The 55,674-nt window shown below is 54.0% G+C and carries 58 protein-coding genes (2 of these 58 only partly in view); 31 read left to right on the top strand and 27 right to left on the bottom strand.

Annotated elements, in window-relative coordinates; translation table 11 throughout:
* On the top strand, positions 1-903 hold the 3' portion of the coding sequence (locus C7M51_RS13485; RefSeq protein ID WP_160622264.1) for a FecCD family ABC transporter permease. It extends 105 nt beyond the left edge of the window; 903 of the gene's 1,008 nt are visible here — the last part of the coding sequence; its start codon lies off the left edge, out of view; it ends in the stop codon at positions 901-903.
* Positions 896-1,666 (top strand): heme ABC transporter ATP-binding protein, encoded by a 771-nt coding sequence (locus C7M51_RS13480; RefSeq protein ID WP_160622263.1) that lies wholly within the window; start codon positions 896-898, stop codon positions 1,664-1,666. Before C7M51_RS13485 ends, C7M51_RS13480 begins: the two co-directional genes overlap by 8 nt.
* A 28-nt stretch (positions 1,667-1,694) precedes the next feature.
* Here the strand turns inward: C7M51_RS13480 and C7M51_RS13475 are convergent, their stop codons facing one another.
* The gene (locus C7M51_RS13475; RefSeq protein ID WP_160622262.1) at positions 1,695-2,327 is read right to left on the bottom strand and encodes a deoxynucleoside kinase; all 633 of its coding nucleotides are present in this window, start codon (positions 2,325-2,327) and stop codon (positions 1,695-1,697) included.
* 62 nt (positions 2,328-2,389) lie between these two features.
* A complete protein-coding gene (locus tag C7M51_RS13470; protein ID WP_160622261.1) occupies positions 2,390-2,581 on the bottom strand; it encodes a hypothetical protein in 192 nt (63 codons plus the stop codon).
* A 279-nt stretch (positions 2,582-2,860) separates the two neighbouring features.
* Here C7M51_RS13470 and yghU point away from each other — a divergent pair, with 279 nt between their 5' ends.
* The 5 genes from yghU to C7M51_RS13445 all read left to right on the top strand — a co-directional run bounded on the left by yghU (position 2,861) and on the right by C7M51_RS13445 (position 9,808).
* A complete protein-coding gene (yghU, locus tag C7M51_RS13465) occupies positions 2,861-3,724 on the top strand; it encodes a glutathione-dependent disulfide-bond oxidoreductase (RefSeq protein WP_167522372.1) in 864 nt (287 codons plus the stop codon).
* Positions 3,725-4,125: 401 nt separating this feature from the next.
* Positions 4,126-5,298: a M20 aminoacylase family protein gene (locus tag C7M51_RS13460; protein WP_425281014.1), complete on the top strand. Its 1,173-nt coding sequence runs from the start codon at positions 4,126-4,128 to the stop codon at positions 5,296-5,298.
* A gap of 81 nt (positions 5,299-5,379) precedes the next feature.
* A complete protein-coding gene (locus C7M51_RS13455; protein WP_160622259.1) occupies positions 5,380-6,774 on the top strand; it encodes an MFS transporter in 1,395 nt (464 codons plus the stop codon).
* 384 nt (positions 6,775-7,158) lie between these two features.
* Positions 7,159-8,589 carry a sugar porter family MFS transporter gene (locus C7M51_RS13450; protein ID WP_160622258.1) on the top strand — a complete coding sequence of 477 codons (1,431 nt, stop codon included), beginning with the start codon at positions 7,159-7,161 and terminating at the stop codon, positions 8,587-8,589.
* Positions 8,590-8,707: 118 nt separating this feature from the next.
* Positions 8,708-9,808: an NADH:flavin oxidoreductase/NADH oxidase gene (locus C7M51_RS13445; protein ID WP_160622257.1), complete on the top strand. Its 1,101-nt coding sequence runs from the start codon at positions 8,708-8,710 to the stop codon at positions 9,806-9,808.
* 44 nt (positions 9,809-9,852) lie between these two features.
* Here the strand turns inward: C7M51_RS13445 and C7M51_RS13440 are convergent, their stop codons facing one another.
* Positions 9,853-10,359, bottom strand: coding sequence for a PadR family transcriptional regulator (locus C7M51_RS13440; RefSeq protein ID WP_160622256.1), 507 nt, complete (start codon positions 10,357-10,359; stop codon positions 9,853-9,855).
* Between the two features lie 59 nt (positions 10,360-10,418).
* Entirely contained in the window at positions 10,419-11,207 is a 789-nt protein-coding gene (locus C7M51_RS13435; protein ID WP_341874748.1) for a siderophore-interacting protein, read from the bottom strand.
* A gap of 207 nt (positions 11,208-11,414) precedes the next feature.
* Between C7M51_RS13435 and C7M51_RS13430 the strand changes: the two genes are divergently transcribed.
* Positions 11,415-11,855 carry a DUF2231 domain-containing protein gene (locus tag C7M51_RS13430; protein ID WP_160622255.1) on the top strand — a complete coding sequence of 147 codons (441 nt, stop codon included), beginning with the start codon at positions 11,415-11,417 and terminating at the stop codon, positions 11,853-11,855.
* The gene (locus C7M51_RS13425; RefSeq protein WP_160622254.1) at positions 11,852-13,171 is read left to right on the top strand and encodes a PQQ-dependent sugar dehydrogenase; all 1,320 of its coding nucleotides are present in this window, start codon (positions 11,852-11,854) and stop codon (positions 13,169-13,171) included. The genes C7M51_RS13430 and C7M51_RS13425 overlap by 4 nt, the downstream gene beginning before the upstream one ends.
* Positions 13,172-13,205: 34 nt before the next feature.
* Here the strand turns inward: C7M51_RS13425 and C7M51_RS13420 are convergent, their stop codons facing one another.
* On the bottom strand, positions 13,206-14,273 hold the full coding sequence (locus tag C7M51_RS13420; protein ID WP_160622253.1) for an alkene reductase: 1,068 nt from the start codon (positions 14,271-14,273) through the stop codon (positions 13,206-13,208).
* Between the two features lie 592 nt (positions 14,274-14,865).
* Here C7M51_RS13420 and C7M51_RS13415 point away from each other — a divergent pair.
* Positions 14,866-15,603 (top strand): helix-turn-helix transcriptional regulator, encoded by a 738-nt coding sequence (locus C7M51_RS13415; RefSeq protein ID WP_160622252.1) that lies wholly within the window; start codon positions 14,866-14,868, stop codon positions 15,601-15,603.
* On the opposite strand, the gene C7M51_RS13410 is transcribed toward C7M51_RS13415, so the two are convergent.
* On the bottom strand, positions 15,584-16,234 hold the full coding sequence (locus tag C7M51_RS13410; protein WP_160622251.1) for an acyl-homoserine-lactone synthase: 651 nt from the start codon (positions 16,232-16,234) through the stop codon (positions 15,584-15,586). The two genes, C7M51_RS13415 and C7M51_RS13410, sit on opposite strands and share 20 nt — an antisense overlap.
* Before the next feature lie 338 nt (positions 16,235-16,572).
* On the bottom strand, positions 16,573-17,181 hold the full coding sequence (locus tag C7M51_RS13405) for a TetR/AcrR family transcriptional regulator (protein WP_160622250.1): 609 nt from the start codon (positions 17,179-17,181) through the stop codon (positions 16,573-16,575).
* A 316-nt stretch (positions 17,182-17,497) separates the two neighbouring features.
* Between C7M51_RS13405 and C7M51_RS13400 the strand changes: the two genes are divergently transcribed.
* Positions 17,498-18,718: a Tm-1-like ATP-binding domain-containing protein gene (locus C7M51_RS13400; RefSeq protein ID WP_160622249.1), complete on the top strand. Its 1,221-nt coding sequence runs from the start codon at positions 17,498-17,500 to the stop codon at positions 18,716-18,718.
* 2 nt (positions 18,719-18,720) lie between these two features.
* Positions 18,721-19,551 carry a phosphoenolpyruvate hydrolase family protein gene (locus tag C7M51_RS13395; RefSeq protein WP_160622248.1) on the top strand — a complete coding sequence of 277 codons (831 nt, stop codon included), beginning with the start codon at positions 18,721-18,723 and terminating at the stop codon, positions 19,549-19,551.
* 112 nt (positions 19,552-19,663) lie between these two features.
* Here the strand turns inward: C7M51_RS13395 and C7M51_RS13390 are convergent, their stop codons facing one another.
* The 5 genes from C7M51_RS13390 to mutY form a co-directional block, all read right to left on the bottom strand.
* The gene (locus C7M51_RS13390) at positions 19,664-21,337 is read right to left on the bottom strand and encodes a ShlB/FhaC/HecB family hemolysin secretion/activation protein (RefSeq protein ID WP_160622247.1); all 1,674 of its coding nucleotides are present in this window, start codon (positions 21,335-21,337) and stop codon (positions 19,664-19,666) included.
* A gap of 69 nt (positions 21,338-21,406) precedes the next feature.
* A complete protein-coding gene (locus C7M51_RS13385; RefSeq protein ID WP_160622246.1) occupies positions 21,407-23,533 on the bottom strand; it encodes a filamentous hemagglutinin N-terminal domain-containing protein in 2,127 nt (708 codons plus the stop codon).
* Between the two features lie 201 nt (positions 23,534-23,734).
* The gene (gene mltC, locus C7M51_RS13380; protein ID WP_160622245.1) at positions 23,735-24,814 is read right to left on the bottom strand and encodes a membrane-bound lytic murein transglycosylase MltC; all 1,080 of its coding nucleotides are present in this window, start codon (positions 24,812-24,814) and stop codon (positions 23,735-23,737) included.
* Positions 24,815-24,862: 48 nt separating this feature from the next.
* On the bottom strand, positions 24,863-25,135 hold the full coding sequence (locus C7M51_RS13375) for an oxidative damage protection protein (protein WP_160622244.1): 273 nt from the start codon (positions 25,133-25,135) through the stop codon (positions 24,863-24,865).
* The gene (gene mutY / locus C7M51_RS13370; protein WP_160622243.1) at positions 25,135-26,223 is read right to left on the bottom strand and encodes an A/G-specific adenine glycosylase; all 1,089 of its coding nucleotides are present in this window, start codon (positions 26,221-26,223) and stop codon (positions 25,135-25,137) included. The genes C7M51_RS13375 and mutY overlap by 1 nt, the downstream gene beginning before the upstream one ends.
* Positions 26,224-26,377: 154 nt before the next feature.
* Between mutY and trmB the strand changes: the two genes are divergently transcribed.
* From trmB to C7M51_RS13355, 3 genes are all read left to right on the top strand, one after another.
* On the top strand, positions 26,378-27,097 hold the full coding sequence (gene trmB / locus C7M51_RS13365) for a tRNA (guanosine(46)-N7)-methyltransferase TrmB (RefSeq protein WP_160622242.1): 720 nt from the start codon (positions 26,378-26,380) through the stop codon (positions 27,095-27,097).
* On the top strand, positions 27,097-27,423 hold the full coding sequence (locus tag C7M51_RS13360; protein WP_160622241.1) for a YggL family protein: 327 nt from the start codon (positions 27,097-27,099) through the stop codon (positions 27,421-27,423). The genes trmB and C7M51_RS13360 overlap by 1 nt, the downstream gene beginning before the upstream one ends.
* A gap of 125 nt (positions 27,424-27,548) precedes the next feature.
* Entirely contained in the window at positions 27,549-28,262 is a 714-nt protein-coding gene (locus tag C7M51_RS13355; protein WP_160622240.1) for a YggN family protein, read from the top strand.
* 128 nt (positions 28,263-28,390) lie between these two features.
* Here the strand turns inward: C7M51_RS13355 and C7M51_RS13350 are convergent, their stop codons facing one another.
* The 6 genes from C7M51_RS13350 to C7M51_RS13330 form a co-directional block, all read right to left on the bottom strand.
* The gene (locus tag C7M51_RS13350) at positions 28,391-29,095 is read right to left on the bottom strand and encodes a hypothetical protein (protein ID WP_160622239.1); all 705 of its coding nucleotides are present in this window, start codon (positions 29,093-29,095) and stop codon (positions 28,391-28,393) included.
* Positions 29,037-29,282, bottom strand: a complete 246-nt coding sequence (locus C7M51_RS22470) for a DUF5675 family protein (RefSeq protein ID WP_244323730.1) — start codon at positions 29,280-29,282, stop codon at positions 29,037-29,039. The genes C7M51_RS13350 and C7M51_RS22470 overlap by 59 nt, the downstream gene beginning before the upstream one ends.
* A 410-nt stretch (positions 29,283-29,692) precedes the next feature.
* The gene (gene hemW, locus C7M51_RS13345; RefSeq protein WP_160622238.1) at positions 29,693-30,829 is read right to left on the bottom strand and encodes a radical SAM family heme chaperone HemW; all 1,137 of its coding nucleotides are present in this window, start codon (positions 30,827-30,829) and stop codon (positions 29,693-29,695) included.
* Entirely contained in the window at positions 30,822-31,415 is a 594-nt protein-coding gene (locus C7M51_RS13340; RefSeq protein WP_160622237.1) for an XTP/dITP diphosphatase, read from the bottom strand. The genes hemW and C7M51_RS13340 overlap by 8 nt, the downstream gene beginning before the upstream one ends.
* 33 nt (positions 31,416-31,448) lie before the next feature.
* Entirely contained in the window at positions 31,449-32,000 is a 552-nt protein-coding gene (locus tag C7M51_RS13335) for a YggT family protein (RefSeq protein WP_160622236.1), read from the bottom strand.
* Positions 32,001-32,012: 12 nt separating this feature from the next.
* Positions 32,013-32,720, bottom strand: a complete 708-nt coding sequence (locus tag C7M51_RS13330; protein ID WP_160622235.1) for a YggS family pyridoxal phosphate-dependent enzyme — start codon at positions 32,718-32,720, stop codon at positions 32,013-32,015.
* A gap of 15 nt (positions 32,721-32,735) precedes the next feature.
* Here C7M51_RS13330 and C7M51_RS13325 point away from each other — a divergent pair, with 15 nt between their 5' ends.
* Positions 32,736-33,764: a type IV pilus twitching motility protein PilT gene (locus C7M51_RS13325; RefSeq protein WP_160622234.1), complete on the top strand. Its 1,029-nt coding sequence runs from the start codon at positions 32,736-32,738 to the stop codon at positions 33,762-33,764.
* Here the strand turns inward: C7M51_RS13325 and ruvX are convergent.
* The 9 genes from ruvX to C7M51_RS13280 all read right to left on the bottom strand — a co-directional run bounded on the left by ruvX (position 33,727) and on the right by C7M51_RS13280 (position 41,554).
* Entirely contained in the window at positions 33,727-34,149 is a 423-nt protein-coding gene (gene ruvX, locus C7M51_RS13320; RefSeq protein ID WP_208852099.1) for a Holliday junction resolvase RuvX, read from the bottom strand. The two genes, C7M51_RS13325 and ruvX, sit on opposite strands and share 38 nt — an antisense overlap.
* Positions 34,149-34,712 carry a YqgE/AlgH family protein gene (locus C7M51_RS13315; protein WP_160622233.1) on the bottom strand — a complete coding sequence of 188 codons (564 nt, stop codon included), beginning with the start codon at positions 34,710-34,712 and terminating at the stop codon, positions 34,149-34,151. The genes ruvX and C7M51_RS13315 overlap by 1 nt, the downstream gene beginning before the upstream one ends.
* 93 nt (positions 34,713-34,805) lie before the next feature.
* Complete coding sequence (gene gshB, locus C7M51_RS13310) at positions 34,806-35,750, bottom strand: glutathione synthase (RefSeq protein ID WP_160622232.1); 945 nt, start codon at positions 35,748-35,750, stop codon at positions 34,806-34,808.
* 95 nt (positions 35,751-35,845) lie between these two features.
* On the bottom strand, positions 35,846-36,577 hold the full coding sequence (gene rsmE, locus C7M51_RS13305; protein WP_160622231.1) for a 16S rRNA (uracil(1498)-N(3))-methyltransferase: 732 nt from the start codon (positions 36,575-36,577) through the stop codon (positions 35,846-35,848).
* 103 nt (positions 36,578-36,680) lie between these two features.
* The gene (endA, locus tag C7M51_RS13300; RefSeq protein WP_160622230.1) at positions 36,681-37,394 is read right to left on the bottom strand and encodes a deoxyribonuclease I; all 714 of its coding nucleotides are present in this window, start codon (positions 37,392-37,394) and stop codon (positions 36,681-36,683) included.
* Between the two features lie 105 nt (positions 37,395-37,499).
* A complete protein-coding gene (locus C7M51_RS13295) occupies positions 37,500-38,018 on the bottom strand; it encodes a SprT family zinc-dependent metalloprotease (RefSeq protein ID WP_160622229.1) in 519 nt (172 codons plus the stop codon).
* Positions 38,019-38,127: 109 nt separating this feature from the next.
* Positions 38,128-39,525 (bottom strand): sugar porter family MFS transporter, encoded by a 1,398-nt coding sequence (locus C7M51_RS13290; RefSeq protein ID WP_160622228.1) that lies wholly within the window; start codon positions 39,523-39,525, stop codon positions 38,128-38,130.
* Between the two features lie 426 nt (positions 39,526-39,951).
* Positions 39,952-41,103 carry a methionine adenosyltransferase gene (gene metK, locus C7M51_RS13285; protein ID WP_160622227.1) on the bottom strand — a complete coding sequence of 384 codons (1,152 nt, stop codon included), beginning with the start codon at positions 41,101-41,103 and terminating at the stop codon, positions 39,952-39,954.
* Positions 41,104-41,317: 214 nt separating this feature from the next.
* Positions 41,318-41,554, bottom strand: a complete 237-nt coding sequence (locus tag C7M51_RS13280; protein ID WP_160622226.1) for a hypothetical protein — start codon at positions 41,552-41,554, stop codon at positions 41,318-41,320.
* Positions 41,555-41,889: 335 nt separating this feature from the next.
* Here C7M51_RS13280 and speA point away from each other — a divergent pair, with 335 nt between their 5' ends.
* The 15 genes from speA to C7M51_RS13205 all read left to right on the top strand — a co-directional run.
* Complete coding sequence (speA, locus tag C7M51_RS13275; RefSeq protein ID WP_160622225.1) at positions 41,890-43,866, top strand: biosynthetic arginine decarboxylase; 1,977 nt, start codon at positions 41,890-41,892, stop codon at positions 43,864-43,866.
* Positions 43,867-44,040: 174 nt separating this feature from the next.
* Positions 44,041-44,976 (top strand): agmatinase, encoded by a 936-nt coding sequence (gene speB / locus C7M51_RS13270; RefSeq protein WP_160622224.1) that lies wholly within the window; start codon positions 44,041-44,043, stop codon positions 44,974-44,976.
* 491 nt (positions 44,977-45,467) lie between these two features.
* Positions 45,468-45,791 (top strand): Rieske (2Fe-2S) protein, encoded by a 324-nt coding sequence (locus C7M51_RS13265; RefSeq protein WP_160622223.1) that lies wholly within the window; start codon positions 45,468-45,470, stop codon positions 45,789-45,791.
* Positions 45,788-46,096, top strand: coding sequence for a recombinase-like helix-turn-helix domain-containing protein (locus C7M51_RS13260; protein ID WP_160622222.1), 309 nt, complete (start codon positions 45,788-45,790; stop codon positions 46,094-46,096). Before C7M51_RS13265 ends, C7M51_RS13260 begins: the two co-directional genes overlap by 4 nt.
* 11 nt (positions 46,097-46,107) lie before the next feature.
* Positions 46,108-47,130, top strand: a complete 1,023-nt coding sequence (locus C7M51_RS13255) for an aromatic ring-hydroxylating oxygenase subunit alpha (RefSeq protein ID WP_160622221.1) — start codon at positions 46,108-46,110, stop codon at positions 47,128-47,130.
* On the top strand, positions 47,130-47,879 hold the full coding sequence (locus C7M51_RS13250) for an SDR family oxidoreductase (protein ID WP_160622220.1): 750 nt from the start codon (positions 47,130-47,132) through the stop codon (positions 47,877-47,879). Before C7M51_RS13255 ends, C7M51_RS13250 begins: the two co-directional genes overlap by 1 nt.
* A gap of 16 nt (positions 47,880-47,895) precedes the next feature.
* A complete protein-coding gene (locus C7M51_RS13245; RefSeq protein WP_160622219.1) occupies positions 47,896-48,684 on the top strand; it encodes an IclR family transcriptional regulator in 789 nt (262 codons plus the stop codon).
* A gap of 85 nt (positions 48,685-48,769) precedes the next feature.
* Complete coding sequence (locus tag C7M51_RS13240; RefSeq protein ID WP_160622218.1) at positions 48,770-49,696, top strand: VOC family protein; 927 nt, start codon at positions 48,770-48,772, stop codon at positions 49,694-49,696.
* Positions 49,693-50,889 (top strand): NAD(P)/FAD-dependent oxidoreductase, encoded by a 1,197-nt coding sequence (locus C7M51_RS13235; protein WP_160622217.1) that lies wholly within the window; start codon positions 49,693-49,695, stop codon positions 50,887-50,889. The genes C7M51_RS13240 and C7M51_RS13235 overlap by 4 nt, the downstream gene beginning before the upstream one ends.
* A 26-nt stretch (positions 50,890-50,915) precedes the next feature.
* The gene (locus C7M51_RS13230) at positions 50,916-52,166 is read left to right on the top strand and encodes an MFS transporter (protein WP_160622216.1); all 1,251 of its coding nucleotides are present in this window, start codon (positions 50,916-50,918) and stop codon (positions 52,164-52,166) included.
* A gap of 10 nt (positions 52,167-52,176) precedes the next feature.
* Positions 52,177-52,701, top strand: coding sequence for a cupin domain-containing protein (locus C7M51_RS13225; RefSeq protein ID WP_160622215.1), 525 nt, complete (start codon positions 52,177-52,179; stop codon positions 52,699-52,701).
* A 9-nt stretch (positions 52,702-52,710) separates the two neighbouring features.
* The gene (locus C7M51_RS13220; protein ID WP_160622214.1) at positions 52,711-53,472 is read left to right on the top strand and encodes an alpha/beta fold hydrolase; all 762 of its coding nucleotides are present in this window, start codon (positions 52,711-52,713) and stop codon (positions 53,470-53,472) included.
* A complete protein-coding gene (locus C7M51_RS13215; RefSeq protein ID WP_160622213.1) occupies positions 53,469-54,263 on the top strand; it encodes an SDR family oxidoreductase in 795 nt (264 codons plus the stop codon). The genes C7M51_RS13220 and C7M51_RS13215 overlap by 4 nt, the downstream gene beginning before the upstream one ends.
* Before the next feature lie 9 nt (positions 54,264-54,272).
* Positions 54,273-55,043 (top strand): aspartate dehydrogenase, encoded by a 771-nt coding sequence (locus tag C7M51_RS13210; RefSeq protein WP_160622212.1) that lies wholly within the window; start codon positions 54,273-54,275, stop codon positions 55,041-55,043.
* A gap of 11 nt (positions 55,044-55,054) precedes the next feature.
* A protein-coding gene (locus C7M51_RS13205; RefSeq protein ID WP_160622211.1) for an aldehyde dehydrogenase crosses the window boundary here: on the top strand, positions 55,055-55,674 show its 5' portion. 850 nt of this gene lie beyond the right edge of the window; the window shows 620 of its 1,470 coding nt (coding positions 1-620); the start codon lies at positions 55,055-55,057; its stop codon lies off the right edge, out of view.

Raw genomic sequence — 55,674 nt, 5'->3', positions numbered from 1 at the left:
TCAGCGCTGTGGCGTACGGAATCGCAGGATTACTACCGCGATATCTTATTGAATATACGTCTGCCGCGCGTGTTGTTGGCGCTGCTGGTTGGCGCGGCGCTGAGTACGGCAGGCGTCATCATGCAGGGGCTTTTTCGCAACCCGATGGCCGATCCCGGCCTGCTGGGGGTCAGCAGCGGCTCGGCGCTGATGGTAGGCGTGGCGATTGTTTTTCCCGTGGTGCTGCCTGCGGTTCTGGCGCTGTATGAGCAGATGCTGTTTGCGGTCTTTGGCAGCCTGGCGATCTGCGCGCTGATTTTTCTGCTTAGCGCACGATCCTCCTCCGGCGGCGTGCTGTTTTTGCTGCTGGCCGGTATCGCCATCAATGCGCTGTGCGGGGCGGCGATTGGTATTTTAAGTTATGTGGGCGATGAGCAGCAGCTACGCCAGCTGACGCTCTGGATGATGGGCAGTCTCGGTCAGGCGCAATGGACTTCGCTGCTGGCGGCAGCCTCGCTGGCGCTACCGGCGATGTTACTGGCCTGGCGCTATGCCGAGGCGCTAAATCTGTTACAGCTGGGTGAGGAAGAGGCGCACTATCTTGGCCTTAACGTCAGGCGCAGCCGCCAGACGCTTTTGCTGCTGAGTTCGCTGCTGATCGGCGGGGCGGTCGCCGTCAGCGGCATTATCGGTTTTATTGGCCTGGTGGTGCCGCATCTGATCCGTATGACCAGCGGTGCGAACCATCGCTGGCTGCTTCCCTGTTCGGCGCTATGCGGAGCCTGCCTGCTATTGCTGGCCGATACGCTGGCGCGTACCCTGGTGCAGCCTGCGGAAATGCCGGTGGGATTGCTGAGCAGCCTGATCGGTGCGCCCTATTTTCTCTGGCTTATTTTTCGTAGCAGGAGAGCGGCCTATGCTTGAAGCTCGTCAGCTAACTTATGCGGTTAACGGGCGTTGCCTGACCAACAACGTCTCTTTTTCTCTGCCCGGCGGCGAGATCGTTGCCATTCTTGGGCCTAACGGTGCTGGTAAATCGACGCTGCTGCGCCAGCTCACAGGCTATCTGACGCCCGACAGCGGCGAATGTTTCCTGTTCGGCAGGCCGCTGGCGCAGTGGTCAATTGAGGCACTGGCGCGAACCCGTGCCGTAATGCGTCAGAACAGCGGCATCATTTTTCCTTTCCGCGTGCAGGAAGTGATTAACATGGGGCGGCACGCGCATAAATCGGCGGCCAGCAGGGAAGATATCGCAACGGTGATGGCGCTTTGCCGCTGTGAGACGCTGGCGCAGCGCGACTATCGCAGTCTGTCGGGCGGCGAACAGCAACGCGTACAGCTGGCGCGCCTGTTGCTTCAATTATGGGAGCCGGGCCACGCTGCAAAATGGCTGTTTCTCGATGAGCCGACCTCGGCGCTGGATATTCATTATCAGCAACAGCTGTTCCGCCTGCTGCGGGAACTGGTGCAGACGCGTCATTTCAGCATTTGCTGCGTGCTGCACGATTTAAATCTGGCGGCGCTGTATGCCGATCGCATTCTGCTACTTAATCGCGGGCAGGTTGTCGCGAACGGTGCGCCGCAGCAGGTACTGAACGAGCCCGTTCTGCGCGAGCTTTATCAGGCGGATATAACGGTTTCTACTCACCCTACCGAAGATCGTCCGCTGATGACCCTCTGTCGCTGAGGGACGGCAAAGGGCGCTGCGCTATCCATTACCAGCCGGTCTGCGCCAGCAGGCTGGCCGCCAGCCGATCCACATCGGCAAAACCTTTCTCTACCGGCCAGGTAATCAGTTGCGCCGGGTACTGCCGCACCAGCTGCGGCAGACAGGCATCGTGAAAGCGCTTCAAATCGAGGAAGTAGTCCAGCGGATAGTCCGTTTCGCCGGGACGGGCGCGCTGCATGCAGCTGTCAAAGCAGGCCTGCGGATCGCGATCGATATAGAGCACCACATCAATCGGCGGGTAATCGGCAAAGCAGGCTTTAATGGTGTAGTAGTAATCCATATAGCTGGCGTCGGGGCGCTCCGTTTGCAGGAAGTTGGTGTGGCAAAACACCATATCGCTGTAGAGCGAGCGCTCAATCACGTAATTGCCTTCCGGCAGGTTTTGCAACAGGCGCTGGCGCATACGGGTAATGTAGAGCTGGAAACGGATACGGATATTGGCGTCGCTGGGATGCGCGGTGAAATCCTTTAGCAGCGCTAAAAACTGCGGATCGGCATCTACCGGCTCCACCATCAGCTGCCATTTCTCGCCCGTCAGCGCCATCAGTTTTTCTGCCAGCGGCCCGATAAGCGTGCTTTTACCGGCGGCGATGTTGGCCTCAACTGCAATAATCTTCATAAAAATGGTTCTCTGTGTAGCGGGAAAGCAGGCTATTCCCGTTTAGCGCGGCAGGGCTGCGGTTAAGAGCGGAATAAATAGTGGCGTAAGCGGCTAAAAAGCGTTTGGCGAGCGGAATGGTGATGAAGACGATCGTCGTTTTGATCGATCATCGCCTCTATACCAATGTCAGCCAGCATCTCGCTCATTAACGGATTAGGCTCATGACAAACACATTTTTCTACCTGACATTGTAATTCATCATACCAGGACATATGGACTCCCTAAGATTGAGCTTAACGGTGCAAAAAGTGGCTTTATGCAGTTATTGCAAAGGCTGTGCCAGCGTTAAACTATTGAAACAGAACGTGCAGCGGGCCAGAGACTGTCTTTTTGATGCTGTTGTTGCAAGTGAAAATGACAATCATTTGTATTTTTGACAGTTCCCGTAGTGCGGTCAGGGTTGAAAGCCAGCCGGGTTAAGTCTGTTTAAACGCGGCTGCTACACTCGTTAACAGCACCATCCACATTGCCTGATTAGTCGAGAGGACATCATGTCAGAGAAAAATTATCAGCCGCCGAAAGTCTGGAAGTGGGATCGGGAAGGGGCCGGTAGCTGGTCAAAAATTAATCGTCCGATTGCGGGTGCAACCCATGAGGCAGAGCTGCCGGTGGGTAAACATCCGCTGCAACTTTATTCGATGGGCACGCCCAACGGCCAGAAGGTAACGATTCTGCTGGAGGAACTGCTGGCGCTGGGGGAAAGCGGCGCGGAATATGATGCGCACCTTATTCGCATCGGTGAGGGCGATCAGTTCTCCAGCGGTTTTGTCGCGGTTAATCCGAACTCAAAAATTCCGGCTCTGCTCGATCGTTCGGAAACGCCAGCGGTACGGGTATTCGAATCAGGGGCGATTTTGCTTTATCTGGCGGAAAAATTTGGTCATTTCCTGCCGCAGGAGCGTGCTGCACGCACGGAAACGCTGAACTGGCTGTTCTGGCTACAGGGTTCCGCACCCTACATGGGCGGCGGCTTCGGTCATTTCTATCACTACGCGCCGGAAAAAATTGAGTACGCCATTAACCGTTTTGCTATGGAAGCGAAGCGCCAGCTTGATGTGCTGGAGCGCCAGCTGGCGCAGCATCGCTACATCGCAGGCGAGGAATATACCATCGCCGATATCGCTATCTGGCCCTGGTATGGTTCGCTGGTACAGGGCGGCCTGTATGACGCAGCGGAGTTCCTTGATGTCGCCTCTTACCCTAATCTGCAACGCTGGGCGCAGGCGATCGCCGAGCGTCCGGCGGTGCGGCGAGGACGTATTGTTAACCGCACCTCAGGCGCACCGGATCAACAGCTGCGTGAACGGCACGATGCTTCTGATTTCGATCGGCGTACTGAAAATAAGCTGAGCTAAGCATAAATGGCGGCAGGCAATGCATCTGCCGTCATATTATTCTTTTAACGAGAAATAACGCGGTTAATATTAGCCGTTATTCCTTATTTAATTGCCAGCAGTATCGGTGGCTTTTTTTTACGGATTAAAATAAATTTTTATACGACGTATTAAGGGGAATAGTTTATTTTTCAATAAAGATAAAGAATAACGCAATGGGAAATACGTCAATAACAAAATATTCTCTTTTTGCCAAAATAAAACATTAACCATGGTGGATAATATAATAATGTTAAACGTTAATGACATCTCCCCTGTTTTTCTGTTTTATGTGAAAAAGGGCGCATTTTAATCACAGCGGAGCGCGTAAATATAGCGAGTATTTTTGCCTTATTTCATCTTTGGACGGGAAACGAGGGATAATAATGAAAGAACTATATCAACATATCGTTAATAACCAGGCGCAGTTTATCGCGCTGCGTCACGATCTGCATCAGCATCCTGAGATCGGCCTGGAGGAAACGCGTACCAGTAATATCGTCGCAGAGAAACTCCAGCAATGGGGCTACCAGGTAAACCGGGGTATGGCGAAAACGGGCGTGGTCGGGACGCTAAAAGTGGGCAACGGCGGCAAAACGCTGGGGTTGCGTGCGGATATGGATGCATTACCGATAACCGAAGGCGGCAATCCCGCCTGGCGCAGCACCGTGGCGGGTAAATTTCACGGCTGCGGTCACGATGGACATACGGCGACGCTACTGTGTGCCGCTGAATATCTGGCGAAAAGCCGTCGCTTCAACGGCACGCTGCACCTTATTTTCCAGCCGGGCGAGGAGCTGCTGTATGGCGGCAGGCTGATGCTGGAAGATGGGCTGTTTCGGCAGTTTCCCTGCGATGCGATTTATGCGCTGCATAACATGCCGGGCCTGAAAAAAGGGCATTTTTACTTTAAAACCGGTGCGATGATGGCCTCGTCCGATACGCTGCATATTGAGGTGATTGGCAAAGGTGGGCACGGTGCCTTCCCGGAGAAAAGTATTGATGCGACGCTGGTGGCGTGTCATATCGTGGTGGCGCTGCAAACTATCGTGGCACGCAATACCTCACCTTTTGACCAGGCGGTTGTCACGGTAGGCAGTTTCTGTTCAGGAGAAGCGCCTAACGTTATTAACGCTAACGCGTTGCTGAAACTGAGCGTGCGTGCACTGGATAACGGGGTGCGTCAGCGGCTGTTGCAGCGTATTCGCGAGATCGCTCACGGTCAGGCGCAAAGTTTTGGTGCTGAAGTCAATATTACCCACGTTAACGGTAGCCCGGTGCTGGTTAATGGCGCTGATGCGACGGCATTCGCCATCGACGTGGCGCGTCAGTTTGTCAGTGAAGAGATGATTTGCACCGATGCCGCTGCGGTAATGGGCAGCGAAGATTTTGCCTTTATGCTGGAGGAGAATCCTAACGGTAGCTATCTGTTTATCGGCGCGGGCGACGAGCCGGAAAGATGTCTGGTACATAATCCCGGCTACGATTTTAATGATGAACTGATTGTACCGGGCGCGCTGTTTTTTAGTCATCTGGCCGAGAAGTTTCTGCAATAGTGCAACTTACGCTGACGTCTAAAATATTCTGCTGACGATAACCTATCGCGCAGCAAAAAATAAATCGTGAAGGGAGTCCTTATGACAGCTTCAGAGACGCATAATGCCGTGCCTGCCGTATTTAAAGGAAGCGGAAGACTGATCGTCGGAATTATTTTCGGCGTTCTTACCTTTTGGCTATTCGCACAATCGGTTGTCAATATCGTTCCGGCAATACAGCAGGATGTCGCTATTCCACTGGAGTCGCTTAATTTAGCCATCAGCCTGACCGGATTATTTTCCGGCTGCTTTATTGTCGTTGCCGGTGGTTTTGCCGATCGTTTCGGACGGGTAAAGCTGACGCAAACCGGATTTGCCTTAAGTATTCTGGGCTGCCTTTGCCTGGTCGTTGCGCAAAATACGCTGTTGTTTGCCATTGGGCGTATTATTCAGGGCTTTTCTGCCGCCTGTATTATGCCTGCGACGCTATCGCTGATTAAAACTTATTATCAGGATGAGGCGCGGCAACGGGCGCTGAGCTTTTGGTCGATCGGTTCCTGGGGCGGCTCTGGTCTCTGCTCGCTGGCCGGTGGAGCCATAGCGACTTACTGCGGCTGGCGGTGGGTGTTTATTCTGTCAATCTGTTGCGCACTGGCGGGTATGTTGCTGATTCGCGGCACGCCGGAAAGCAAGGCGAATACCAGCGATAACTATCGCTTCGACTACGTTGGGCTGCTGTCCTTCGTAGTGATGCTGATCTGCCTTAACTGGACGATTACCAAAGGTAACGCGCTGGGCTGGCTGAACAGCGTAATAGTGATTCCCGCAATAGTGTTTGTGCTGGCGGCGGCGCTGTTTTTTACCAACGCCCGACGCAAGAAGAGCGCCAGCTTTATCGATTTTGCGCTGTTTAAACATCGCGCCTATAGCGGGGCGGTGCTCTCTAACTTTTTACTTAACGCGGTGGCAGGTACGCTGATTGTCGCCAGCGTTTATGTCCAGCAGGGGCGCGGCTTTAGCGCCTTTCAGTCCGGTATGTTAACCATCGGCTATCTGGTGGCGGTGTTAGGGATGATTCGGGTAGGAGAAAAGCTGCTGCAAAAAGTGGGCGCACGTAAGCCGATGATGTGGGGCACCGCGATTACCGGGACAGGCGTGGCGCTAATGGCGCTTACGCAGCTACCAGACAGCGCCTACGTTGCCGTAGTGCTGATTGGCTATATTCTGTTTGGGCTGGGGCTGGGCTTTTACGCCACGCCTTCCACCGATACTGCGATCTCCAGCGCGCCGGAAGAGCGCATCGGCGTCGCCTCCGGCATCTATAAGATGGCCAGCTCGCTGGGGGGCGCTTTTGGTATCGCGATTTCCGCCTCCGCTTATGCGGCGATGCTGTCAAAAGGCCCCGCTATTGCCGCTACCACCGGGCTGTTGGTTAATGTTCTGTTCTGCGCGATATCTTTCCTCGTTATCGTCATCATGGTGCCACGGCAGAAATAGGGGATAAATATGGCGAACCGGGCCAGCTAAACCGCGCTCGCCAGCCTGCGGGGGAACGAACTCGATAACCTCCGTCTCTACCGCAACATCTGCTGCGTCAGCAGCTCAGCCAGCCGTTTGCTAACCAAAACGAGACGGCTGGCTGAGCCTGACGCTTTTTGCCGGGCCGCCGCTTAGCGTTTCGGCGTACACTTCTTGATCTATCCGCTGCGCTTTTGCGCAATCTGCCGCTTCCCTTTGTGACCTTTGTCACGTAATCGGGCGACTTCAGCGAAGTCTGTCTAGACTTAACTTTACCTTCATCATGTTTAGCTGGAGAAACCTCTTTCAAATCAAATAACAGTACCTGCATCGATATTTACAAAACTAATAACAGGAAGTGGTATGACCGATTATCCATCTGAACACTCATCCGCCGAAGCGGTTGAAACCAAAGATTCCGTTCGCCAACGTATCTTTATTGTGGTGCTGGTCGCGACCATGGGCGCGCTCGCCTTTGGCTACGATACCGGTATTATCTCTGGCTCCTTACCCTTTATGTCTACCGCACCCTCACAGGGCGGGCTGGGACTAACCTCCTTTACCGAAGGACTGGTGACGTCGTCGCTGATTTTTGGCGCAGCGATTGGTTCTTTCCTGAGCGGATTTTTCTCCGATCGCTTCGGACGCCGTATGACGCTGCGCAGTCTGGCGCTACTGTTCATTGCCGGTGCCTTGGGGACCGCAGTTGCACCTTCGGTGCCAACGATGGTGGCGATGCGTTTTGTGCTGGGTGTCGCTGTCGGCGGTGGATCGTCTACCGTGCCGGTATTTATTGCTGAGATTGCCGGGCCGAAGCGGCGAGCGCCGCTGGTAAGCCGCAATGAGTTAATGATCGTTAGCGGTCAGCTACTGGCTTATGTCGTCAGCACCATTATGAGCTACACGCTGCACGATCCACATATCTGGCGCTATATGCTGGCGCTGGCGATGGTGCCGGGTATTTTGCTGTTTATCGGCACCTTTTTTGTGCCAGCTTCGCCGCACTGGCTGGTATCGGAAGGGCGCTTTACCGAGGCGCTACGGGTGTTGAAAAAACTCAGAGAGACGCCGCGTGAAGTGCGCAAAGAGATGGCGGAGATGCGCAAACAGGAGCGGCTGTCACGTAAAGGGCCATCGGTACGGGCGCTGTTGAAAGAGCGCTGGGTAATTCGCCTGCTGCTGACCGGCTGTGGGCTGGGATTCGTGGCGCAGTTTACCGGCGTAAACGCCTTTATGTACTACACGCCGATTATTTTGAAAACGACCGGCATGGGCACCAATGCTGCGATTGCTGCCACTATCGGCAACGGTATTGTTTCGGTGCTTGCCGTGCTGGTCGGTATCTGGGCGGTAAGCCGCTACAGCCGTCGCCGTATGTTGATGACCGGCCTTGCCGTAGTGATTCTGGCGCAGGTGGCGCTGGGGCTGACGCTGACTTTCCTGCCGCAGAACCTGACGCAAAGCTATCTGGCATTGGCCTGCATTCTGGTGTTCCTGTTTTTTATGCAGATGTGTGTTGCGCCGGTTTACTGGCTGCTGATGTCTGAGCTGTTCCCGATGAAGATTCGCGGTGCGCTGACCGGAACCGCCGTCTCCTTCCAGTGGGTCTGTAACGCCATCGTGGCTTTTGCTTTCCCGCTAACGCTGAACCTGATCGGTAATCAAACCTTCTTTGTTTTCGTGTTACTGAATATCGGCTCGTTTATTTTCGTGTACTTCCTGCTGCCGGAAACGCGCGGCAAGAGCCTGGAAGAGATCGAAAATATGATGCGCAGCAAGTACGGTGAAGTTTAAACATGGATGACAGACTATCATCGGCTCGCTTTCACCCTGATGACCAGCACAATGATGCTGGCGCAAATTATCATTCAGGGGTGCTTAATTTTCTTTTCCTGAACGCAAAAGGTTAACAATGTCAGCTTTATTTTCACCGTTTACTTTAAAGGACGTGACGCTGCGTAATCGCATCGCCATTCCGCCGATGTGCCAGTACACCGCTACCGACGGGATGAGCAATGACTGGCATCGCGTTCACTACAGTGGCCTGGCGCGCGGCGGTGCGGGCCTGGTTATCGTTGAGGCCACGGCGGTAGCGCCGGAAGGACGCATCACTCCCGGCTGCCTCGGCATCTGGAGCGATGAGCAGGCGGAAAAACTGGCGCAGATCGCCCGCGATATTAAGGCGGCGGGTGCGGTGCCGGGCATTCAGATCGCCCACGCCGGTCGCAAGGCCAGCGCCAATCGTCCATGGGAAGGCGATGATCATATCGCCGCCGATGACGGACGCGGCTGGGAAACCATCGCGCCTTCTGCGATTGCCTTCGGCGCTAATCTGCCGCAGGTGCCGAAAGCGATGACGCTGGATGATATCGCCCGCGTACGTGAAGATTTCGCTACTGCCGCCCGTCGCGCTCGTGATGCCGGTTTTGAATGGCTGGAGCTGCATTTCGCGCATGGCTATCTGGCGCAGAGTTTCTTCTCCGTGCAGGCTAACCAGCGTCAGGATGCCTACGGCGGCGATCTTGCCGGACGCAGCCGTTTTATGCTGGAAACGCTGGAAGCGGTACGCCACGTCTGGCCGGAAAATCTGCCGCTGACCGCGCGTTTTGGCGTGATTGAATATGACGGGCGCGATGAGCAAACGCTGGAAGAATCTATCGAAGTGACGCGTCAGATGCGTGCCGGTGGCCTGGATCTGCTGAGCGTCAGCGTTGGTTTCTCCACGCCGGATGCCAATATTCCGTGGGGCCCGGCTTTCCTGGCTCCGATTGCCGAACGGGTGCGCCGTGAAGCGCAAATTCCGGTGGCTTCAGCCTGGGGGATTGATGCGCCCGCAATCGCTAACCGTACCGTTGAAGAGCAGCAGTTGGATCTGGTGATGGTTGGACGCGCTCATCTGGCGAATCCGCACTGGCCATATCAGGCTGCGCTGGCGTTAAAAGAAGACAAAGCCGCATGGGTGCTGCCAGCCCCTTATGCGCACTGGCTGGAACGCTATCGCACCAGCGAGTAAACCTAAAAAGGCGCCGCCTGGCGCCTTTTTACCTGTCCTCCAGGTTAGCTGCGTTCGATTTTTTTCGCCGCCTCATCCAGCACGTCGACAATGGCATACAACGTCTGCTGCGAGATCTGCTCGTCAGCAAGGCGGGTATTCAGCGCCATCTTCATATTATGTATCGCCCGCTGTACGTCCGGCAGGCTGCGATTATGCGCCAGCACCGCCAGCGAAGCCAGGCGCGTCATGACCTGCTCCAGCTGCGCCTGCTGCTGGCTAAGATGCGCTTCGCCTTCAGCGGTAAGCTGGTAATTCTTTCTGCTGCTTTCTTCCGTTTCCGCCCTGATATAACCCATCTCCTCCAACAGGGCCAGGTTGGGATAGACCAGGCTGGGGCTGGGCGTATATTCGCCCTGCGACAGTTCTTCAATCGCCTTGATCAGTTCATAGCCGTGTGCCGCGTGGGTTTGGAGAATGCTGAGGATCAGCAGTCGTACTTCGGTGGCATCCAGCAGCCGATCTTTACGCTTCCTGTGAGCAAAGAAGGCAGAATCTTTTTTTCCTCTCATCGGATTGTCCTTGTTTAAAAAATAACAAAAAGCGTGCCGACAGATATCGGCCTGTGCGCTTATTTACTGTGCCAGTAAGCAACGCCACGCAGGTAGCTGTCGTTAACCTGGCGCTGCTCGGTCAGGTAATCGATTAAGGCTTTGACCCGATCGCCTTCGCCGGTAAGCCACAGGAAATAGCCCTGTTGCGGAAGGGGCAGCTGCGCCAGCGCGGCGCGTGCGGTATTCACATCGGCGGGCAGGAAATGGTAATGAACCTGGGCTAGCGCGGGCAGGTATGCTTTGCTCTGTGCTTCATCGGCCATTATCAACAGGTGAATTTCGGCATCGCTCTGCGCCGCCTGTAGCTCCTTCAGGCGACGGTTTAGCGCAGGCAGGCCGGTTTCATCGCACAGGTAGAGCTGGAAAGCGTAGTCCAGCGGTATACAGAAGGAGCCGCGTGGCCCGCCGATTACCAACGGATCGTTAATCTGCGCCTTCTCCGCCCAGTCGCTCGCCAGGCCACCGGGATGAATAAAGAAATCGATAGTCAGGGTGTTCGCAGCGGCATCCCAGGCGAGTGGAGTGTAGTCGCGGGACGGAGGACGCTTGCCTTCCGGCCAGACGACACCCTGTTCGCTCACTTCCGGCAGACGCAGCCCGCCATTTTCCGGATCGGGAAAAAAGAGCTTGATGTGATCGTCAAAGCTGTGGGAAGCGAAGCCCTGCAAATCTTCACCGCTCAGTACGATACGCCAGAAGCGTCCGATTTGGGTTTTACTCTGTACGCGCAGCTGACGCAGGCGCAGCTCATTCTTTTTACGGGTGGGAAGCGGCCAGGCCGGGGAAGTTATCTCTGCATTCATCATCAGGTTCTCGTTATGTCGTAAAGACAGAAACATATCCAAGATATATCTTTATCACAAGAACCTTTCGTGCTGCTCTGATGAATAAATGACTATTTTTGCCAGTGTGATGCGCGAAACGCTTCACGTTTACTAATCTTTTTCAGGATAGCGATACGGTAAAGCGTGCGTTGTCGCCGGTCATATTCTTATTATTTCAGGAGCTTGCTAATGAATCCCTATGCGACCAGACGCAACTCGGCGCTTGCTGTGGCGCTGTACGAATGCCTTAACCCCATCCCACTCGGCTTTTTTGCTGCCGCGTGGATTTTTGACATCATCTATTTGCAAAGCTACAACCCGATGTGGACGAAAAGCGCCAGCTGGCTGATCGCTTTTGGGCTGATTATTGCCATTATTCCCCGGCTGATTAACCTGGTGCAGGTGTGGGTAAGCACCGCCTGGCGGCACACCTCCGCGGTAAAAGTTGATTTTTGGGCTAACCTGCTGGCGATCGTGCTGGCGATTTTCAACGCCTTTGTTCACAGCCGCGATGCGTATGCGGTGGTTCCGGCGGGCGTGATCCTTTCAACGCTGGTGGTACTGTTGATCTGCTTCGCTAATGTCCAGCTTGCCCTGCGCCTGCGTACTGCTGAAGGAGTCGCCCGATGAAAAAACCACTGCTGTTGATAGCGATAACGTCGGCGCTGCTGCTGAGCGGTTGCGATGAGCAGGCTTCGGTCGATCCTGAAAGTCAGGTTGGCCCTAATCCGGTATTGCCGAAGGCGCAGGATTTCCTGCTGCCGCCGATGCAGGTGCCGAAAGGCGTCGCATGGAAGGCGGGTGAGACCCCGACCGTTGCCAGCGGTCTGCGTATTACCAAAGTGGCTGACGGCCTGATGCATCCGCGTCAGGTTTATGTGCTGCCGAATAATGATGTGCTGGTGGTGGAAGCGAACAGTCCCGGAACCGAGCCGATCAGCATGCCGAAGCAGCTGGTGATGGGGATGGTGCAGAAATCATCCGGCAAAGGCGGTAAGGGCGGCAATCGTATTACGCTGCTGCGCAACGCCAGCGGCGACGGTGTTACCTGGGAGAAGCACACTTTCCTTGAGAATCTGCATTCGCCGTTTGGTGTGCAGCTGGTAGGCGATATGCTCTATGTGGCTAACGCTGACAGCATTATGCGTTATCGCTATGAAATGGGCGCAACGCGTATTACCGATCCCGGTACGGAACTGACCGATTTACCGGGTGGGCCGCTTAACCACCACTGGACGAAGTCATTGCTGGCCAGTCCTGACGGCAGCAAGCTTTATGTTGGCGTCGGCTCCAACAGCAACATTGTCGAAAACGGTATCGGGGCGGAATACCGCCGTGCGGCCGTACTGGAGGTCGATATCGCCACCGGCGGCAGCCGTATCTACGCCAGCGGCCTGCGCAATCCCACCGGCCTACAGTGGGAGCCACAGAGCGGTAAACTTTGGGCGATAGTGAACGAACGTGACGAGATCGGTGCCGATTTAGTCCCGGATTATCTGACATCGGTGCAGGAAGGCGGGTTTTATGGCTGGCCCTACAGCTATTACGGTCAGCATACCGATCATCGTGTTATGCCGCAGCGTCCCGATCTGGTGGAAAAGGCGATTAAGCCAGACTACGCGCTTAGCTCACACGTTGCGCCGCTGGGCCTGCTGTTCTATACCGGCAACGCGCTACCGGCTAAATATCACGGCGGCGCTTTTATCAGCGAGCACGGCAGTTGGGATCGCTCACCGCTTAATGGCTATCGCGTGTCGTTTGTCGCCTTTAAAGATGGCAGGCCGACAGGCAAGCCGCAGCCGGTAGTCACCGGTTTCCTCACCGCCGATCAGAAAGAGGTGCGTGGGCTGCCGGTAGGGCTGGCGATGGATAAGCAGGGTGGGGTGCTGATTGCTGATGACGCGGGCAACACCGTCTGGCGCGTGACCGCAGCCGGTACGCCATAAATGAAACCGGCGCGTCGGAGCGCGCCGGAAATGCTTATTCCGTCAGGAAAGGATAATCAGTATAGCCGCGCTCATAGGGCGGCTCCATTTGATAAATCGTCTCGCTGTTTAGCGTATTAAGCGGTGCCCGATGCTGGAAGCGTTTCACCAGGTCCGGGTTGGCAATATAGAGTTTGCCAAAGCTCACCGCATCCGCCTTGCCTTCCTCAATAAGCTTCTCGGCCTCTTCACGGCTAATGTTCTCATTCATAATAAAAGCGCCGCTGAACTTCTTGCGCACCAGCGGGCCGATCGGTTTGTCCATCGTCAGGGCTTCGCGTGCGAAGATAAAGGCGAGGTGACGCCTGTTAAGCTGCTCGGCAACATAGCCAAACAGCGCTGGCGGATTGGAGTCAGACATGGAATAGCTGTTCGACATCAGGTTGAGATGCACACCGACGCGATCGGCTGGCCACACTTCCAGCACCGCATCAACCACTTCCAGCAGGAAACGGGCGCGGTTTTCAATCGGGCCGCCGTAGCGATCGCTACGTTTGTTGGAGCCGTCATGCAGGAACTGATCGATCAGATAGCCGTTTGCCGCATGAATCTCCACGCCGTCAAAACCAGCCTGCCGGGCATTTTCTGCTGCGCGGCGAAAATCCGCCACAATGCCAGGGATTTCGTTAGTTTCCAGCGCGCGCGGTGTAACGTAGGGGCGTTGAGGGCGAACCAGCGTCACATGGCCTTCCGGGGCGATGGCGCTGGGGGCGACGGGCAGATCGCCATCGAGATGGATGGGATCGGAAACGCGGCCCACATGCCAGAGCTGAAGCATGATTTTACCGCCTGCCTGATGTACCGCGTCGGTAATTTTTTTCCAGCCCGCGATCTGTTCCTCACTCCAGATGCCCGGCGTGTTGGGATAGCCGACGCCCTGTGGCGAAATGGAGGTCGCTTCAGTCAGGATCAGGCCAGCGCTGGCCCGCTGCACATAATGTTTCAGCATGATCTCATTAGGCGTGCGCGCCTCAACCGCACGCATACGCGTAAGCGGGGCCATGACGATACGATTTTTTAATTCCAGCGCGCCGATTTTTACCGGTTGATACAGGCTTGCCATAGTTACCTCATCCGTTAGTAGGAGTGGATCTGTAAAAAATCATCATGCGCAGTGGTGAAGCAAGCGTCAATGCGACAGAGCCTTTACCTGTGGCAGAGAGCATGGAGTGTTAAAGAACGCTAAAGCTAAATATTGACGCAGGCAGCGAATGACCCGCACGCGCTATTTGTCAGACATTTCGTTGCCGCTGGGAATAACGGCGATGGAGGGATGTCGGAGCGTTATTTATGGCGGCAAGTAAGGTGTCATCCTGTCTGCTGTTGTTACAGGTTTGCTTAACTACCAGTAAGTTATGCTGAAAAGTGCTCCTTCAAATTGAAACGGTTATATGGATATATCATTACATAATGAGGGTTTACCTTGACGTAAGAGCGTTAACTGTATGATAATTTTCGGATAAATTTTCCCTGGTGTTGGCCAAATGGCAACCTGACCCTTAGCGGTCAGGTTTTTTTTGCGTAAAATTTAACCTTTGTTTTCTGTAGGTGAACACTTTACGATGTAGGAAAGGATGTTTTAAGTTAAACTTAACTACAGGGCCGTGCAGCTGCGGGCAAATTAGGGAAAATATAACGTTATTTTGAGGTTAAGGATGTCACTATTTTTTTCAGAAAATCAGGCGATCATCGAAACCGCTCGGCATTACTTCGACAGAAAATTAAAGCAATTTGGCAATTTAAAATATGCCTATATGGTGCTGAATAAAAAGAATCCTGCCGATATGCTGGTGATTTCTAACTATCCGAAGGAGTGGGTAGATATTTATAAAGAAAATAACTATCAGCAGATCGATCCGGTGGTTATTGCGTCGTTCACGCGTATAGCGCCGTTTTCATGGGATGAAAGCATCACCATTAATACTGAAGTGAACTTTTCCAAAATATTTAACCTGTCCAAAAATTATAAAATAGCTAACGGACATACTTTTATTTTACATGATTATTACAATAATCTTGCATTACTCTCCATTCTGATGAATGAAGAGCATGTTAATGAGGCTGAAGCTATCGTTGCGGAGCAGGAAGATAAGCTACAAATGCTGCTTATCAAGGTGCACGAGAAGATTATCTCCCTGTACAAAGAGCTGGAAAATAGTACAACGAGTAAGAAACAGATCAGTAAAGATATTTTCTCACCCCGTGAAAATGAGATCCTTTACTGGGCCAGCGTAGGTAAAACCTATCAGGAGATCGCGCTTATCCTGGGTATTAAAGTGAGCACGGTAAAATTTCATATTGGCAACGTTGTAAAAAAATTGGGCGTAATGAATGCGAAACACGCCATCAGAATGGGTGTTGAACTTCAGTTAATTAAACCCGCAGTGGGTTAGGCTGGATATTAAGCGGCCAGCTTTCTAATTGTTTGTGATTAAACAGATTGTTGGGATTAGAACGCTCAATTAGCGTATCGCGGCTACGATCGTCAACGGGAAGAAAAACGATATAAATCTTCTCTTTTTTCTCGGAAAGCGTCTGTTCAACAACGGAGATATCCCAACCGGAGCGTTTTAATATGCGCAGCATCGCATGGCTCACCAGCGTATAGATCCCTTCGTAGCCATAGTGACGTGCATAATTAACCATCGCTAAAAATAACATATTGCTAACGGGATATTGATAAAGTTCGCTGTTGCGGGCGCGCTCTTTATCAACAAAGAAGCGGCTGGATTCAATATAGTTGCCCTGAGGGAGCTCAACCTTATCGAACCAGGGGGCGAACGTATGGGTGATCATATTTGGATAGCGGGTTTCAATAAACCTTACGCTACATAATACGCTATCGTTATGGATGCCAAAAACGTAGGTGGTATGCTCATTGTCATATTCATCAAACTCCATACCGTTAATGCAGTTAACGGCCCAGTCCAGACGATCCTTGAAAGTTTCCTTTCTCAGGATAAACAGTTCACTTGATCTCTGTTCTGATAATTTTTGGTAGTTAATATCAAGAAAATTTATCATGCTGGCTCCATTTCGATGAAATTGTTTTGCATCTGGATTACAAAACCTGCGCCGGAAGGGGAAGGCCTATTCCGGTAAATCCTGGCCCAATTTTCGCTTTTTCCGACGCGCTTGTACAGCAGGCAAAAGTATATGCCGATTATGGAAAATATCGTTTAAGAAAAATAGTAGCCTATATGCGCCTTTATTGGCGGCCTGCATGTTTTATGTACAGAAATGAAGTATGAAAGGTAAGGGAAAATAGCCAGACTAATGATGAGTACTGGTTGGTTTAAGCGTTGCCAGCGCCGGAGGCTGGAAACCTGTGTTCCTCAGCCTCCGCTGGCTAAAAAGGTAATCTAGCGCCCTGCGCGCGCATCCTCACGTGCCTGGCGCACGATAGCTTTCGCTACCCAACGTGCGACATCCTGTAAGGTGTCATCATCACAGCCCCAAATATCCTTCATTACCATAAAGATTTCTGAACCGTAAACTAACGACAGCGCATACATTACCTTTTGTAGCAGTGCGGGCGGGAGTTCAGCGCGCAGAGGATCGACAACGCGCTGGAGCGTTTGTTTACGGTTGCCACGCGTGAGCTTCTCTTTGATAACCGGCAAATGGTCAGAGCGCGATTGCGCCCACTGCGTTAACGACAGGTGCAGTGCCGCACGCAATGAACCTTCATGTTGCAACATGCGCGGAAAGGCAAATGCCAGCAGCTCATCAATACGATCGCCGACATCATGTCGGGTAGGCTGAAAATTTTTCATCGGGCTTAGCGTTTCAGTCACAATCGCGGAAACCAGCGCACTCTGCGTGGGAAAATAGCGATAGGCCGTTGCGCGTGATAGCTGAGCCGCCTGTGCCACTTCGGTAATAGAAGGAAAGCTACCACTATCGAACATTTTCATTGCCGTTTCGATTAATAGCCGGCGCGTACGAGCGCGCGTGGATGTCATCGGCATGCTTGCCTGGGGATCCCTTTCTATCACTTTAACCTCTTGTTTTTTCTGTTGCGGCCTGATTGCCCGCTTACTGCATAACATATTGGCACTATATCAGAACTGACGATTTTAACAGTGAACAATTCGTTCTGGTTAATGATCAGTTTTTTCTCATTATTACTGAGACTGTGATTTCATTCACTTGATTTAACATTAGAGACAGTGATACTGTTGTCTCGTGCGGTCGCCTTGTCATCTGTATGCAGAAAGCATTTTGGTTTTTATTTCAGTTTTATCAAGTCTTTATTGGCAATAATAACAGGAATGTTTAACAAAAATGAAAAAAGAAACCGATTACGTTTACATAGTTGCTACGGCGGATACTAAAGGAAAGGAATTGTTTTATGTCCGCGATTTGATTAATAAAACTGGTCTGCTGACGAAGACTATCGACCTTTCTACCCAAACGCTTAATCATGCTTTTGCCACCGATGTAAAACCGGATGAGGTAGCTGTTTTTCATCCACAAGGTGCCGACGCGGTATTCTGCGGCGATCGCGGTAAAGCGATTGCCGCCATGACGCTGGCTTTCGAACACTATCTTAAATCACGTCAGGATGTAGCGGGAATTCTTGGTTTAGGTGGTTCAGGCGGTACGGCGTTAATTACGCCCGCGATGCAGGCGTTACCGGTTGGCGTGCCGAAAGTGATGGTTTCTACCATGGCCTCCGGCGATATCTCCGGCTATATCGGTGCCAGCGATATCAGCATGCTTTATTCCGTTACCGATGTAGCGGGTATTAACCGTATTTCCCGACAGGTATTGGGCAATGCGGCACATCAGATTGCCGGTGCGGTGTTGTTCCAGCCGGAAGCCAGCCCTGATGATAAACCCGCGCTTGGCCTGACGATGTTTGGCGTCACCACGCCCTGTATTCAGGCGGTGAGCCAGCAGCTGGAAGCAGATTACGACTGCCTGGTTTTTCATGCCACCGGCAGTGGCGGCATGGCGATGGAGAAACTGGCAGACAGCGGTATGCTGGCTGGTGCGCTCGATTTAACCACCACGGAAGTTTGCGATCTGCTGGCCGGTGGCGTACTGGCGTGTGGCGATACGCGCTTTGATGCTATCGCCCATTCAAAAATACCTTATGTTGTATCCTGCGGCGCGCTGGACATGGTCAATTTTGGTCATCCTGCAAGCGTGCCGGAAAAATATGCGGACCGGCTGTTTTATTACCATAACGCCCAGGTCACGCTAATGCGCACCACACCAGAGGAAAACCGCGCGATGGCAAAATGGATTGCCGCCAAATTAAATCGCTGCGAAGGAGAAGTACGGTTCCTGATTCCTGAAGGCGGATTTTCCGCGCTTGATGCGCCGGGTATGCCATTCTGGGCACCTGAAGCGAATGAAGCCTTCATTGCTACGCTGGAAGCGGAACTGATACAGAACCATAAAAGAAAAATCATACGATTACCTTATAACATTAACGATCCAAAATTCGCTGACATAGCTGTTCAGACGTTTCGTACTATCAACACCAGGGAGTTTTAATCATGCCTGCTTTTAATCGACAGGAGCTGTTGAAAAAATTCCGCGCCATGATTGCCCGGCGCGAGCCTATTATCGGTGGCGGGGCTGGCACCGGCCTTTCTGCAAAATGTGAAGAGGCGGGCGGTATCGATCTGATCGTTATTTATAACTCAGGCCGTTATCGTATGGCGGGACGTGGTTCGCTGGCGGGTCTGCTGGCCTACGGTAATGCCAATGAGATCGTGGTCGATATGGCGAAGGAAGTATTGCCGGTAGTGAAACAAACGCCAGTTCTGGCGGGTGTTAACGGCACCGATCCTTTCTGCCACTTCGATAAATTTTTAGACGATCTGAAGGCGCTTGGTTTTTCCGGCGTGCAGAACTTCCCTACCGTTGGTCTGATTGACGGTAACTTCCGTGCTAACCTGGAAGAAACCGGAATGGGTTATGGTCTGGAAGTGGACATGATTCGTCTGGCCCATCAAAAAGATATGTTGACCACGCCTTACGTATTCAGCGCGCAGGACGCGGTAGCGATGACCGAAGCGGGTGCCGATATTATCGTCCCGCATATGGGCCTCACTACCGGCGGCAATATCGGTGCTGAAACGGCACTGAAGCTGGAAGACTGTGTTCCTTTAATTAACGAATGGGCGCAGGCGGCAAAAGCGGTGCGCGAAGATGTGATCGTGCTGTGTCACGGCGGTCCGATCTCCACGCCGGAAGATGCACAGTTTATTATGGAAAACTGTCCGCAATGTGACGGTTTCTATGGTGCCAGTTCTATGGAGCGGTTGCCGACAGAAGTTGCTTTAACCAATACTACAAAACAGTTTAAAAATATTAAGCGCTAATATTTCGCGCCAACACCAGGGTCTTAACTATGCCCGCTCGGTTTCTTACCGTTAACGGGCCGTAAGCAAACAGGCTGTCACCGTGATGTCATCACTGTGGCGGCCTGTTTTTTTACCAGGCCCACTGTGCTGAAAAGCCCAGGGTAAGACTGTCGGTGCGGAAGTGTTGCGGCTTATAGATCGGCGCGCCCGCGAACAGATCATAGCCGATGCTCCACAGGTCACCGCGCAGGCCGATGACGCCGCCTGCCATATGCTTGCCAGCTTCACTGTTATCCGCCTGACTGACGATCCGTCCATAATCGATGCCGGTATAAAGCTGCTGCTGCCAGCGGGGCAGATCAAGGCTGACGGTATTGCTCAGAAACCAGCCGCTGTTACCGCTCAGGCTCGACTCACCGTCAAAGCCACGTACGCTCCAGCGGTTGCCAATGCTGAACTGGTCCTGGGAAATCAGCTTATCCGGTGAATATTGCAGGAAATAGTGGGGCGTATAGCTCAGCGACAGATTCCCTAACTGAAAGGGAATCCACGCCTGCACATCAAGCTGCATAATGCGGCTGTCAGGGCGATAGCCGTTGTAGAGCATCTCTGCCGTCGGCTTATTGCCAGCGATAGAGACGTTGCGTTGCACGCTCAGGGTAGCGTCCAGCACATTGTTTTCCAGATAACGGCGATGGGAAAGCGCAAGGCGTAAATTAGTCAGATCTTTCTTTTGCAGTTCCAGCTCCACATCGCTGAGGAAATAGCGGTAGCTGCGCTTAGTCAGCTGGGCGCTTAAGGTAGTTTTTTGCTGAGCGTCACGGAACAGCAGACGGCTCAGTTCAACGCTGGTGTTACGGCTTTCGCCGTGATAATAAAAATCGGCCAGTTCGTCTGTCAGCGGCTGGCTATAGCTATTTTCACTGGTGTAAAAATTTAGCGACCAGTAACCATAGGGGATTGAATACCAAAAAGCATGGTTGCGGCTGCCGCGCTGTTTGTTATATTCCAGCGTTCTTCCAATGGAAAAGTAAAACAGATCGTTAAGCGATGTGGGGTTATCAAGATAGAAGGCTGCACCGGCCTGATAGCGTCCTGTATAGCGACTGCCTGCGTCATCCAGCCAGAACGCGGTGCGCCACATTTTCCGCTGATGACGGGTAATATCGATATTGCTGGTGCCGGGTGTATCACCGGGATAGAGGCGGATAGCAACTTCGGTATCGGGAATACGCTGCATATTTTCCAGCCCCTGTTCCAGCGCGCGTAAGTTCAGTAGTTCGCCTGATGCCAAAGGAAAGGTGTTACCGATGCGGATATAATCGCTGCTGCCTTCAGTCAGGGCGAGCTCGCCTACACGCCCCGCATCGATTTGTAATTTGAGTTTACCTTCTGCGGCCTGCTGCTCAGGAACGGAAACGTGAGTGGTAATATAACCTGCTTTCATTATGCGATTTTCCAGCATCGAAACCAGATAGCGCAGGTTAGGTATATTCAGACAGTGACCAACGCCCTGATTAGCCGTGCGTTGTAAACGCAGCCAGCGCGGTACCGTCTCTAATTTATCCAGCTTTACTTCAACAATCTTTAGGCAGTCTGGCGTATCCAGGAATTTCCCATCATTATTATCTACGGCAGATTCTTTTCCCTGTACATCTCTGCCGCTGGTAGCCAGATTTTTCTGGCGTGCTTTTTCCTGCGCCTGCTGATGGATATTTTGTTGTTTAATTTCGGGTACAGATGGACTGGAAAAAGAGACCGTTGGCAGAAGTAATAAAATAAAAAATAGTGGACGATAAGACATGTTTCTTCCCTGAACAAGCCTGAATAAAATAAAAAAACGTGCCGCCGTAGCGGCACGTGAAGAGGATAATTATGCCCCTATAATAATGGTGCGTGCAGCTTTGTCATCAGACTCATCTGAATCACCGCCAACCTCAATGTCTACAGACGGCTGGTCAACTTCAGGTTGATCAACTTCAGGCTGGTCAACTTCAGGTTGGTCAACTTCAGGTTGGTTAACTTCAGGCTGGTCAACTTCAGGCTGGTCAACTTCAGGCTGATCAACTTCAGGTTGGTCAACTTCAGGTTGGTCAACTTCAGGCGTTTCCTGCTCAGGTTTCAGATGGCCAACAACGCTAAAGCTACCCTCGACATCACCGGTGTTTTTATAAGAAGGTGCGTAAATAGTGGTCTGGGCGGCAGTGATTTTTCCTGTATTGACTACAGAAGGTCCGTTAAGCAGGATGCTACCTGAACTATTCAGAACGCCGCTATTGTTAAAGGACGTTTTGGCATCAATATCAATAGCGTTCTCTGCATTGATACGACTGGCGTTATTGATGCTGGAACCTTTCAGTGTAACTTTTTTACCTTCAATAAAGTTATTATTATTAAAATTACTTTGCGCATCAACGGTAACGTTGTTATTCGCCTTCAGGTAGTTATAGTTATCAGTGGTATCTTTAACCTTATAGTTAATATCACCGTTTGCAAAAATAGCACCATTCACATAATTAGTGAAATTGAATAAACCCCACAGGTAAGATTTTTTCTCAGCATTGCTTACGCTACCGGCGTCAATATTTACATTACCGTTTACAGAGCTGATAAAGGCATCTGCGGTAGATAATACACCCGGCGTTTTAATAGTGATATTACCACCAGAAAGGGTATTACTGTGTTTAGCATCGATCTCATCAGCTTCAAGCTGGATATTACCATCAGCGTAGATGGTGCCGTTGTTTACCAGCTTATCTGCGGTGATCGTCAGATTTCCGTTACTTGCAAGGCCTTTAGTGACGGAGGTAATGGCATGATTAATGGCTTCCGACTGAGTATTAGATACGCGGTTTGCATCAATGGTTAAACTGTTAACACCATGAATCAGACCATCTTTGTTTTCAAGTTCAACGGCATTAATCAGCATATTGCCCAGCGCAACAATACCACCCTGATTAGATAATTTACCTTTGGCTTTAATGGTTGCGTGGCCAGCTGTAATTGAACCCGCATTGGTGATATTTTTTGCTTCTGTATTAAGCAGTAAACCCTGAACAGAACTATTAGTGCTATTGGTGAAATCGCCAGCGGCTTTTAATTTCAGCAGGTTTTCTGCCGACATGGTTTTGTTATTAGTGATATGCCCCATTGAGTCAATGGTTAAATCGCCAAGAGACTGGATAACACCGGCATTACGTACGCCAATACCATTATAGTTGGCAACCATGGTAATCTTATTAGCATACATCCCACCCAGGTTAGTGACGTCGATACCAACGCCGGAGTTAGAGGTATCCGCTTTACCTTTTGCCACCACAACATTATCTTCAATGCTGATATGATCGTTGTTAGCCGCCATCACCGTCAGGTTGTTGGCTTCTAACGGGCCGTTAATTTTGATTGCACGCGCAATCAGATCGGTATAACCGCTGTAGTTATCCTTCATGCCCTGACCAGTGATGGTAATAGTACCACCCTGCACCGAAAAACCTTTAAGATCGTCATACTGCATGATCGGCTTGCCGGTAGTCAGCGTATTACGGGTAGTATTAATAAAGTCACAGCCGTTGCAGGTAATGCCGTTGGGGTTAGCAATAATAACGTGCGCACTCTGGCCCGCAACTTCCAGATTACCTTTCAGGCTACTGGCGCGGTTTGAGGTGACTTCATTAAGAATGACGCGTGCTGAGCCACTTTCTTCAAGATTACGGTTACCGGCAACCTGACCAGCAACTGAGGTCAACGAACTCTGTTTGCTGTTATTAAGAACCAGGCCTTTTTCATTTACGTCAAAACGAGAATATTTATTATGAGAAACACCGCTGGCGGAAGGCGCATTGATATGAACCATTTCAGAACCATTGGAGTTAGTCACAACATTAATTTTTTGACGTACGCTGCTGTCAGCGACAACAGCCGCCTGAACGCTGGCTACGCTACCGGTTAATAACATAATGCTGAGGCAAAGCGGATTAAATTTAAAATTATCAAAAACCATGATTTTTCCCTTGAATAATATTATTTGATCCATGAAGGCATTGGATAACTAATTAATATATCCCTATCAGGACAAGTTTGTTATGGTCCTCAATAGGGCGTCAGGAAGAATAGAGAATTTGAGGGTAGAGAAAAATCGTATTTTAGCCAAATTGTTGGCAGAAGGTAAAAAAGCCAGCCCGTAGGCTGGCTGGTAAGCGTATCAGAAGCGGTGGTAGCTACGCTGCGCGTTATTCACTTTATAAAGATAGCGGCGTGATTCCGCGGAAGGGTGGCGCGTCGTCAGCGTCTGATAGACCTCGTTAGGTGACAGCGCATTGATCTGGGCAAAAGCGCGTTCTTTATCGCTGGAGAAGACGCGTAGCACGCTGCCCGCGCCGCCGTTATAGGCGGTGATTACCGCATAGCGGCGCGATACCGGATTAGCGATGCCCGCCAGGTAGTTATCCTGTAGGATCGACAGATAGGCGGTGCCGGTATCGATATTATTTTCTGGATCGAACAGGTAACTACGGCTCGGTTTGCCCCATTTCCCCTTCATGCGGAAAACATCAAGACCAGCGGAATGTTGCACCACCTGCATCAGCCCCAGCGCATCAGAGTGGCTGACCGCATAGGGGTTGAAGCTCGATTCAATCTGCATAATGGCCAGAATCAGTGAAGCATCAACGTTATATTTTTCCGCCGCTTTGCGCACCATCGGCAAATATTTATGCGCACGCTTATCGAGGTGGTTAGGCACCATCGGAATAGTCACAGACCAAATGACATGTAGCCCGGAAACGCGGCGTTGTAGTTTGTTCTGAATCAGATAATCAGCGAAGCTACTCGCGCGCCCCTGCCAGCGAATCGGCTGCCCGGTATTATCCAGCACTTGACCGTAAAGCAGCGGCTCTTTACTGAGCTGAACATCATTAGCGTCAGAATAGAGATCGACATTGCCTGGATCTTCACCAATCAGCAACGTGGTGATAATCGCCTGGCGCAGGCTGGCAGTAGGATCGGTGCCGGAGATAGTCTCAATAGTGATTGAGCCTTTCTCAAAGTTAATATGGCTGCGGGTATAGTAGTTATCGCTGTACTTAACATAATCCTTCGGGCCCGCGATCAATACCTCATTGATACCCCAGATATTTTCGATGTTGTGGGCGAACTGCCCCATTAAAATGTCGAAGCCGTTGGTGTCTTTTACCCAATCCTCATGCAACACGTCTTTTTTGCTTCCCGAACAGGAAACCAGCAGCGGTGCTATCACTAGCAAGGCAATAAATTTTTTTTTCATCGTATCTGCGCTGAACCCAAAACAGGGGCCTCAATTGAGGCCCAAATGTTATTTCTCTGGTGGGGTATAACCTTCGATATGCACGTCTTTGCCTTCGAACAGGAAATTAACCATCTCCTTCTCCAGCACCTTGCGATCTTCCGGGTTCATCATGTTGAGCTTTTTCTCATTAATCAACATGGTTTGCTTGGACATCCACTGTGACCAGGCCTCTTTCGAAATCTCATTGTAGATGCGTTTACCCAGGTCGCCAGGGTAGAGCTGAAAGTCCTGGCCTTCAGCGTCGCGTTGCAGGAATGTACAAAAAATGGTGCGGCTCATTACTCTTCCTCTTCGGTAACGCGCATATGCAGCGAAATTTGCTGCGGATGGCGCAGTTCTTGCAGCAGACGTTCAACCGGTGCGGCTAAACCCACTGCCGGTGGTTGCGCTAAGTTATACCAGAGACCCGCTCCTTCATCCATCGCCACGCCCGCAGATGGCAGCCTGAGCCACATCGGCACAATATCGAGATGAAAGTGGCTAAAAGTATGACGAAACGCCGTCAGCTGCTGTAGCGCACTGTCATCAATGCCGTGCGTCTTCAACCAGGCGCGCAGTTCTGCCTCAAGGCTAAACTGAGGAAAACAAAACAGACCGCCCCACAGCCCAACCGGTGGGCGCTGCTCCAGCCAGACGCCCTCGTCGCGCTGCATCAGCAGCATATAGCCGGTACGTTCCGGCAGCGTCTGTTTCGGCTTCTTGCCGGGATAGCTGGCCCAGTTACCCTGAGCATAAGCTATGCAGCTATTATTCAGCGGGCAGATCTCACATTTCGGCTTTGAGCGGGTGCAGACCAGCGCGCCAAGATCCATCATCGCCTGATTAAACTGGCTGACCCCTTCGGCAGGCGTAACGTCTTCAGCGATCTGCCACAGACGCTTTTCCACCTCTTTTTTGCCCGGCCAGCCGTCAACTGCATAGCACCGTGCCAGCACACGCTTCACGTTGCCGTCGAGGATGGGGTAGTGCTGGCCAAGTGCCAGCGACAGCACCGCCCCGGCGGTGGAACGTCCCACGCCGGGCAGGGCCGCGACTTCGTCAAAGGTTTCCGGGAAGCGGCCCTGATGGCGTTCAGAGACGGTCTGCGCGGCCTTATGCAAATTGCGCGCACGGGCGTAGTAGCCCAGCCCGGTCCACAGGTGAAGCACCTCATCTAACGGCGCGGCGGCCAGATCGTTAACCGTCGGAAAGCGCGCCATAAAGCGTTCAAAATAGGGGATAACGGTGGTAACCTGGGTTTGTTGCAGCATGACTTCGGAGAGCCAGACCTTATATGGCGTTTTGGCCTGTTGCCACGGCAGGGTTTTACGTCCGAAGCGCTGATACCAGTCCAGCACCTGCTGCGCGAACTGTTGCGCTTGCATCATGAGAAGGAAATTTTCCGTTATTGCTCTACACTCAGGCAGGCATTGCAGCATAGAGATCGTGCGGAGTAAACCGGAACTTTGCAAGTGCTTGCTTCTGTCCGGTAACTTTGCATAATGCCCGTTTTCCTGAATATGCAGACAGGCAGGCAGCGACATGATTAATGACGTCATCACACCGGAATTTGATGAAAACGGACGCCCTTTGCGTCGTATCCGCAGCTTTGTGCGCCGTCAGGGGCGTCTGACCAAAGGCCAGCAGCAGGCGCTTGATACCCTGTGGCCGGTGATGGGCGTAGAATTCCAGGCGGAGCCGGTGGATCTGGCGGCGTTATTCGGTCGGGAAGCGCCGGTGGTGCTGGAGATCGGCTTCGGTATGGGCGCGTCGCTGGTAGCGATGGCCAGCGCTAATCCTCAACAAAACTTTCTTGGAATCGAAGTGCATGCGCCAGGCGTTGGTGCCTGTCTGGGAGCGGCGCAGGAAGCGGGCGTCGAAAACCTGCGCGTAATGTGTCACGATGCGGTCGAGGTGCTGGAGAAGATGATCCCGGATAACTCGCTGCGCATGGTGCAGCTGTTTTTCCCCGATCCGTGGCACAAGGCGCGCCATAATAAACGCCGTATCGTGCAGACACCGTTTGCCGAGCTGGTATTGCGTAAGCTGAAACTGGGCGGCGTTTTCCATATGGCGACCGACTGGCAGGCCTACGCAGAGCATATGCTGGAAGTGATGAACGGTGTGGCGAGCTATAAAAACCAGTCGGCAACCAACGATTATGTGCCGCGTCCTGAAACGCGTCCATTAACCAAATTTGAGCAGCGCGGGCAGCGACTGGGCCACGGCGTATGGGATCTGATGTTTGAGAGGATTAAATAATGGCAACACAGCGTAGCCGCCGTTTACGTAAAAAACTGCATATTGATGAATTTCAGGAGCTGGGTTTTTCCGTTGCCTGGACTTTTCCGCAGGGAACGTCGCCAGAAGAGATTGACGCTACCGTAGACGCCTTTATCAACGAGGTGATTGAACCTAACGGGCTGGCGTTCGACGGCAGCGGTTATTTGCAGTGGGAAGGATTGATTTGCCTGCAAAAGATTGGCAAATGCACCGATGATCATCGCGAGCTGGTGCGTCAGTGGCTGGAAGCGCGTCAGATGGAGAGCGTGACGGTCACAGAACTCTTTGATATCTGGTGGGACTAAGCGGTACACAACACAGGCTCAGCGGTGACTATACTTTGCCGTAGAGCAGGGCGGTGTTGACGCACCGCTTCTTTTTTCAGACGGGCAAAAGGACATGATGTCCCCGATGCAAACCAGGAGTGTTTATGATGCGTAAAGCGCTAACGGGCGCACTTTTACTGGCGGCGATGCAGGTGCACGCGGCCTGGGAGTGTCCGGTAAAACCGCAGGATGATATCGTCATCACGCCGCAGTCGGTTCAGATAGTCGGTGCCAGCGGTAATCTTACTATCTCGCCGCTGGGCGATATCCAGTTCAATGGTAAGCAGGTAGAGCCAGATAACGCAACGCGTCAGAAAGCGCTTGATTACCAGACTGCGCTGCGTCGCGATCTGCCGTGGATCGATCAGGGCGCAATGCAGCGTCTGGAAAAAGGCCGCGTCGCGCTGGATAACATCGTGGTGGAGAAACTCGGTAGCGACAGCAACGTGCGTAATCGACTGACGACGCTGGATAGCCAGCTGAAGCAGCAGATGAATCGCGTTATCGAACATCGCAGCGATGGTTTAACCTTCCATCACCAGGCCATCGATCAGGTGCGTGCGGATAGCGAGCGTCTGGTACGCAGTAGCCTGGGCGGTGTGGTGCAGGACAGTCTGAATGAGATGGGTATGAAGCAGGCCGGGCAGGGTGGTAATCCTTTGCAGGCAGTGATGGGTAATCTTGGTGGGCTGCAACAGTCGATTCAGGCCGAATGGCGCAGCCAGGAGCAGGATTTCCAGAACTTTGGTCGTGAGGTATGCAGTCGCGTCACTACGCTGGAAACCCAGCGCAAAGGGCTGCTGGCTGGGCTGAAGTAATAAAACGTCTTAACAGCCCCGCTTTTGTGGGGCTGCTCTGTATGACAGTAAATGATGTCGCGTAAGTATCCTGACTCCAGGCTGCCCGCCGAAAGTTGCTCACCGTTATACCTGTTAATGGATAACTATTAGTTCAACGGTGTAACGTCGCTAAATTTAATATATCCCTTTTTATCACTTAACAAATCTGGTTTAGTGTAGTCATACAGGGAAACATACATCCACTTTTCGTCGATGGTTTTTATTTTCGCAATACTATCATCCTGGGTAAAGGTGTGGATAACTTTTGCGCTGTCGCCAGGTTCTTGCCTGAGCTGACCTGTTTTACTGGATGGTTTAAGAACATATGAGGTTAAGTAAGGGAAGCTACCTCCATCATTACAGCCGGTATCCTTAAATGTGTTGGCGTCAATTGTCACCGGCGGAGAATCGGGGAAAAAAGAAACAAAGGCAGCAGTGTAATTATCTGTATTGCATTCCATATGCTTCTCAATTTCTTTAACGGTTAAATCACCTTTTTGATTAACATACCACTCTTTATATTTTAAAAAGTTAGCGGGGATATTATGGAAATTATTTTTTATAAATTCTATTTTTTCTTCCTCACTACCAGCCATTATAATATTAATCACTTTGTTCTCTTTTAACGAATCTTTAATGGGAAGGTATCTAAATTTTAATTGCGGAGTATTGACAGTAGCACTTTCATTCCACTCTGCCTTCCAGTAAGCCTGAAAAACACCATCCTTCAGTTTTTTCTCCGCCAAAGCGCCACTACTTAAAAACACCGTAGTACACAACAGAGCGAATAGCGATATTAGATTTTTTTGCATAATTTTCTGTCCACGTAGCAGGAAGTAATGGTAACTTTAAAGTTAGTGATGCCATTCGTACCATTAGCTGTTTTATTTTGTTATACATAGCAACGCTGTTTGTAACCTTATCAGTTAACCGCGCTGTTCCAGGTAAGAGACAACCTTTTGTATCTTTGGGTTCATTTCCAGGGTGGATAAGTATCATTCTGCCAGCAGATACATTAGCGTTATACAGCTTAAAGGAAGTATCCCTTTATTTCCGTTCCAGAGATATGAAATTCGCTTATGGTAGATAAATTTTTCTCCCATTTTCGCTGAGTGAAAATGGTGAACGCCATAAAATAGTTTCCTCTTGTTTTTTACTATTAATTTAGTTTTTAACTAACAAAAATTTTTAGAAAGTAAACTATTGCCAGAGTGCTATCGGAAATAATTGTATGTGTTTATATTTTATAAATGAATATTTTCCGTATGGAAATGATGGGCTATTTAATAAAAAATATTGATGCTACAGTAATGTCAGGAATTAATAGTGTTATTAATTATGCAATAAAGCGCATCACGTTAGCCTGAATAAAATAACTAACAGCCATGCGCTTTCTGTTTGAGCGGAAATTATTCTGCGAGGAACAGTTCCAGCAGCGAATTAAGGAACAGCTTACCTTTCTCCGTCACCTGCCAGTATTCCACCGTTTCCGTCAGGTAACCGCTCTCCAGCGCGCTATCCAGCTGCGCACGGATCACGTTTTCACTCAGGCCGGTATAGCGGCTGAAATCAGCGCGTGGGGCCGGTTCGAGCAGGCGAAAGCGGTTCATAAAGAATTCGAAAGGCTTCTCGTCATCCGCTACCTCATACTGCCTGTCCAGGTAGTTACCTGCCATAAAACCGCGTGGATGACGTGTTTTCACCGTGCGCACGATGCGTCCATCCGGCTGGGTCAGCTTACCGTGAGCGCCGCAGCCAATGCCGAGATAATCCCCGAAGCGCCAGTAGTTCAGGTTATGTTCGCAGCGATAGCCAGGCTTTGCATAGGCGGAGGTTTCATACTGCTGGTAGCCTGCCGCGGTCAACAGTTGATGGCCCTGTTCGAAAATATCCCACAGCGCATCATCGTCCGGCAGCCGTGGCGGACGTGAGGCAAACAGCGTATTCGGCTCGATAGTCAGCTGATACCAGGAGAGATGCGGCGGATTGAGCGCAATCGCCTGGCGCAGATCGTCCAGCGCTTCCGTCAGCGACTGATCGGGCAGGCCGTGCATTAAATCGAGATTAAAACTACGCAGGCCCAGCCCGGCGGCCAGCTGCGCGGCGCGCTTCGCTTCTTCCGGGCCGTGAATGCGACCAAGGCGCTCCAGTTTTTGTGGGCTGAAGCTCTGGACACCAATAGATATGCGGTTAACACCTGCCACCTGATAGGCGCTAAAGCGATCGGCCTCCACCGTGCCGGGGTTCGCCTCCATGGTGATCTCCGCATCGGCAGCCAGCGGCAGGCGTGTACGCACGCCGTCCAGCAATTGCTGCATAGCACGGCTGCTCAACAGACTGGGCGTGCCGCCGCCGATAAAGAGAGTTTTCACCTCGCGTCCGCTGGTCAGCGGCAGATCGCGATCCAGATCGGTCAACAGGTGATTAACGTACTCCTCATGCGGCACGTCGCCTTTCAGCGCATGCGAATTGAAATCGCAGTAGGGACATTTCTGTACGCACCACGGAATATGAATATAAAGGCTGAGCGGCGGAAGGTTAGCCATTACGCATCGCTTCCAGCAGCAGCTTCAGCGCCTGCCCGCGATGGGAAATGGCGCGTTTCTCTTCCTTACTTAACTCTGCGGCGGTTTTACCCAGCTCCGGGACAAAAAAGATGGGATCGTAGCCGAAGCCGCCGCTGCCTGCGGGTGCCTGGGTGATTTCTCCCGCCCAGCTACCGTGGCATACCAGCGGCGTTGGATCGGCTGCGTGACGCAGATAAACCAGCACGCAGTGGAACTGCGCCTGGCGATGGCCCGCTGGCACTGCCTGCATCGCTGCCAGCAGCTTGTCCAGATTCTGACTATCGCTGGCCTCTTCACCGGCATAGCGGGCAGAATAGATGCCTGGCGCGCCGCCGAGTGCATCTACCGCCAGCCCGGAATCATCCGCGATAGCGGGCAGGCCGGTAATCTGAGCAGCATGACGCGCTTTCAGAATGGCGTTCTCAATAAAGGTCAAGCCGGTCTCCTCGGCGGAAGAGACGCCCAGCTCGGTTTGCGCCACGATATTGAGACCAAAATCAGCCAGCAGATCGGCCAGTTCACGCACTTTGCCAGCATTACCGGTGGCGAGGACAACTTTTTGCATATCAGTTCCAGAAACGTTTACTGCGAAAAACCATTACAGCTGCGCCCAGCCGGGAATGAAGTCCATACCCAGGAAGTTCAGCATATAGAGAATCAAAATCACGATCATTGCCGAAAAATCGATGCCGCCCATTGCAGGCAGAAAACGACGAATCGGTGCCATCAGCGGCTCGGTCAGCTGAATCAGCACGTAATCTACCGGGTTACGTCCCTGGCTTACCCAGCTCATCAGCGAGCGTACGATAACCACCCAGAACACCAGCACGCCCGCCGCTTTCACCAGCGAAACCAGACCGAAATAAAGGAAGACCGGATCGAAAATAAAAATGCGGCTCTGCAAGGCGAACACCAGCGTAAACATCAGTACGCTCAGCACGTAAGCCAGCAGCAGCGAGGCGGTATCTACCGGGCCGATGGAGGGAATAACACGTCGCAGCGGCTTCAGTACCGGCTGGGTAATCTTCACGACAAACTGCGAAAAGGGATTATAAAAATCGCATCTTGCCCACTGCATCCAGATGCGCAGTAACAACACCTTTACGTACAAATTAATCAGCGTCGTTACCAGGAAAGTCAACGTCAGCATGAGGTTCCTCAATTATTGTTGTGGGTGGTGGCCATAATCGCGGGCGCCAAAAATCGCCGTACCGATACGAACCATGGTACTGCCTGCCGCAATGGCGGCTTCCATATCGTCGCTCATTCCCAGAGAAAGCGTATCGACGGATGGATAATGCTTCTTCAGCGAGTCCAGCGCGTCTGCCATGCGCTGACAGACCGCCAGCTGGCGCTGATACTCTTTTTCCGGTGCCGGAATCGCCATCAGTCCGCGCAGCCGCAGACGAGGCAACGCCGCTACCGCCTGTGCCAGCTCCGGCAGCGCCTCCAGCATAATGCCAGATTTACTGTTTTCGTCACTGATGTTTATCTGGATCAGCACGTTTAGCGGCGGCAAATGTGCCGGGCGCTGATCGTTCAGGCGCGTAGCGATGCGCAACCGGTCAATGGTATGGCACCAGGCAAAGTGTTCCGCTACCAGACGGCTCTTATTGGATTGCAGCGGGCCGATAAAGTGCCATTCCGGCTGTAACGTATCGCCCAGCGCCAGCATTTTATCCACGCCTTCCTGGACGTAATTTTCGCCGAAGGCGCGCTGGCCCGCTTCTAACGCTTCTGCGACAGCGCTCGCAGGTTTGGTTTTACTGACGGCAAGCAGCGTAATTTCTTGTGGATCGCGCCCGCAACGTGCCGCCGCCGCCGCGATACGCTGACGAACTTGCTGTAAGTTGTGCTGAATAGAAGTCATAGTCAGGAGAATGTCATGGATGTGGAGAAAATCGTGGCCCTTAGTGTAAAGCATAATGCCGCCGATCTGCACCTTTGTAGCGGACATTTGCCGCGCTGGCGCTGCGATGGCGTATTGCAGCCGATTCCCGCCCAAACACTAACCGAAACGGCGGATCTGGAGGCGCTGTGCCATCTCTGGCTCGACGCCAGCCAACGCAGTAGCCTGGCTGCCGACGGGCACGTTGATTTCGCCATCACTACCGCTACTGGACAGCGGCTGCGTGCTAATCTGTTTCGCCAGCGCTCAGGCCTCTCGCTGGCGCTGCGTACCATTGCCAGCAACTGCCCGACGCTGGAAGCGCTACGGCTCCCCGATAGCGTTGCCGGGCTATTGGCACAGCAGGATGGCCTGATTCTGATTACCGGTGCCACCGGCAGCGGTAAATCCACCACGCTCGCCGCGATGGTTGATGCTATTAACCGGCAGCGCGCGCAGCATATCATCACGCTTGAAGATCCCATTGAGTTTATTCATGCCAGCCGTGAATCGTTGATTCAGCAACGGCAGATCGGGCAGCATTGCAGCAGCTTCCAGCAGGGATTACGTGCGGCGCTGCGCGAAGATCCTGATGTCATCTTACTGGGCGAGCTGCGCGATCTGGAGACCATCAGCCTGGCGTTAACGGCGGCTGAGACGGGCCATCTGGTGCTGGCAACGCTTCATACGCGCGGAGCCGCGCAGGCGATCGATCGATTAATTGATGTCTTTCCAGCCGAGCAGAAAAACCTGGTGCGCAGCCAGCTGGCAGGCAGCCTGAAAGCGGTGATTGCCCAGCGGCTGGTGGCGGCAAAAGAGGGTGGACGCATCGGGCTGTATGAGGTGCTGATGAATACGCCAGCCATCGCGAACCTTATTCGTGAAGGGAAAACGCATCAGATTGGCGGGCTGCTACAAACCGGTATGCAGTCCGGCATGCAAACTTTTGAGCAGAGCCTGCGGCAGAGGCAGCAGCAGGGGCTGGTTGCTATGCCGGCAGGTTCTCAAACCAGCTTTCCAGGATAATGACCGCTGAAAGTGAATCAACGCTGCCTTTGGTCAGCGCCTTATAGCCGCCGCGGGCAAACAGATCGGCACGCGCTTCAACCGTGCTGAGGCGCTCGTCATGCAGCACAACCTGTACGCCAAAACGTCCATGAAGACGGTTGGCAAACTTGCGCGCTCTGGCGGTCAGCGGTTGTTCGCTGCCGTCCATATTCAGCGGCAGGCCAACGATTACGCGTTCTGGCTGCCACTCCTGCAACAGACGCTCGATCTGTTCCCAGTTTGGTATGCCATCCTGCGCTTTTAACGCGGTTAGCGGGCGTGCGGTGCCAGTTAGCTGCTGACCTACCGCCACGCCGATGCTTTTGGTGCCGAAATCAAACGCCAGAAGGGTCATACTGCTCATCAGGCGTGTCCTGCTTCGCTGGTCATGTTATGGATATCTACGCCAATGCTTTTCGCCGCTTCACGCCAGCGTTCGGCTATCGGCGTATGGAACAGGATATTGCTGTTGGCGGGAGTGGTCAGCCAGGCGTTTTCCAACAGTTCGCCTTCCAGCTGATCTTTTTCCCAGGCGCAGTAGCCCAGGGCTATCAGCACCTGATCCGGCTGCTCTGAGGTGCCAATCGATTCCAGCACATCGCGTGAGGTAGTAATCACCGTGGTATCAGAAATGCGGATGCTGGAGGTAAACAAACGCTGGGCGGAATGCAGAATAAAGCCGCGATCCTCCGCCAGCGGGCCGCCGGAAAACACCGGCTTGTCCAGTTTGATATGCGGATCGCGCGGCGAAGGCGTGATTTTTAATTTAGTCAGGATGCCTTCAATCGTCAGGTTATCAATCGGTTTATTGATGATAATCCCCATCGCGCCCTCCGGATTATGCTCGCAGATATAGACCACCGATCGTTTAAAGAGCGGATCCTGAAGAGCGGGCATCGCAATCAAAAAATGGTGCTGTAAATTCATTCTCACTCGTTTTGAATACGGGTTAACGGCTAACGGCATCGTGCCGAAAAGTTTGTTAACGGGTTTAAGACGGGGCAGAAGCCCCGTTCAGCATCATGCCAGGCGCTTCTCGATCGCATCCATCAACATACCGGTGATGGAGACTGGGAAGGCGGCTTCGATTTCACGAATGCAGGTCGGGCTGGTCACGTTAATTTCGGTCAGCTTGTCGCCAATAATATCCAGGCCGACGAAAATCAGGCCTTTCGCTTTCAGCGCGGGCCCGACGCGGCGTGCAATTTCCCAATCGCTTTCGCTTAGCGGGCGCGCTTCGCCACGTCCACCGGCTGCCAGGTTACCGCGCGTCTCTCCCGATTGCGGAATACGCGCCAGGCAGTAGGGCACCGGTTCGCCATCCACCACCAACACGCGCTTATCGCCCTCTTTGATGGCGGGCAGATAGTTTTGCGCCATGCAGAAGAAGCGACCGTGATTGGTTAACGATTCGATAATCACCGCCACGTTTGGATCGTCCTGCTTCACGCGGAAGATTGACGAACCGCCCATACCGTCCAGCGGCTTCAGGATGATATCACCATGTTGCCCCCAGAAGTCACGGATGCGCTTCGCATCGCGGGTAACCAGCGTATCAGGCGTCAGCTCAGCGAACCAGGCGGTGAAAAGCTTCTCGTTGCAGTCGCGCAGGCTCTGCGGTTTGTTGACGATCAGCACGCCCTGTTCTTCCGCACGCTCCAGCATATAGGTTGCGTAGATAAATTCTGTGTCGAAAGGCGGATCTTTACGCATCAGAATGACGTGCAGGTCAGATAACGGAATATCCTGCTCGCTGCCGAACTCAAACCACTTATCGTAGTTCTGCTCAACGCTCAACGTGCGGGTACGGGCTCTGGCAACGCCGCCGCGCAGATAAAGATCGTTCATCTCCATATAATGAATTTCATAACCGCGGCGCTGTGCTTCCAGCAGCATTGCAAAGCTGGAGTCTTTTTTAATATTGATCGTCGTAATCGGATCCATGACGATGCCAAGCTTAATCATTCTGTTCTCCTCGATCGGGCGGTCAGTATGCCGCTTGCCGCAGGTTGGCATAAATTCTTTTTATCGGCTTAACGCAATGGGCCGCTTATTCAAGCTTAACCCAGATCGCCAAACCTGACCTGAAGCGCGGTAATTACGGTTAACGCGGTGGTTTCAGTGCGTAACACGCGCGGGCCCAGCAGGATATCAGTAAAACCGTGGCGTCCGGTCATCGCGATCTCTTCAGCCGACAGCCCGCCTTCCGGGCCAATCAGCAGACGAACCCGCTCTACCGGCTGTGGCAGCGTATTGATGCTCTGCTGCGCACGCGGGTGCAGGTTCAGCTTTAGCGCGCTATCTTGCTCAGTGCACCAGGCTTCCAGCGTCATCGCTTCGCGAATCTCCGGCACCACATTGCGCCCGCACTGTTCGCAGGCGCCAACGGCGATTTTGCGCCATTGCTGAATCTTTTTTGCCTGCCGTTCCGCGTCCAGCTTTACGCCGCAGCGTTCAGAAAACAAGGGGGTAATAACATTTACGCCCAGCTCAATCGATTTTTGGATAGTAAATTCCATTTTTTCACCGCGCGACATAACCTGGCCGAGGTGCAGATGTAGCGGTGATTCGCGGCTTTCGGCGCGGCTTTGCAGAATTTTAACCGTTACATTGCGCTTATCGACGCGTGAAATCTCAGCATCAAAAACCAGATTACTGCCATCGAACAATTCCAGCGCCTGGCCGCTGCTCATGCGCAGTACGCGCCCAACGTGACCAGCGGCGTCTTCGCTCAGCGCGATCTCCTGGCCGACCGTTAAGGTTTCGGGATGATAAATGCGGGGTTTTCGCATGACGTTCCTGATAATCACTGGCCGCGCTGGTGCACGGCATAAAGTACCAAAGGCGACAGGCATACAGGCTGCCGCCCGGATTTTTTAGTTTATGGCAGCGCTTTTAGCGCTGGCAAGCGCGCTGTACCCAGGGGTTATGATTGCCCTGAATTTTCGCGATGCGGTTATCCCTTTCGCACTCCCAGGCGCTGACCGGATATTGCTTATTCCAGACTTCCATCAGCTGTGTTTGCTGACGGGAAAGGCGCAGCTGGTAGCGGTCACGCATATAGAAATAAGTGCGGGCGATAGCGCCGCGTGCGCGTGCTGGCGGTTCTGCCAGTTTGTTTTTGAAATCGATCTTCATCTCGCACTGACCGTACTGATGCTCGTTACCGTTCCACTGGCTGAACAGGAAGTTACCGCGATCGCCATTTACTTCACCAATGGCCGGTTGCAGGTTATGCAGATCGGATTCTATCTGGCGATAGCCTTCATCCTTACTGCAATTTTTACGTCCGCCTTCCTGCCAGCACTGGCGCTGGTGACCAAACTGCCAGGCGGGAACCACATGCTCCCATTCAATACGGTTTGCGCGGTTAGCGTTTTTACGCACCTGATAGCCGCAGGAAGCGAGATCGGGAATGCCCTTTTTTTCCTGCCAGGTAATTTTACAACCGCAGTAAAAGGAGCCCGGCGCATCGGCGTTAATCTGGGCGGAGACGATTTTCGCCTGCTGAAAATTATTTTGATGGTACGTTTTGACGCTCATGCTGTGAGAGGCCAGCGGAGCAAGCAGGGCGCTAAAAGCGACGCTAAAGAGAAATTTGCGAGACATATTCCACTTCTGCAACTAATGAGAAAGAGCGCGCAGCGTATCAGATCGCAAGGGTTGTCGGAATGGTAAAACGTCGCGGAAGAGCAAGGAAAGGGCAAGCAGCGCCTAATGCGTCTCCTCAGAATAGTCGCCTGGCTGAAGCCGTTCGCCGCAGCGAACGCAGCGATATTCGGTCTCACCACGTACGATGCGGTTATGGCGGCGCACGGTCAGATGATGTTGCTGGCAACGGCAGCGGTAGGGAAACGCTTTACCGCGTACCGAGGCGATTTCAAACTGATGAGTGCGGCGTGCAGGCACGTCGAGAATGGTTTCCATCATCCATTTCCACTCTTTGCCGTGCGGCGCAACGCGGCCAAAATGTCGCCATACCAGCAAATGTGCCAGCTCGTGTGGAACCACTTCATCAATAAAAGCCTGCTGATTTTCCAGCAGCAAAACCGGGTTAAGGCGGATTTCCCAGCTTTGCAGCCAGGCGGTGCCTGCGGCAGTGCCGCGCTGTTGCCAGACGAGGCGCGGTTCCGGATAGTGGCGATCGAGACGCTGATTAGCCTGCTGGAGTTTTTCGCGCAGTGAACGCAATAGCGCCTGTTGCAGGGCAATGGGAAGACGAACGGGTTTCATAACGGGCAAGCATACGGTGCGTTAACGGAGAAAACAATGGGGGAAACATGGCATCCCTGCCGATTCGGCCCGCGCATTCCCTTGCGCGTTAGTTTATGCCGTGCGCTTATTAATCGTGTGAGCCGATATCGCGCAGTTTTTTACCTGACATCAGGTTACGTTCAATGTGCTCCAGCGAGACGTTTTTCGTTTCCGGAATCAGCATAACGGTAAAGATGATAAACAGAATATTCAGGCCAGCGTAGACCCAGAAGGTGTTGGCGTTGCCCAGCGTATTCAGCATCGTCAGGAAGGTAGCACCGACGATCATGTTAGCAATCCAGTTGGTGGTCGTGGAAACGGTAATCCCGAAATCACGTCCTTTCAGCGGCTGAATTTCGGAACAGAGTACCCAAATCAGCGGACCGGCGCTCATGGCGAAGCCGATGATAAACATCAACAGCATGGCGATAGCGAAATACTGCGCGCCCTGGGATTCGATGCCCATATGCAGCATGGTGCCCAGAATGCCCATCCCGGCAGCCATCACCAGGAAGCCCAGCGTCAGGGTGGGCTTACGTCCCCAGCGGTCAACCAGCCCGATAGCGATAAAGGTAGCCAGCACGTTGATCAGGCCAACAATGACCGTACCCCACATCTGTTCTTTGGTATCGCTGAATCCGGCGATTTCAAAGATTTTCGGCGCGTAGTACATGATAACGTTCATACCGGTAAACTGCTGCATCACCTGCAACAGCACGCCGAGGAAGACTGCGCGACGGAAGTTGCTGTTGTCGCGGAACAGGCTCCAGCCGCTCTGTTTGATTTTCAGGCTTTCCCGAATCTCATCCAGCTCACGCTTTGCCTGCTCGCTGGTATCACGCAGGCGATCCAGCACGCGCTGCGCATCGCGGAAATGGCCTTTTGCCGCCAGCCAGCGTGGACTGTTCGGCAGGAAGAACACGCCAACCAACAGCAATACGGCAGGAAGGGTAATCACGCCCAGCATCCAGCGCCAGTTGCCGGTATAGCTGAAGGCAGTATCGGAAAGGTAAGCACCCAGAATGCCGATAGTGATCATCAGCTGATAGAGGGAAATCATACTGCCGCGAATTTTCTCCGGCGCGATTTCCGACAGATAAAGCGGTGCGGTATAGGAGGCGACACCAACGGCGAGGCCGAGCACGACGCGAGCGGCAATCAGCATCTCCGGATTGGGGGCCATCGCTGACCAGAGCGAACCGATAACGAACAGGATCGCACCAGCCATCAGGCTTTTTTTACGTCCCAGACGCGAAGACATCCAGCCGCTGCCGATCGCGCCGATCGCTGCACCGAACATCATCGAGCTGACTATCCACTCCTGCTGATGGCTGGTAACGTTAAAGTCCTTAGCAATAAAGGGCAGAGCACCGGCGATAACGCCGATATCCAGACCAAACAGCAGGCCAGCAAGTGCAGCAAGAAAGCAAACAAATAAGGTCATGACCTTATTTGATGTTCTGCCATTGTGGGTATTACCAGGCATATCGCCTCCGAATAGTATCCATCATTGTAATTATCAATGTTAAGTAACCTGCGACACGCGAAAAGTGAGACGGATCACAGAGGTGTAATCGGTTACACTTGCTGGAACCCTGAAATCCAGCTTTTCTCGCCGGATCGCGGCTAAATAACCAGTAAGGTATAGCACCTGTTAATTTTCTGACACGCCCGTGTTAATCAGGTATCAGACGACGCTGAAAATAACGCATTTCCCGGTAAAATACATCCGCGATTAAATCCTAAATAGCAGAAATATAAGGCCTTTCATTTTGTAAGCGTTATCATGGCGTTGGCATGCACAGGCAATCAAAAGTGTAGCTGGTGAAATGAAAACCGCGGGGATAAAAAAGGGGCAACGCGTGCCCCTTTAACAGAATATTCCGCCACAGGAAAGGGCGGTGAAATGTGCTTACAGACCGGCCGCATCGCGCAGCAGCTGCGCTTTGTCGGTTTTTTCCCACGGGAAGTGTTCGCGACCGAAGTGGCCATAGGCTGCCGTTTCGCGATAGATCGGCTGTAACAGATCCAGCATCTGAATCAGACCATACGGACGCAGATCGAAGAACTCGCGTACCAGCAGCGTCAGCTGCTCGGTAGAGATTTTTTCGGTGCCGAAGGTTTCCACCATGATGGAAGTCGGTTCCGCTACGCCGATAGCATAGGAAACCTGAATTTCACAACGATCGGCCAGGCCAGCCGCTACGATATTTTTCGCCACGTAACGTGCCGCGTACGCCGCTGAGCGGTCAACTTTAGACGGATCTTTACCGGAAAACGCGCCGCCGCCGTGACGAGCCATACCGCCGTAGGTATCGACGATGATTTTACGGCCGGTCAGGCCACAGTCACCCATAGGACCACCGATAACAAAGCGCCCGGTTGGGTTGATAAAATATTTGGTGCTGGCGTTCAGCCATTCAGTCGGCAGAACCGGCTTAATGATCTCTTCCATTACCGCTTCTTTCAGCGTTTCCTGCGAAACGGCTTCGGAATGCTGGGTGGAAAGCACAACCGCATCGATACCTACGATTTTGCCGCCGTCATACTGGAAGGTGACCTGACTTTTCGCATCGGGACGCAGCCACGGCAGCGCGCCGTTTTTACGTACTTCAGACTGACGCTGTACCAGGCGGTGCGCGTAGGTAATAGGCGCAGGCATCAGTACATCAGTTTCGTTAGTGGCGTAACCGAACATCAGGCCTTGGTCGCCCGCGCCCTGTTCCAGCGGATCGGTACGGTCAACGCCCTGGTTGATATCCGGAGACTGTTTGCCGATGGCGCTCAGTACGGCGCAGGAGTTAGCGTCAAAGCCCATATCGGAGTGAACATAGCCGATGTCGCGCACGGTCTGGCGGGTGATCTCTTCGATATCAACCCAGGCGCTGGTGGTGATTTCACCGCCAACCAGCACCATGCCTGTTTTCACATAGGTTTCGCAGGCTACGCGTGCTTTGGGATCCTGAGTGAGGATCGCATCAAGGACTGCGTCCGAGATCTGGTCAGCGATTTTATCAGGATGTCCCTCTGATACGGACTCGGAGGTAAAAAGGTGTTTAGCCATTTTATTCGTTACCTTACTAAAACGGTTTAATAAGTCACTGCCTGGTGCAGGAGAAAGGCTTAACCTGACCCGACGCCCCTTCAGGCAAAGCCGTGAGCAGTACAGGAGTTAACCAGTTTGGATGGATTAACATCTGGACGTCTATTTTAGGTTACACCCTCAGCGAAATGCCAGTCCTTTTTCTGATAGCGCACTTTCTGATTAACTAAAAATGTCAAAATTCCCTGACAGCTATTCCAGATCGAAGAATTTGTTTTTGCATTTTTACACGTTGAACGGTATAAAACGCGGCTGCTGTTTTCAGCGAATAAAGATAACGCACGCGCGTTTCACCCGTCAGATTGCGATCTGATTTCACCCCAGGCCTTTTTTCCACATGCCCGGCATGTGTGGAGATGATACGAGTAATGAACCAGGCTTTTACCCTTTCTTCCGGTTCGCTCCGCAGCACGGCTAATGTGCTCAGGTCTTTTTCCGTTTGCTCTTCCGCCAGCCTTTTTTACCGAAGTTTTCTTCGTTTCGGTAATCATCACGACACGAGCGCAGGTTAACTTGCTACAGTTTTAACTGGCTGCTTTCAGCGTTGCTGAAGGCTGGCTGCGCTTTATTTGTCCCGTAACCTGGAGTTCGGCGACGTGTTTTACACTGAATCTATACTGCAGTGGCGTAACGCGGTAAATCAGCATTTTATGCTGGTAATCGCGCCGGGCAGCGGCTTGTTATGGCCGCGCCAAACTGCGATAGTTGTTAATTATTCTGCAACACTGGTTAACGTTGAGGTTCGCGATGTCTGACGACATGAAGAATATCAAGGGTTCGTCAGCAGGCGAACAGGGTGGACTGCGCTCGATGCAGGAGGTGGCGATGAGCGATCAAGATGCCAGCAGAATGCTGCGCACCTATAACATTGCCTGGTGGGGCAATAATTATTACGACGTCAACGAACTGGGACATATCAGCGTTTGTCCCGATCCGGATATGCCGGAAGTGCGCGTTGATCTCGCCCGCCTGGTGAAAGAGCGCGAGGCCGATGGACAGCGTTTACCGGCGTTGTTCTGCTTTCCGCAAATTTTGCAGCACCGTCTGCGTTCGATTAATGCCGCTTTCAAGCGTGCGCGTGAATCCTACGGCTATCAGGGCGATTACTTCCTGGTTTACCCCATCAAGGTCAACCAGCATAAGCGCGTAATTGAATCGCTGATTAACTCTGGCGAACCGCTGGGGCTGGAGGCAGGCTCGAAAGCGGAGCTGATGGCGGTGCTGGCGCACGCGGGCAAAACGCGGACGGTGATCGTCTGTAATGGCTATAAAGATCGTGAATATATCCGTCTGGCGCTGATCGGCGAGAAGATGGGACACAAGGTTTACCTGGTAATTGAAAAAATGACCGAGGTAAAACTGGTGCTGGAAGAGGCTGAGCGCCTGAATGTGGTGCCGCGCCTCGGTATTCGTGCGCGTCTTGCTTCGCAGGGTTCCGGCAAGTGGCAGTCAAGCGGCGGCGAAAAATCGAAATTCGGTCTTTCCGCTTCGCAGGTATTGCAGCTGGTGGAAATTATGCGCAACGCCGGACGTCTTGATAGCCTGCAACTGCTGCATTTCCATCTCGGCTCGCAGATGGCGAATATTCGCGATATCGCGACCGGCGTGCGTGAATCAGCGCGGTTCTACGTCGAACTGGCGAAGCTTGGCGTGAATATTCACTGCTTCGACGTTGGCGGCGGCCTCGGCGTGGATTATGAAGGTACGCGTTCGCAGTCTGACTGCTCGGTGAACTACGGGCTGAACGAATATGCCAACAACGTTATTTGGGCGATTGGCGATGCCTGTGAAGAGCACGGCCTGCCGCATCCGACGGTGATTACTGAATCGGGGCGTGCGGTGACCGCGCATCATACCGTGCTGGTCTCAAACATTATCGGCGTGGAGCGTAACGAATTCAGCACGCCCAGCGCGCCTGAAGAGAATGCGCCGCGCCCGCTGCTCAGCATGTGGGAAACCTGGCAGGAGATGCATGAGCCGAATACGCGCCGTTCGCTGCGCGAGTGGTTGCACGACAGCCAGATGGATCTGCACGATATCCATACCGGTTACTCGCAGGGCACCTACGATCTCAGCCAGCGCGCCTGGGCGGAGCAGCTCTATCTGAGCATCTGCCACTATATTCAACAGCATCTGGATCCCAGCAACCGCGCCCATCGTCCGATTATCGATGAGTTGCAGGAACGCATGGCGGATAAGATTTACGTCAACTTCTCGCTGTTCCAGTCGATGCCGGATGCCTGGGGTATCGATCAGCTGTTCCCGGTGCTGCCGCTGGAAGGGCTGAACAAAAAGCCGGAACGTCGCGCGGTACTGCTGGACATCACCTGCGATTCCGATGGCACCATCGATCATTATGTTGATGGCGACGGCATTGCGACGACTATGCCGATGCCGCAGTACGATGTGGATAATCCGCCGATGCTCGGCTTCTTTATGGTCGGTGCTTACCAGGAAATCCTCGGTAATATGCATAACCTGTTTGGCGATACCGAGGCGGTGGACGTTTACGCTTTCCAGGACGGCAGCGTGGAAGTGCAGCTTTCTGACGAGGGCGATACGGTGGCGGATATGCTGGAGTATGTGCAGCTGAACCCGCAGGAGCTGCTGGATCTGTTCCGCACTCAGGTTAAACAGACCGAGCTTGACGAAGAGCTGCGCGCGCAGTTTCTCGAAGAGTTTGAGGCGGGCCTCTACGGCTACACCTATTTAGAAGACGAATAAGTGACGATGCGGCGGCAGGCGTCAAAAAATGCCATTGCCGCCGCACTGCCGTGCAGTGATAATCGCTACAGAATACCCATCAATCCCTTCCTCGTCGGGTTTAACGACGCGGAGGGGATTTTTTTTCATCTGAACAGCATGTCGGCCCCGCCGCCATGAATAGAGGGAGTTGCTATGAATAACACCAACGCCTTAGGCCATCAGTACGATAACTCACTGGTTGCAAACGCTTTTGGCTTCCTGCGCTTGCCTGTCAATTTCCAGCCTTACGACAGCGATGCTGAGTGGGTCATCACCGGCGTCCCCTTTGACGCCGCGACTTCAGGGCGTCCGGGTAGCCGTATGGGGCCGGGAGCGATCCGTCAGATTTCTACTAACCTGGCGTGGGAAGGCTGCCGCTGGCCGTGGGATTTCGATCTGCGCCAGCGTCTGAACATCATCGACTGTGGCGATCTGGTATACGCTTTTGGTGATTCGCAGGATATGAGCGATAAGCTACAGGCGCATGCAGAAAAACTGCTGGCCAGCGGTAAGCGTATGCTGACTTTCGGTGGCGATCACTATATTACGCTGCCGCTGCTGCGTGCCCATGCGAAGCACTTCGGTAAAATGGCGCTGGTGCATTTCGATGCGCACACCGATACCTACTCCAACGGCCCGACTTTCGATCACGGCACCATGTTCCACCATGCGCCGCAGGAAGGCCTGATTGAGCCGGAACGTTCGGTACAGATCGGCATTCGTACCGAGTTTGATAAAGATCTTGGCTATCACGTGCTGGATGCGGCACAGGTCAACGATCGCGGCGTGGACGACATTCTGGTGCAGGTAAAACAGATTGTTGGTGATATGCCGGTTTACCTGACTTTCGATATCGACTGCCTCGATCCGGCACACGCGCCGGGCACCGGTACGCCGGTTATCGGCGGCCTGACCACCGATAAGGCGCTGAAGTTGATTCGCGGTTTGCAGGGGCTGAATATCGTTGGTATGGATCTGGTTGAGGTTGCGCCAGGCTACGATCAGTCCGATCTTACCTCGCTGGCGGCAGCCACTATCGCGCTGGATATGCTGCACGTGCAGGCGGTAAATAAGGCGAACAAAGGCTAATTTTTGCTGCCGCTGTTTTACCGAACAGCGGCGCTATTTATTCAGCGCTACTCTGAGGTTTATCCGAATTTAATTGTTTAGTTTCTGGCAACTTCCTTTGTTTGAATAAACCTCTCTTCTGTCTGTTCCGAAATTTTATTTTCTGCCATCTTATCGATTCTTATTTTCTATTTATCCATGCTTGTTAATAATCACTATTAGAAACTGGTTAACAGGTGAAACTTATTGTTTAATAAGGATAAATTAATTTTTAGTTTCACTGGTGAAACTTTACTGCCCGGATTTAATTATTCCGTTACGGACGTTTCTCTCATCTGCCCATTATCCTTTTCCTTCCTTTTCGTGATCGCCACCACACTTAGTTAACTAAAAGTAACTAATTTAACAAATCCGCTACTTTAATCCTTGACGTAAATTTCACCGCTTTTATATTGACCGTATTAAATAAGAAACAAAGTTTCATATATGAAACAAAAGCCTGGAGGATCGTGATGAGCTGGATAGGCGTATGTAATACAGAACAGGTGCAGGAAGATTTTCCCTGGGGTGGCGAAGTTGCGGGTAAAGAGATCGGCGTTTATCTGGTGGATGGCGAATATTACGCCCTTGAAGATATTTGCCCCCATGCCTATGCGCTGCTGAGCCAGGGATTCGTTGAGGATGGCAAAGTTGAATGTCCGCTGCATGAAGCGGTGTTCGATCTGAAAACCGGGCAGTGCCTGCACGGGCCTGGCGGACGTAGCCTGCAACGTTATCCGCTGCGCATCGACGGAAATCAAATCCAGATCGCCTTTATCGAGGAGAGCGTTTCATGAGCACTGCCCAGGAATTCAACCCGGCGTTGCCGGAAAGCCGCCAGTTCACGCCGCCGAAAGAGGGCGGCAACGGCACTATCCACAAACCGGGCGATTACCAGAACCTGATCTGGCAGACGCGCAGCCGCGTGCCGGAAAGCTGGGAGCTGGCGCTGATTGCGCAGCTGGAAGATCTGTTTGAGCAGGGTGCAGAAACGCTGCCGGAACTGGTGAACGGCTTAAACGCGAAGAAAATGTATGACCAGCAGGGCGAAGCGTGGAGCGAAACCAGCTTCCGGGCATTTTTACAGGTCAACGGTTACTGAGGGGAAAGGCGATGACGACGGCAGTTCAACACTATCTCGATAAAGGATTACGCGGCCTGTGGTATCCGGTGCTGGCAAGCTGGGAAGTTCAGTCGGCTCCGGTTGGCATCACCCGCCTCGGTGAGCAGATCGTGGTATGGCGTAATCAGGATGGTCAGGTGCAGGCGCTGGAAGATCGCTGCCCGCATCGCGGCGCTCGCCTGTCGATGGGCTGGAATCTCGGTAACCGCATCGCCTGCTGGTATCACGGCGTGGAAGTGGCTGGAGACGGTGAGGTAAAAAACGTGCCCGCTGTGGATCGCTGTCCGCTGGTAGGCCAGCAGTGCGTGCGCAGCTATAACGTCCAGGAAGCGCATGGCGCAATATTTCTCTGGTTTGGCGTCACGGCAGATCAGCAGCCGGATGCGCTGAGCTTTCCGCAGGAGCTGGCAGATAGTGAAAATCACAGCAATTTCCTCTGTACCGCCGCCTGGCAGTGCAACTATCAGTACGCGCTGGAAAACGTCATGGACCCGATGCACGGCACCTATTTGCACTCATCCTCGCACTCGATGGCAGAAGGCGATCGCCAGGCGGAGATGGTGTTGCAGCCGACCCAGACAGGTTTCGTCTTCGAGAAAAAAGGGCAGAGCGGCGTCAACTTTGACTGGGTCGAGCTGGGCACCAGCGGAGCCTGCTGGATGCGTCTCTCCATCCCTTACAAAAAGCGTTTTGGGCCGGGCGGCCACTTCTGGATCGTTGGCATGGTCGTGCCGGAAGATAACGATCACTGCCGGGTCTTTTTCTGGCGTATCCGCCGCGTGCAGGGCTGGCAGCGCGATCTCTGGCGTTTTATGTACCGCAACCGGCTGGAAAAACTGCACTGGGAGGTGCTGGAGCAGGATCGCGTGGTGCTGGAAAACCTCGCGCCGGACGCGCGTGAACATGAATATCTTTATCAGCACGATGTCGGCCTGTCGCGCCTGCGCCGCATGATGCAGAAGGCGGCAAAAGAGCAAATTGCACAACGCGAAGCGCAGCAGGGAGCCGCCTGATGAGCGGCCTGTTGCAGGACAAACGTATCGTGATTACCGGCGCCGCGCGCGGGTTGGGCTACGCCTTCGCCCAGGCCTGTGCAGAGCAGGGGGCGAGCGTGGTGATGTGCGACATCCTGAAAGGCGAGCTGGCGGAAAGCGCCCAGCGCCTGCGCCAGGCGGGGCATCGTGTAGAGACGTATCAGATCGATCTGGCTGACAGCCATCAGATCGAATACGTCTTTGCCGCTATTGGCGCGCAGGGCGCGATTGATGGCCTGGTGAATAATGCGGCGCTGGCAACCGGCGTCGGCGGCAAAGATATGTTTGATTATGACCCGGCGCTGTGGGATCGGGTGATGACGGTAAACGTTAAGGGAACCTGGCTGGTGACGCGTGCGGCCGTGCCGCTGATGCCGCCCGGTTCCGGCATTGTTAACGTGGCGTCTGATACCGCGCTGTGGGGCGCGCCGCGCCTGATGGCCTATGTTGCCAGCAAGGGCGCGGTGATCGCCATGACGCGCTCGATGGCGCGTGAGCTGGGCGCAAAACGCATCCGCATCAATGCCATTGCGCCGGGGCTGACCCGCGTTGAGGCGACGGAATATGTTCCGGCGGAGCGCCACCAGCTGTATGAAAATGGGCGGGCACTGAGCGGCGCGCAGTTGCCGGAAGATGTTACCGGCAGCACGCTGTGGCTGCTGAGCGATCTGTCGCGTTTTGTTACCGGGCAGCTGATTCCGGTCAACGGTGGCTTCGTCTTTAACTGAATGTTGCGGAGGCGGTATGGCGAATCAGCAGGAGATTAAATATCTGGTGCCGGGCCTGGAGCGCGGGCTGCAACTGCTGCTGGCGTTCGGTGGACAGCATCGTGAACTGACCTTCGCCGAGCTGCATCGGCTGGTGGATATGCCGAAGGCGACGGCGTACCGCGTAGTGCAGACGCTGGAGTATATGGGTTTTTTGCAGCGTAACCCGCGCACCAGCACCTTTTCGCTGGGGATGAACGTGCTGCGGCTGGGATTTGAATATATCGCCTCGCTGGATGTAGCGCAGGTTGGGCAGCCGGTTATTGAGCAGCTGCGCGACAGCAGCGAATGCAGCAGCCATCTGGCGATCCGCGACGGGCACGACATCATCTACATCGCCCGCGTTAGCGCCGCCGGTTCTCGCATCAACCAGGTCAGCATCGGTACTCGTCTGCCGGTACATTGCACTTCGCTGGGGCGCATGCTGTTGACCGATGTGACGCGCACCGAGTTCGAACAGCTCTTTCCGCAGGAGCGGCTGCCGGGCAACGCGCCGGATCAGTTGCATAACCGTGAAACGCTCTGGCAGATGGTGCAGCAGGATAAAGCGCGTGGCTATGTGATCGGCGAATCCTTTTTCCGCCACGGCATCTCCTCCATTGTCTATCCGGTGTTCAACCGCAGCGGGCGCGTGGCGGCGGTTGTGAGTATTTTAGTGCCGTCGGGTGAAGTGCCGCACAGCGCCCGCGAGCGATTGCAAAATGAAGTACGCCTCGCGGCGGATAAGATCTCTGGCTTCCTGGGTTATTTGTCTAAAGCCAGTTAATTCAATCAGTTAAAAACAGGCGCTTCACTGCGTCGGGCAATCTCTACGCCCAAATCCGGGCGACTGAACGGTAAAGAGGCAACCAATGCGTGTAACGGGAATTGAAAAGCTGGAGTTTGGCGTTGATAACCTGAGCGACTGCGCCAAATTTATGTGCGATTTTGGCCTGACCAGAGATGCCAGCGGGCATAAATTTACCACGCTCAGCGGGGCGCGCCTGGAGCTTAGCCATATCGACAGTCCCGACTTGCCCCCGGCGTTTGAGTCAGGTAACACGCTGCGCCGCATGACCTGGGGCGTAGCTGATCGCGCGGCGCTGGAGGCGCTGCGGCCAAAGCTGGCGCAGCAGCCCGGCTTTCGCGCCACGGAAGATGTGCTGGAGTGTCGCGATCCTAACGGTATGACGCTGCGTATTCAGGTCACGCAACAAACGGCGGTAAACCTCAATGTCGAGCCGATTAATCAGTGGGGCGATATGCGCCGCGTGGATACGCCCAGCCCGGTTTACGACCGCGCCGAGCCGATTAATATTGGGCACGTGGTTTTTTTTGTAGAAGAGCTGGCGGCGGTAGAGGCGTTCTATCGCGATATCCTCGGCTTTCAGGTTTCCGATCGCTACGTTAACCGCGCCGTTTTTCTGCGTACCCAGGCGCGTGGCGGCCATCATAATCTGTTTTTGCTCCAGCTGCCGAATCGTAAGCGCGGGCTGAACCATGTCGCCTTCACCGTGCGTGACATTCATGAGGTGATCGGCGGCGGCATTGCGATGAACAAAAACCACTGGAGTACGTTTATCGGGCCGGGTCGCCATCCGGTTTCCTCCGCCTATTTCTGGTACGTCAACAGCCCCACCGGCGGCGCATTCGAATATTACACCAACGACGATTATCTGACAGAGAACTGGCGTCCCCGTGAGCTGGAGCATTCGCTGGTCTCCTTTACCGAATGGGCGGTGGAGGGCGGTATCGATCACGATACGCGTCGCCAGCAGAAAAAACCGGAGGCGGTATGACGGCGCGTATCGTGATTATCGGCGGTGGTCAGGCGGGCGGCTGGGCGGCGAAAACCCTGCGGGACGAAGGCTTTCGCGGTGAGATCGCGGTGGTGGCCGATGAGCCCTGGGATTTTTACGAGCGCCCGCCGCTTTCCAAAAGCGCGTTGCTGGAGCCGGATGCCGCGCTGCCGCGCCTGTTCAGCGCTGAAATGCAGCAGGCACTCGATCTGCGCTGGTATCGTCCGCTGCGTGCGGAAGCGATCGATCGCGTTGCGAAAAATGTGCTGCTGAGTAACGGCGAACGGCTGGCCTATGACCAGTTACTGATCGCCACCGGCGGACAGGCGCGGCTACCGAACGCGGCCTGGCGTCAGCATCCGCAGGTCTACACGCTGCGTAACTGGCAGGATGCGCAGCGGCTGAAAGCCTGTCTTGCCGGTACGCAACGGCTGGCTATCGTTGGCGGCGGCTGGATTGGGCTGGAGATTGCCGCTTCAGCACGTCGATCCGGCGTGGCGGTCAGCCTGTTTGAGCAGCAGCCAGCGCTCTGTATGCGCTCGGTAAACGCTGACGTTTCTGCGGCGCTGCATCAGCTGCACCGTGAACAGGGCGTGGATATCCGCTGTGGCTGTGGCGCGCTGGAGCTGGAAGATGAGGGCGGCAGGCCGGTAATACAGTGCGACGGGCAGCGTGAGCCGTTTGATGCGGTGGTGGTAGGGATCGGCGTTGAGCTGAATCTGGCGCTGGCGCAGCAGGCCGGACTGGCTATCGGGCGCGGCATTGTGGTTGATGCGCAGGGCAGGACATCCGATGCGGCGATCTTTGCCGCCGGTGACGTGGCACAGCATCCGCGCTATGGCATTTCGCTTCAGTCATGGGCATTCGCGCAGAATCAGGCTATCGCTACCGCCAGAGCGATGCTGAACGAGGCGGCCCCCGGCTATGACGACATTCCGTGGCTCTGGTCAGATCAATATCAGCACAATATCCAGATCCTCGGCGTTCCGCAGCCCGGCAGCCGTAGCCAGATACGGCAGACGCCGCAGGGCAATCTCTACTTCTCTCTCGGCACCGATGGCGTGCTGAACCAGCTGGTGGCATTTAACGATGCGCGCACCGTCAAGCTGGCGAAACGCTGGATGGCTACCGGACGCGATCTGTCGCAGGTGCCGCTGGAGGATCCGGCGTTTTCACTGATGACGTTGCGCTGAATATGGCTTAGCCCCCAGGGGGAAAAATGACCACATTTGAGACTAACACCGTCGCAGTGGCTGACGGTGAGGGCAGCTGCACGCCTGAAAAACCGATCCGCTGGACGATCCCGCTGGCGCTGCTGGCCTGCGTGCTGCTGGCCTTCTTCGATAAGATCAGTATCGCCGCGCTCTTTTCCGATGCGCATTTCCAGCAGGCGATGGGCATCGATTTCGATACCACGCGCCTCGGCATTCTGATGAGCGCCTTTCTGCTGAGCTACGGTTTTTCCTCGGTGCTGCTAAGCGGCCTGGGCGATCGCATTGCGCCACTGCGTTTGCTGAGCGGCATGATGGTGACGTGGTGCGTGCTGATGGTGCTGATGGGATTAACCCATAACTATGCGGTGATGGTGACGCTGCGCATTCTGCTGGGCGTGGCGGAAGGGCCGCTGTTTCCGCTGGCGTTCGCTATCGTACGCCACACCTTTCCGCAGCGGTTGCAGGCGCGTGCCACCATGCTCTGGCTGCTCGGCACGCCGGTGGGCGCCGCTATCGGCTTCCCGCTGTCGCTGTGGCTGCTGAACACCTTTGGCTGGCAGAGCACCTTTTTCGCTATGGCACTGTTAACGTTGCCGGTGCTGGCGCTGGTACGCAGCGGCCTGCGCGGTATTCGCCTGTCACCCGCCGATCAGGTCGCTATCCCACAACCGGCGCGCCGCGCCGCGCGTCGTGAGCTGCTGGTCAGCGCCCATTTCTGGATGATCTGCATTTTCAATATCGCCTTCCTTACCTACCTGTGGGGCATCAACGGCTGGCTGCCCGGCTACCTGATTAAGGGCAAAGGCATTCACCTTGAACATGCGGGCTGGCTCTCTTCCATGCCGTTTATCGCCATGCTGATCGGCGAGGTGCTGGGTGCCTGGCTGTCGGATCGCCTCAACCGGCGCGCCGCCGCCTGCTTTATCTCGATGGCGGGAGCGGCGCTGGGGCTGGCGGTAGTGATGCAGCTCAACACGCCGCTGACGGTGATCGCCGCGATGAGCTTCAGCACCTTTATGTGGGGCACCGGCGCGCCAAATATTTTCGCGCTGCTGGCGAAAGCGACCCATCCGCGCGTCAGCGCAACGGCGGGCGGCATTTTTAACGGGCTGGGCAACTTTGCCGGGGCGCTGTCGCCAGCGGTGATGGGGGCGCTGATCGCCTGTACGCAAAACATGGATTCCGGCCTGATCTTTCTGACCATTATGGCGGCGTTGGGCTGCGTTCTGCTGCTGCCGCTGCTGACACGTTACTGAGGAGATAACCATGAGTGATACCACCCTGAACCCCGGCATCAAACCGGCGCACCTGACCATGGAAGAGTGGGTAGAGTCGCGCATCGCCCGCTTCGAAGGGCGTAAATATGACTGGAACGCGTTGAAGTTCCAGGCCGATTTCGATCCCAAATATCGTCGCGCCCAGATGCGCTATATCGGCACCGGAGCAACCGGCGTGGCAAGCGACAGCAACACCGTTCCGGCGGAGCATTTCACCTTCTCTACTATGGTGCTACCAGCGAAATGTGAAGGGCCGCTGCATCTGCATGATGATGTGGAAGAGGTGTTCTTTATGCTGAAGGGTACCATCACGCTGATGATCAAAGATGGCGATAACTATCTGGAAACCATTTTGCGCGAACGCGATCTGATCTCCGTTCCGGCGGGCATCTATCGCGGGTTGTTCAACCACGGTGAAGAAGAGGCGCTGATGTGCGTGATGCTCGGCACGCAGAAACCGCACATTCCTACCTATCCGGAAGATCATCCGCTGGCCAGCGTTAAACGTAATTAAGGACGCGCAATGACGGACTGGCTTGAGCAGGGGAACGGCGCGGCGCTGACGTTGCTGCACGGTATCAGTTCCGGGGCTGCCGCCTGGCATAAACAGATGGCGCTGCCGGGTTGCCGCGTGCTGGCCTGGGAGATGCCCGGCTATGGTGCCAGCCCGCCGCTGGCGGTGGAAAAAGCGCTGGCGGGTGACTATGCGCAGGCGCTGGCGACGCTGCTGGATCGTCAGGGCGTGCAGCGAACGGTGCTGGTTGGACACTCGCTCGGCGCGCTGGTTGCCGCTGCGTTTGCCGCGCGCTTTCCAGAACGTGTTATTTCGCTGGTGCTGGCCGATCCGGCGCAGGGCTACGGTACAGCGGACGCGGAGCGGCGCGAACAGGTATGGCGCAGCAGAGAGCAGCAGATAGCGCTGGGCGGCGAGCTTCTGGCACAGACACGCGCGGCCAAGCTGCTGCGCCCCGATGCCAGTGCGGAGGATATCGCCACCGTTGCCAGCGGTATGCGGCGGCTACACGCTGAAGGGTTCCTGGCCGCCGCATGGATGCTGGCCCATGACGATATTCACCGCTGGCTGAGCCACTGGCAAAAGCCGTTTGAGGTCTGGTGCGGAGAACAGGACAGCATTACACCGCCCGCCCAGGCCGAGGCGCTGGCGCAACATTACGGCGTGCGCTGGCAGTTGATCCCCAATGCCGGTCACGCCAGCTATCTCGATAACGCGGCGCAATTTAATCAACAGCTGTTAAGGGTAATGAAAGAAAGAGGTGCGGTATGAAGGCACAAGTTGAAGGGCGCGTGGCGGTGGTCACCGGCGGCTCATCGGGCATCGGCTTTGAAACGCTGCGTCTGCTGCTGGGCGAAGGAGCGAAAGTGGCCTTTTGCGGGCGCGATCGGGATCGGCTGGCCAGCGCGCAGGCGGCGTTGCTAAACGAATATCCGCAGGGCGATATCTTCGCCTGGTGCTGCGACGTATTGCAGGAAGATCAGGTAGCGGCGTTCGCTGAAGCGGTACAAACGCGTTTTGGCGCAGTCGATATGCTGATTAACAACGCCGGGCAGGGTTATGTCGCGCACTTTGCCGATACGCCGCGCAGCGCCTGGCTGCATGAGGCGGAGCTGAAGCTGTTTGGTGTGATCAATCCGGTTCAGGCTTTTTTGCCGCTGCTGGAACGCTCCGAGATCGCCTCCATTACCTGCGTCAACTCGCTGCTGGCGTTACAGCCAGAGGAGCACATGATTGCCACCTCGGCGGCGCGTGCGGCGCTGCTGAATATGACGCTGACGTTATCTAAGGAGCTGGTTGGTAAAGGGATCCGCGTCAACTCCATTCTGCTAGGCATGGTGGAATCGGGGCAGTGGCGGCGGCGCTTTGAAAACCGCAGCGATAAACAGCAAAGCTGGGGTGAATGGACGGCGGATATTGCCCGCCAGCGCGGTATCCCGATGCAGCGCCTGGGTAAACCGCAGGAACCGGCGCAGGCGCTGCTGTTTCTCGCCTCACCGCTCGCTTCGTTCACCACCGGCGCGGCGCTGGATGTCTCCGGCGGCTTCTGTCGCCATCTGTAAGGAATCACGATGAAAAAGATCATGCTGATCGGCTATGGTGCGATGGCGCAGGCGGTGATCGAACGATTACCCCCGCAGGTTTCTCTCGGCTGGATCGTGGCACGGGCGCATCATCACGCGGCGATCCGCACACGTTTTGGCGACCAGGTGCAGCCGCTGCTGCTGCCGCAGGATTGCCCGCAGACGCCCGATCTGGTGCTGGAGTGTGCCAGCCAGCAGGCGGTGGCGCAGTATGGCGAGGCGATTTTACATCGCGGCTGGCATCTGGCGATCGTGTCAACCGGTGCTCTGGCGGATGCCGCGCTGGAGCAGCGCCTTCAGCACGCCGGAGGAAAGCTGACGCTGCTTTCCGGTGCGGTGGCGGGTATTGACGGGCTGGCGGCGGCGAAAGAGGGCGGCTTGCAGCAGGTGACTTACCGGGCGCGTAAAAGCCCGCTTAGCTGGCGCGGCAGCTATGCAGAACAGCTTATCGATCTGAACGCCGTTAGCGAGGCGCAGATCTTTTTCGAAGGCAGCGCCCGTGAAGCGGCGCGGCTGTTTCCTGCTAACGCCAATGTGGCCGCGACCATCGCGCTTGGTGGCGTGGGCATGGATGACACCCGCGTACAGCTGATGGCCGATCCGACAACGCAGCGCAATACCCATACGCTCTATGCGCAGGGGCTGTTTGGCGAATTTCACCTTGAGCTAAGCGGATTGCCGCTGGCAAACAATCCCAAAACTTCCACCCTGGCGGCACTCAGCGCGGTACGCGCCTGCCGCGAACTGACGCAGCGCTGAAGGGGAATACGATGAAAGAACAACAGATTTTTATCGGCGGCGTCTGGCGGTGCGGTGGTGGCGCGCCGATGCAGAGCATTTTTCCGGCAGATGGCTCGGTTAACGCTACCCTGAATGCTGCCAGCCTGAGCGATCTGGAAGAGGCGGTTGCCAGCGGTGAGCGAGCCTGGCGCAATCCTGGCTGGCGCAACATGCTGCCGCACCAGCGGGCGCAGATCCTGCATCGCGTGGCCGATCTGATTGAGGCTCGGTTGGATGAGCTGGCGCAGCTGCAAAGCCGTGATAATGGCAAGCCGCTGGCGGAAACCCGTGGCCTGGTAATGAGCGCAGCGGGCACGGCGCGCTATTTTGCCGCTGCCTGCGAACTACTGGAAGGGGAACTGCCGACGCCGCGCCAGCCGCATCTGCTGACCTTCAGCCGCTACGAGCCGCTGGGTGTGGTGGCAGCGATTACCCCGTGGAATTCCCCCATCGCCAGCGAAATGCAGAAGGTGGCACCCGCTATCGCTGCCGGGAATGCGGTGATCCTGAAACCGGCGGAGGCCACACCGCTGATGGCGCTGGAGCTGGCGCGTCTGTTTGAACAGGCGGGGCTACCCGCCGGGCTGCTGAGCGTACTGCCGGGTAAAGG

The organism is Mixta intestinalis, from assembly GCF_009914055.1.
GTDB lineage: Bacteria > Pseudomonadota > Gammaproteobacteria > Enterobacterales > Enterobacteriaceae > Mixta > Mixta intestinalis.
Note: the sequence above shows the minus strand (reverse complement) of the source record. Positions and strands in the feature narration are given on the sequence as shown.

Coding starts and splice junctions, on each gene's coding strand:
- C7M51_RS13210 (WP_160622212.1), top strand. CDS start 54,273: ATGAAAAAGATCATGCTGATCGGCTATGGTGCGATGGCGCAGGCGGTG.
- C7M51_RS13230 (WP_160622216.1), top strand. CDS start 50,916: ATGACCACATTTGAGACTAACACCGTCGCAGTGGCTGACGGTGAGGGC.
- metK (WP_160622227.1), bottom strand. CDS start 41,103: ATGGCTAAACACCTTTTTACCTCCGAGTCCGTATCAGAGGGACATCCT.
- C7M51_RS13325 (WP_160622234.1), top strand. CDS start 32,736: ATGGATGTGGAGAAAATCGTGGCCCTTAGTGTAAAGCATAATGCCGCC.
- C7M51_RS13385 (WP_160622246.1), bottom strand. CDS start 23,533: ATGGTTTTTGATAATTTTAAATTTAATCCGCTTTGCCTCAGCATTATG.
- yghU (WP_167522372.1), top strand. CDS start 2,861: ATGTCAGAGAAAAATTATCAGCCGCCGAAAGTCTGGAAGTGGGATCGG.
- C7M51_RS13355 (WP_160622240.1), top strand. CDS start 27,549: ATGATGCGTAAAGCGCTAACGGGCGCACTTTTACTGGCGGCGATGCAG.
- trmB (WP_160622242.1), top strand. CDS start 26,378: ATGATTAATGACGTCATCACACCGGAATTTGATGAAAACGGACGCCCT.
- C7M51_RS13435 (WP_341874748.1), bottom strand. CDS start 11,207: ATGATGAATGCAGAGATAACTTCCCCGGCCTGGCCGCTTCCCACCCGT.
- speB (WP_160622224.1), top strand. CDS start 44,041: ATGAATAACACCAACGCCTTAGGCCATCAGTACGATAACTCACTGGTT.
- C7M51_RS13255 (WP_160622221.1), top strand. CDS start 46,108: ATGACGACGGCAGTTCAACACTATCTCGATAAAGGATTACGCGGCCTG.
- C7M51_RS13395 (WP_160622248.1), top strand. CDS start 18,721: ATGCCTGCTTTTAATCGACAGGAGCTGTTGAAAAAATTCCGCGCCATG.
- C7M51_RS13245 (WP_160622219.1), top strand. CDS start 47,896: ATGGCGAATCAGCAGGAGATTAAATATCTGGTGCCGGGCCTGGAGCGC.
- C7M51_RS13260 (WP_160622222.1), top strand. CDS start 45,788: ATGAGCACTGCCCAGGAATTCAACCCGGCGTTGCCGGAAAGCCGCCAG.
- mltC (WP_160622245.1), bottom strand. CDS start 24,814: ATGAAAAAAAAATTTATTGCCTTGCTAGTGATAGCACCGCTGCTGGTT.
- ruvX (WP_208852099.1), bottom strand. CDS start 34,149: ATGAGCAGTATGACCCTTCTGGCGTTTGATTTCGGCACCAAAAGCATC.
- C7M51_RS13425 (WP_160622254.1), top strand. CDS start 11,852: ATGAAAAAACCACTGCTGTTGATAGCGATAACGTCGGCGCTGCTGCTG.
- hemW (WP_160622238.1), bottom strand. CDS start 30,829: ATGGCTAACCTTCCGCCGCTCAGCCTTTATATTCATATTCCGTGGTGC.
- C7M51_RS13350 (WP_160622239.1), bottom strand. CDS start 29,095: ATGCAAAAAAATCTAATATCGCTATTCGCTCTGTTGTGTACTACGGTG.
- C7M51_RS13235 (WP_160622217.1), top strand. CDS start 49,693: ATGACGGCGCGTATCGTGATTATCGGCGGTGGTCAGGCGGGCGGCTGG.
- C7M51_RS13430 (WP_160622255.1), top strand. CDS start 11,415: ATGAATCCCTATGCGACCAGACGCAACTCGGCGCTTGCTGTGGCGCTG.
- C7M51_RS13340 (WP_160622237.1), bottom strand. CDS start 31,415: ATGCAAAAAGTTGTCCTCGCCACCGGTAATGCTGGCAAAGTGCGTGAA.
- C7M51_RS13315 (WP_160622233.1), bottom strand. CDS start 34,712: ATGAATTTACAGCACCATTTTTTGATTGCGATGCCCGCTCTTCAGGAT.
- C7M51_RS13220 (WP_160622214.1), top strand. CDS start 52,711: ATGACGGACTGGCTTGAGCAGGGGAACGGCGCGGCGCTGACGTTGCTG.
- C7M51_RS13420 (WP_160622253.1), bottom strand. CDS start 14,273: ATGGCAAGCCTGTATCAACCGGTAAAAATCGGCGCGCTGGAATTAAAA.
- C7M51_RS13410 (WP_160622251.1), bottom strand. CDS start 16,234: ATGATAAATTTTCTTGATATTAACTACCAAAAATTATCAGAACAGAGA.
- C7M51_RS13360 (WP_160622241.1), top strand. CDS start 27,097: ATGGCAACACAGCGTAGCCGCCGTTTACGTAAAAAACTGCATATTGAT.
- C7M51_RS13330 (WP_160622235.1), bottom strand. CDS start 32,720: ATGACTTCTATTCAGCACAACTTACAGCAAGTTCGTCAGCGTATCGCG.
- rsmE (WP_160622231.1), bottom strand. CDS start 36,577: ATGCGAAAACCCCGCATTTATCATCCCGAAACCTTAACGGTCGGCCAG.
- speA (WP_160622225.1), top strand. CDS start 41,890: ATGTCTGACGACATGAAGAATATCAAGGGTTCGTCAGCAGGCGAACAG.
- C7M51_RS13290 (WP_160622228.1), bottom strand. CDS start 39,525: ATGCCTGGTAATACCCACAATGGCAGAACATCAAATAAGGTCATGACC.
- C7M51_RS13455 (WP_160622259.1), top strand. CDS start 5,380: ATGACAGCTTCAGAGACGCATAATGCCGTGCCTGCCGTATTTAAAGGA.
- C7M51_RS13400 (WP_160622249.1), top strand. CDS start 17,498: ATGAAAAAAGAAACCGATTACGTTTACATAGTTGCTACGGCGGATACT.
- C7M51_RS13240 (WP_160622218.1), top strand. CDS start 48,770: ATGCGTGTAACGGGAATTGAAAAGCTGGAGTTTGGCGTTGATAACCTG.
- endA (WP_160622230.1), bottom strand. CDS start 37,394: ATGTCTCGCAAATTTCTCTTTAGCGTCGCTTTTAGCGCCCTGCTTGCT.
- C7M51_RS13470 (WP_160622261.1), bottom strand. CDS start 2,581: ATGTCCTGGTATGATGAATTACAATGTCAGGTAGAAAAATGTGTTTGT.
- C7M51_RS13265 (WP_160622223.1), top strand. CDS start 45,468: ATGAGCTGGATAGGCGTATGTAATACAGAACAGGTGCAGGAAGATTTT.
- C7M51_RS13480 (WP_160622263.1), top strand. CDS start 896: ATGCTTGAAGCTCGTCAGCTAACTTATGCGGTTAACGGGCGTTGCCTG.
- C7M51_RS13450 (WP_160622258.1), top strand. CDS start 7,159: ATGACCGATTATCCATCTGAACACTCATCCGCCGAAGCGGTTGAAACC.
- C7M51_RS13415 (WP_160622252.1), top strand. CDS start 14,866: ATGTCACTATTTTTTTCAGAAAATCAGGCGATCATCGAAACCGCTCGG.
- C7M51_RS13295 (WP_160622229.1), bottom strand. CDS start 38,018: ATGAAACCCGTTCGTCTTCCCATTGCCCTGCAACAGGCGCTATTGCGT.
- C7M51_RS13335 (WP_160622236.1), bottom strand. CDS start 32,000: ATGCTGACGTTGACTTTCCTGGTAACGACGCTGATTAATTTGTACGTA.
- gshB (WP_160622232.1), bottom strand. CDS start 35,750: ATGATTAAGCTTGGCATCGTCATGGATCCGATTACGACGATCAATATT.
- C7M51_RS13445 (WP_160622257.1), top strand. CDS start 8,708: ATGTCAGCTTTATTTTCACCGTTTACTTTAAAGGACGTGACGCTGCGT.
- C7M51_RS13225 (WP_160622215.1), top strand. CDS start 52,177: ATGAGTGATACCACCCTGAACCCCGGCATCAAACCGGCGCACCTGACC.
- C7M51_RS22470 (WP_244323730.1), bottom strand. CDS start 29,282: ATGATACTTATCCACCCTGGAAATGAACCCAAAGATACAAAAGGTTGT.
- mutY (WP_160622243.1), bottom strand. CDS start 26,223: ATGATGCAAGCGCAACAGTTCGCGCAGCAGGTGCTGGACTGGTATCAG.
- C7M51_RS13440 (WP_160622256.1), bottom strand. CDS start 10,359: ATGAGAGGAAAAAAAGATTCTGCCTTCTTTGCTCACAGGAAGCGTAAA.
- C7M51_RS13375 (WP_160622244.1), bottom strand. CDS start 25,135: ATGAGCCGCACCATTTTTTGTACATTCCTGCAACGCGACGCTGAAGGC.
- C7M51_RS13475 (WP_160622262.1), bottom strand. CDS start 2,327: ATGAAGATTATTGCAGTTGAGGCCAACATCGCCGCCGGTAAAAGCACG.
- C7M51_RS13390 (WP_160622247.1), bottom strand. CDS start 21,337: ATGTCTTATCGTCCACTATTTTTTATTTTATTACTTCTGCCAACGGTC.
- C7M51_RS13250 (WP_160622220.1), top strand. CDS start 47,130: ATGAGCGGCCTGTTGCAGGACAAACGTATCGTGATTACCGGCGCCGCG.
- C7M51_RS13215 (WP_160622213.1), top strand. CDS start 53,469: ATGAAGGCACAAGTTGAAGGGCGCGTGGCGGTGGTCACCGGCGGCTCA.
- C7M51_RS13405 (WP_160622250.1), bottom strand. CDS start 17,181: ATGCCGATGACATCCACGCGCGCTCGTACGCGCCGGCTATTAATCGAA.